We start from the raw sequence: 57,671 nt of genomic DNA on the forward strand, positions 1-57,671 counted from the left end.
ATACTCACATTTCTACCATCGGTTACACCTCTTGACCCTCCATTTAATACCGAAGGTTTAGAATACACATACTCTACCTCTAAGTTGGTATTATCCTCGTAGTTTTTTATAGTATTAATTTTTGTTTTTGTTTTATCTAAATTACCTAATGTAAAAGACAAAGGGCTAGCACCAGGAAAACGAGGCGGTTTTACCTGAGAGAAGGTTTCTTTTAAAAACAAGCCATCTGCTTTTATTAAATAAAGACCAGATTTATCATCTTGGGCTTCAATTTTTACCGTAGCCATAATTCCTTCACTCGTATTGGCATCTTTAGATTTTGAAATAGCATTTTCAGGATCAAAATAGAAAGAAGTATTTTGAGACACGAATTCAATTTTATTGAAATACTTTTTCACTTTAAAAACCTTAGAACCACCATAAGCACCTCTAAACCGTCCTGCATCAATTACACCATTAGACACTTGATTAAAGTGAATATACTCTTTACCAATCTGATCTTCACTAATCACCATTTGAAGAGAACCTGTAATAGTATCTCTATACATTGTAAAAAGCCCTTCTATTTTCTTACTAGATTTAGTAAGGTCTTTTATCGATTTAGTTTTAGATTTTGGTTTCGGAGCAGCAGCTTCTGTTTGGTCTTTCTTCTTTTTCTTTTTACGTTGCGCTTCGGCATTTTGAGGTGCCATAAAAGCACAAGTAACTAGTGCAATAGACAGCAGTCTAAAGACATTCCGTTTTTTGATTTTCATGATATATTTTTGATTTGTTTGAATGTCAACAAGATATAGAATAATTGAGACATAAAATTTAAAATTTTTGTTAAAATAGACTAGCCATAGAATATGCAAGAACGTAAAAGAGAATTCCCATTTTATTATTTGAGAACTATTTTAGCTATACCATTTTAGCATAATTATGATATAATTCATAATCAGTAATTCTATTTTTAGCTAACTTGCTAGAATGAACACCATTGCAGAACGGATATATGATTTTTTAAAAGACTTCCCTCCTTTTATTATGTTGGCTCGCGAGCAACTTTTAGCTATTTCTGAAGCTGTTGAAGTTGGCTATTTTGAAAAAGAACAACCTATATTTAAAATTAATCAACCTATTGAAAATCATTTTTATGTAGTTAAAAATGGTGCCATTGGCTTATATACTGACCATGGAATTATTGTTGACCAATGTGATGAAGGTGACATTTTTGGACTTAGAGCTTTACTAAGAAAAGACAACTATATTTTAGATGCTATTGCCATAGAAGAAAGTATTGTGTATTCAATTTCTTCAGAATTATTAGAGGAATATATTACCATTAATTCTGAAGCTAGTCAGTTTTTAATGAAAAGTTTTATCTCTAATACCAAACAATTAGAATCTGATACCTCAACTATAGTTTCATCAGAATTTACAAATCTTCAGTCTATAGATTATTCTAAAAACCCTGTGACCTGTACTATTGACACCACAATACAATCTGCTGCCCTAACTATGACAGATAAACGTATAGGTTCAATAATTATAGAAAAAGACGGGAAACCTATTGGTATTATAACAGATAAAGATTTACGCATAAAAATTGCAACAGGTCGCTTTTCAATTTCAGAATCAGTTTCTAAAATTATGTCGTCACCTGTAATCACCTATCCCGAAAATACAACTGTTGCAGAAGCGCAAATTGCCATGCTGAAACATCAAATAACCCATTTATGTATAACGGAAGATGGTACAAATACTTCTGAATTAACAGGTATTTTATCTGAACACGACATTATTGTTTTAAGAGAAAACAGTGCTTCATCTTTAGTCAAAGAAATTAAGCGAAGTAAAGACATATTGCAATTAAAAGATATTAGAGCCAAAGCCGAAAAGCTACTAAAACGGTATTTAGAACAAGATGTACCAATTGAGTTTGCCGCTAAATTAATCTCAACAATTAACGATGTTATTACTCAAAAAATAATAGACTCTGCGATAAAGCAACAAGACACTAATCCTCCAACAGAATTTGCTTGGTTAGCTATTGGAAGTCAAGGCAGGCAAGAGCAATTATTAATGACAGACCAGGATAATGCTTTAGTCTACGAAAATGTTTCTGACGATAAAAAAGAAGCGACTAAAACTTATTTTCTAAACTTAGCAAAGCAAATTAATAACGACCTAGAAACGGTTGGGTTTGAATTATGTCCGGCTGACATGATGGGAAGCAATCCTAAATGGTGTTTATCGGTTTCAGAATGGAATCTTCAGTTTAATAGATGGATAACAATGCCAGACCAAGACAACTTAATGCTATGTACCATTTTCTTCGATTTTGAACATATTTATGGAAGTAAAACACTTATTGAAAAACTGTCTCAAAGTATTTTTAAGAGTATTGAAGACCATGATATATTTTTAACCTACTTAGGAAGAAACGCGTTACAAAACCCTCCGCCTCTAAGCTTTTTTAGACAGTTTTTAGTTGAAGAAAGTGGTGAGCATAAAAATCAATTCGATATTAAAGCGCGCTCTATGATGCCTTTGGTAGATGCAGCACGATTACTTATTCTATCACACAACATTAAATCTATAAACAATACTGTAGAACGTTTTAAAAAATTAGTTGAATTAGAACCGCAAAACAAAGACACTTATTTATTCTGCATAGAGGCGTACAAAGACTTGCTGTGGTTTAGAACCGAACAAGGTTTGCATAATTCTGATTCTGGAAGATTCATTGATGTACAATCGCTAAGTAAACTAAATAGATTAAAACTTAAACGCAGCTTTAAGGCTGTAAAACTTGTACAAGAACTTATTCAAACCCGATTTAAACTTTCTCAATTAATGTAACATGAATTGGTTTAAACGCAAAACGTATCCTGAATTCTGGCATAATTATGTGGCTCATTTTAAAGAAAGCAAACATCATAAATTAAAAGATATTCGGTTTATTGTATTTGATACCGAAACTACAGGTCTCAACACAAAAGAAGACCGTATTTTATCTATTGGTTGCGTTGGAATAGAAAATTTTAAAATCAAAATTGCTGACCAATTAGAATCTTACGTAATACAAGAGCATTTTAATGCAGATACCGTAAAAATTCATGGTTTACTAAAAGAAGGAACATTGTCTAAACTTGAAGAAGAGGAAGCAATTATTCAATTTTTAGATTTTGTAAAGGACGCTGTTTTAGTGGCTCATCATGCTGCTTTTGATGTTGCTATGATTAATAATGCTTTAAAACGAATGCAACTGCCTAAACTTAAAAATAAAGTATTAGATACAGGCCATTTATTTCAAAAAACAAAATTAGATACGACAAAAGAACATTTTAGTTTAGATGAACTTTCTAGCCGATTTAACATTCCTTTGCACGACAGACATACAGCTTCTGGTGATGCCTATATCACAGCTATTTTATTTTTAAAACTACTATCTATTTTAAATAAAAATAAAGATTTAACCTTGAAAAATTTATTGGGTTCTCACAAGAGGATTGGCTTATTATAAACAAAAGACACACCCTAAAAAGAGTGTGCCTTTAACTAACTAATTAAAAATTAAGATTAATTTTTGCCTTTTAAGCAACTACGCTTAGTTTTTTATCTGTCTTTAATTTGTTTGAACCAGATTCAAACTGATTAGACGTATTATTTTCTCCTCCTGCTTTTAGAGCTTTTTCACCTGCAAAAAATGTTTTGTGGTCATCACCTAAATCAGAACCTGCCATTCTTTGATGTTTTACACAAGACACATTTTTTCTAATCTCTTGTCGTTGCACGCCTTTTACATAAGCCAACATACCTTCTTCTCCAAAATAACCTTCGGTTAAATCATTCATATGTAACGCTGTTGTATGATAGGTTGGTAATGTAATTAAGTGATGAAAAATACCAGCTTCTCTCGCGCCATCCATTTGGAAGGTCTTAATTTTCTCATCTGCTCTATGGCATAATTCTGAATGGTCATATTGCGCATCCATTAAATTATTTCTATCGTAAGCCGTCATGTTTTCTCCTTCAGCAAGCATTTCATCAAATACTTGATTACGGAAATTCAAAGTCCAGTTAAATGATGGTGAATTATTGTAAACCAATTTAGCATTTGGTACCACTTCTCTAATTCTGTTAACCATGTGTGCAATTTGTTTTACGTTTGGCGTAGGTGTTTCTATCCATAATAAATCTGCACCATTTTGAAGACTTGTTACACAATCTAAAACTACACGATCAATATTTGAGCCATCTTTAAACTTATACAACCCATTAGCTAATCTTATAGGACGCACTAATTTTCCATCACGCTTTAATAAAACATCGTCTTGCTTTGCATCTTCAATAGCAACTTCTTCTGCATCTACAAAAGCTAAATATTGAGACGCTAAATCACCAGGCTCTTGGCTTACAGGTAATTTTTGAGTTAAACCAGCACCTTCAGAATCTGTTCTTGCTACTATAATTCCGTCTTCTACGCCTAATTCTAAAAACGCATAACGCACTGCATTTAATTTAGCCACAAAATCTTCATGAGGAACTGTAACCTTTCCATCTTGATGTCCACATTGTTTGGCATCCGAAACCTGATTTTCAATTTGAATAGCACAAGCACCTGCTTGAATCATCTTTTTAGCCAGTAAATATGTTGCTTCCTCATTACCAAAACCAGCATCTATATCTGCGATGATTGGAACGATATGCGTTTCAAAATTATCAATTTCATTCTGAACATCTTCTCCATTTTCTAATCTTCGGAATAAATCATTTAGTTCAATCGCATCTGCCTGACGTAAGAAATCATAAATTTCTTCAATTAGTCCAGAAACAGCTGTTTTCTCATGCATTGACTGATCTGGTAATGGTCCAAATTCTGAACGTAATGCTGCAACCATCCAACCAGAAAGGTATAAATAACGTTTACTTGTTGTTTTGTGGTGTTTCTTCACTGCAATCATTTTTTGCTGCGCCACAAAACCATGCCAGCAACCCAAAGATTGTGTGTAATTTGATGAATCTGCATCATAAGCTGCCATATCTTCTCTCATAATAGCAGCTGTGTATTTTGCAATATCCAAACCTGTTCTAAATTGATTTTGAGCTACCATTCTGGCAGCGCTTTCAGGATTAATAGCATTCCAAGTTTGTCCGTACTTTGCTTTAAGATTTCTTACGGTTTCTAATGCAGAACGATAGTTACTTTGTCCTAAATTTTTCATAATTTTGTTTTTGATTATTAAGTTTATTCCAAATTTTGATAATTACGTCTCGTAATCTATTCCAGTAGTTACGAGACATTTTTTTTTATATTAATTGATATGCTGAAAGTGTTAAAAACTCTTCGAACTCTGTTTGTGTTACTAATCTTTTGAAAAGTGAAATAGCTTCAGAAAATTTGGTGTTTTTAATTTTCCCCTCTCCTACTTCTTTTATTATTTTTTCAACTTCATCATCAAACAATTCATCAAATAAAGTTTTATTAAAAACTCGACCATCTTCTAAAATCACTTCGTTTTTTAACCATTGCCAAACTTGTGTTCTCGATATTTCTGCCGTTGCAGCATCTTCCATTAAGTTGTAAAGTGCCACTGCACCATAACCTCTTAACCAAGCTTCGAGATAAAGAATACCAACATTGATATTTTTTCTTACACCAGCTTCTGTAATTGTTCCTTTTGGAATTTCTACTAAATCTGCTTCGGTAACCACAACATCTTCACGCTTCTTAAAAATCTGATTTGGTGTTGGCATATATTTATCAAACTCCTGCATAGCAACAGCAACCAAATCAGGATGTGCAACCCAAGTACCGTCGTGTCCATTTTTGGCTTCACGCTCTTTATCTACTCTTACTTTTTCGAGCGCAGCTTTGTTAGCTTTAGGGTTATTTTTAATAGGAATTTGTGCAGCCATTCCTCCCATGGCATGGATGCCTCTTTTATGGCATCGCTGTATTACAAGATTAGAATATGCAGCCATAAATGGTGTGGACATAGTTACTTGGTCTCTATTTGGTACCACGAAACCTCTATGATTTCTAAACTTTTTGATGTATGAAAAAATATAATCCCAACGTCCGCAGTTTAAACCTACAATATGGTCTTTAAGTTCATAGATATATTCGTCTAATTGAAAACTTGCTGTTATGGTTTCAATTAATAAGGTAGCTTTAAAAGTTCCATTTGGTATTTGTAAATAACTCTGAGCAAACTCAAATACTTCATTCCACCAACGCGCTTCTAAATAATGCTCTAATTTTGGCAAATAGAAATAAGGCGCAGAATCGTTTTCCATTAATGCTACTGTATTATGGTATACGTATAGACCAAAATCAAATAAACTACCAGACATTTCCTCACCATTTAAAATGAGATGACGTTCGTTTAAATGCAAACCTCTTGGTCTTACAATTAACACAGCTGTTTGGTCATTAAGTTTATAATGTTTACCTCTAGCTTTATCAACGAGTTCAATAGTTTTTAGGTTAGCGTCAATTAGATTTTGTTGCCCTTCTAAAGTATTTTTCCAACTCGGCGCATTACTATCTTCAAAATCTGCCATAAATGTTTTGGCTCCTGAGTTTAAAGCATTGATTACCATTTTACGATCCACAGGACCTGTAATTTCCACACGACGGTCTTGTAAATCATCTGGAATTGCAGCTGCTGTCCAATCTGACTCTCTTATAGATTTTGTTTCTTCAGGGAAAGACGGAAAACCGCCTTTATCGAAAACGAGTTGCTGCTGTTCTCTACTTTCTAATAAAGATAAACGAGAAGCATTAAATTTTTCTTGTAATACTGTAAGAAACTCTAGAGCGTCTTCAGTTAAAAGTTTTGGATAGAAATTTGTCACCTCTGGTGCGAATTTCATTTTTTGCTGTGTTGTTACTGAAATTTCCATGCTATAGTTTTATTTGATGAAGCAATGTTACAACCAATTTTTCAAAAAAACAAGCGAACGTTCGCTAAAAATATATTTTCGCTATTTAATTAAGTTCGCAAATTGTAGTATATTTGCTACTATGGAACAAGATTATATAAAACTAATATTTGGACTAAAGCTGAAGCAAATCCGCACAGACAAAGGACTTTCGCTATTTGGCTTATCTAAATTATCTGGACTTTCAAAATCCTATTTAAACGAAATTGAAAAAGGAAAAAAATATCCTAAACCAGATAAAATTGCAGCTCTTTCTGAACATTTAGACATTCCTTATGACGAAATGGTATCCTTAAAGCTAGATAAAAATCTTGCTCCTATTGGTGAAATATTACAATCGAAATTGCTTAAAGAAATACCTTTAGAAATATTTGGAATTCAAGAAAGCACAATGATTGATATTATCTCTAATGCGCCAGCAAAAGTGACAGCATTTATTAGTACAATTATTGAAATTGCAAAGAACTACAACTTTAGCAAGGAGAGTTTTTACCTAGCTTCTGTGCGCTCTTTTCAAGAAGCCAATAACAATTATTTTGATGACTTAGAACAAGCTGTTTTAAAATTTTCAAAAACATATCAAGTCGATTTAACAAAACCAATACAATCCGCTGAACTTGAAGAAATCTTAACTGAAGAATATGGTTATACTATTAATTTTAATGAATTAACATCGCACACTGAATTAAAAAACTTACGCTCTGTTTTTGTTCCTAAAAGCAAAACCTTATTACTAGCACGCCACATAGATGATGCACAAAAAACTTTTATCTATGCTAAAGAAATTGCCTATAATTATTTAGAAATTAGTGAGCGACTTTACACTTTCTCTTGGATTAAATTTGAAAACTTTGATCAAGTATTAAATAATTTTTATGCTTCGTATTTTGCTGGTGCTTTAATTATACCCAGAGCTCGTTTAGTAGATGATTTAAAAGAATTATTTTCAAAAACCACCTTTAAAACTAAAGATTTTAAACAAATTATTAGTAATTATAATGCATCACCTGAATCAATTTATCAGAGATTAACCAATATATTAACAAAGGATTTTAATCTTAAGAGCTTGTTCTTTTTAAGATTTTCTCATAAAAAAGACTCCAATCACTTCAAACTAAATAAAGAATTACATTTATCTAAACAACAGTCTCCACATGCTAACGAAACTAATCAGCATTATTGCAGACGTTGGGCATCTTTAAAAGTTTTAGAACAGATTAGTAAAAGCAATAAACCTCATGAATTTGATATTCAAATTTCTAATTATTCAAATGAAGATAAGAGCTATTTAGTATTCTCTTCTGCCACTGCAGACCCTTTTGTTGCTAATAGCTATAGAAGTGTAACTATTGGTATTCAAATTAATAGTCAACTTAAACGTAAAATTGCCTTTACTGAGAGCGAGTCAATCCCTAAAACCCAAGTTGGTGTTACATGCGAGCGCTGCGTAATCAGTGATTGCGATGTAAGACAAGCAGAACCAACCAGTATTATTTCTGCTCAAAAAGATGCAAAAATTGCTGATGTGGTAAATAAAATTCAAGAAAAATACAGTAAATAACTACGAAATAATATTTACAATTTTAGAATAACTTATCTCTTCAAAATCTGAAACCACCATATTAGCTAAGGTATAATCTTGACCAGAAGAATGTTTGCTTTTATAACCTGCACAAAATATACCAGCAGCATGTGCTGCTTTTATTCCGTTTGTAGAATCTTCAATCACCATACATTCCGATTTTTTAAAACCCGTAAATTCCGCAGCTTTTAGAAAAATTTCAGGATGTGGTTTCGATTTTTTTAAATCAGCTCCACTAAATTTTGCACTAAAATACTGGTTTAAATCAAAGTAATTAAAAATTTGTTGAATTCCAGGCATTGATGCTGAAGACGCAACAACCAAAGTAACATTGTTAGCATGATAATCTTTTATTCTATCTAAAACACCATCTATTAATTGTAAATCGTCATTTTCAAAAATACTATTATAGTGCTTGCGCTTTAAGCTCACCAAATATTCTGGTGTTTCACTTAAAGAGAAATGATCGACTAATCGTTTGCATATATTTATAGTAGATTGCCCAGTAAAAGAGGCATATAAATCTTCTTTTACATCAATAGAGACTTCGTTAAACATTTGGTGATAAGCTTTTCTGTGTAATGGCTCTGTATCTACAATAACACCATCCATATCGAATAAAACTGCTCTTAACATTGTATTTTTTTTGCAAAGATAAAAAAGCAAATGGCATTGCCGAACAGAAGAACGGATAATGCCATTAAGTTTATACTAATTTATGCTTAGTTTTGTCTTATAATTAATACTTAAGATACAATGGCCAAAAAAGGGCGCGAAAAAAATACGACAAACAAGGCTAAACACAGTAAGTTAATTGCTCAGAAAAAGAACAAAATTAAAACTAAAGATGCAGAGCGTAAAGCAAAATTAAAAGCCATAGTTGAATTAGCTAAAGCTAAAAAAACGAGCGAATCTTAAATGCTACTTTACATTATCAATAATATCTTGAACAACTTCTGGATTTAATAATGTACTTGTATCGCCTAATTGGTCTGTTTCATTGCAAGCAATTTTTCTTAAAATTCTACGCATAATTTTTCCACTTCGTGTTTTTGGTAATCCATTTGTAAATTGAATTTTATCTAGCTTAGCAATAGGTCCTATCTGCTCTGTAATAATCTGATTTATTTCCTTACGTAAATTATCATGGTTTCTATATTCTCCTGTTTCTTTTAAGGTAACATAACCATATAAAGCATTTCCTTTAATATCATGAGGATAACCAACTATTGCACTTTCTGCAACAGCAGGATGCTCATTAATAGCATCTTCAATTGGAGCTGTACCTAAATTATGACCAGAGACAATGATAACATCATCTACTCTACCTGTTATTCTATAATAGCCTACTTCATCTCTTAAAGCTCCATCTCCTGTAAAATATTTATTGTCGTATGCCGAAAAATAAGTATCCTTATAACGTTGATGATTGCCCCAAATAGTTCTCGCCATACTTGGCCAAGGAAACTTTATACATAAACGACCATCCACTTGATTTCCTTTAATTTCTTGTCCATGCTCATCCATTAAAGCAGGCTGAATACCAATAAAAGGCAGTGTTGCATAAGTTGGTTTAGTAGGTGTAGCAAAAGCGATTGGCGTAATCATAATTCCGCCTGTCTCTGTTTGCCACCAAGTATCTACAATTGGCGCTTTTTTCTTTCCAACATTATCGTCATACCAGTGCCAAGCTTCTTCGTTAATAGGTTCTCCTACAGTTCCTAGAACTTTAATTGATGATAAATCATGTTTCTCCAAATGCTCAACACCTTCTTTAGCCAAAGCTCTAATAGCCGTTGGTGCCGTATAAAATTGATTGACTTTATGTTTTTCTACAATTTCCCAAAAGCGTCCAAAATCTGGATAACTTGGCACACCTTCAAACATTACAGTAGTTGCACCATTACATAATGGTCCATAAACAATATAACTGTGACCTGTAATCCAACCAATATCTGCAGTACACCAATACACATCTTTTTCTCTATACTGAAATACATTCTTAAAAGTATATGCTGAATATACCATATAACCAGCTGTTGTATGCACCATACCTTTTGGTTTCCCTGTTGACCCAGAAGTATAAAGAATAAATAATGGATCTTCTGCATCCATTATTTCTGGTACACATTGGTGATGAGCTTTATCTAATAAAGGTTGTAACCATTGATCTCGACCTTCTTTCATATTAATCTCAGAATTAATTCGGTTGACCACCAAAACATTATTTACGCCTTCACACTCTTCTAACGCTTCGTCTACGATACCTTTTAAATCTATTGTTTTTGAACCACGATATGAGCCATCTGAGGTGATTACCATTTTGCAATCACTATCATTAATTCTTGTTGCTAATGCAGTAGATGAAAAGCCTGCAAAAACTACAGAATGTATTGCTCCAATTCTAGCACAAGCCAATAAGGATATTGCTAACTCTGGTATCATTGGTAAGTAAATGCAAACACGATCTCCTTTTTCTACGCCATTTTCTTTTAAAACATTAGCAAACCTACAAACACGCTCGTGTAATTCTCTGTATGTAATATGTTGAGATTCCTCTTCTGGACTGTTTGGTTCAAAAATAATAGCTGTTTTATCTCCTCTTGTATACAAATGTCTATCTATACAATTTTCTGTTATGTTAAGTTTTGCTCCTTCAAACCATTTAATCTCTGGTTTTGAAAAATCCCAACTTAAAACATTATCCCATTTTTGTCGCCACAAAAAATGTTCTTCTGCTATTTCTTCCCAAAAATTCTCTGGATTTCTAACCGATTTACGATAAACTTGATAATACTCTTCTAGATGTTTTATGTGATAATTACTCATAATTTTGTTGTTTAATATTTAGTTATTTATAAATCCCAATATGATGGGTTTGATATTTAGTTTTTATTTCTTCGATTATTGTTACATCATCAATGGTAGATGGTATGTTATACTGTCGTTCGTCTGCTATATTTCTTAATAATTTACGAAGAATTTTTCCACTTCGAGTTTTTGGTAACCGGTCAACAACTAAGACATCTCTAAATGATGCTACAGCTCCTATCTCCTTACGTACATCTTGAATAATCTCTTTTTGAATTACACGATTATCTAACGTCTCACCAGACTTTAAAACCACTAATCCCAATGGTTTTTGACCTTTTAGTTCACAATGCACTCCAAACACAGCACATTCTGCAACAGCTTTGTGAGATGCTACAATTTCTTCCATTTCTGCTGTAGATAGCCTGTGACCAGCAACGTTTATAATATCATCCACACGTCCCGTAATAAAGACATAACCATCTTCATCTTTATAACCACCATCGCCTGAAAAATAATACCCAGGAAATCGATTTAAATATCCAAATTTAAAACGTTCTGGATTTCCCCAAAGATTGCTTAAAGTACCTGGAGGCAAAGGCAATTTAACGGCAACATAACCTTCTACATTATCTTTAACAACGTCACCTTCTTCATTTAAAATTTGAATATCATACCCACAAACAGGCAAACCTGCAGAACCTGGTTTTACAGGTTGTAATCCAACACCAACCATATTAGCCAACATAGGCCATCCACTTTCAGTTTGCCACCAATGGTCTATTACTGGAACATTAAGTTTTTCTTCTGTCCAATTTAAAGTCGCAACATCACAACGTTCTCCTGCTAGAAACTGATATTTTAAACAAGACAAATCAAACCTTTTAATCATATGACCCGTTGGGTCTTCTTTTTTAATGGCTCTAATAGCTGTTGGTGCCGTAAACATCACCTTTACATTGTGTTCACTAATTACGCGCCAAAATGTAGAAGCATCTGGTGTTTTTATAGGTTTACCTTCAAATAGAATTGTTGTATTTCTATTTAATAATGGTCCATAAACGATATAACTATGCCCTACAACCCAACCTACATCACTTGCCGCCCAAAATGCCTCACCTTCATTTAAACCATAAATATATTTCATAGAGAATTTTAAAGCGGTTGCATAACCACCTGTGTCTCTTATTATTCCTTTTGGTGTTCCTGTAGTTCCTGAGGTATATAATATATATGAAGGATGCGTTGACTCTAGTGATACAGCCTCTATAGATGGAGATTTATCAACCAAAGTTAAATAATCTACGTCATAGTTTTTTTTTGGTATCTCAACACCCAGTTCTCGATCAAAAACAATAACATGTTTCGGTTTGTTCATAGCTTTTACAAGGGCTTCATCTACAAATGGCTTATAAGGAATAATACGTTCAATTTCAATACCATTTGATGCAGTAATTATCAGTTTAGGCTTACAATCATCAATTCGTATGGCGAGTTCATGTGGCGCAAAACCGCCAAACACAACCGAATGTATTACACCTATTCTAGCACATGCCAACATAGCATATAATGCTTGCGGAATCATTGGCATATAAATGATACAGGTGTCTCCTTTTTGTAATCCTAAATCTTGTATTCCTCCAGCAAGTTTAGATACCTCATGATGTAATTGATTAAAGGAAATATGTTGTTTTGTATGAGTTACAGGAGAATCGTAAACAATAGCATCTTGCGCTCCAAAACCAGCGTTAATATGCTTATCTATACACAAATAGCTTAAATTAAGTTGTCCATCTGAAAACCATTGTGTATAATTATATTTATCCTTGGATATTATTTGTTCTGGCGCTTTAAACCATTCTAATTGATTGGCTTGTTCTGCCCAAAATTCCTCAGGATTTTCAATACTATTTTTATAAAAATTTTGGTATTTCATGACTATGCTTTTTTAGATTTAAGCAAGCCAAACCAATTAGGATTAAGCACCTTGAGTTTTATTAACACCCAAATTATCACCACAAAACAAACTCCCATCACTATTGAGTTGATAGGACTTACCTCAGCAGTATTTTCAAATTTAAATCTTAAATAAAGCGTAGCAACAGCATAGATACTTATTAAAATATCTGACGCTAACGGATTAATATGAAATTTCATGTCTTTAAACTTTTAATTAAACTTAGTTTGTTTGCATACAAAACCAATTTATTAAAAGACTTAAAAGACTATTTCTAAGTCACTAGTTCCAATATTTCTGAAACTATTTTTTTTACTGAAAAAGGCTTTGTTAAATATTTATCCGCTCCAAGTTTTAAACCTTTTTCAATATCTGAAGCTTTATTTTTAGCAGTTAAAAAAACGACTTTAGTATTTCTTAAACTGTCTGTATTTTTAATATGTGTTAATGTTTGATATCCGTCTACATTTGGCATCATAATATCTAACAAAATTACATTAGGAATTTGATGTTTTAATATTTCTAAAGCCTCACTTCCATCCCTTGCTATAAACACTTCAAAATTTTGTTTTTTGAAGGTATATTCTAACGACATCACAATATTTGGCTCATCGTCAACAATTAATATTTTCTTCTTCATACTTTATGCATACAATTTACTTAAAAGGTATCGTAAAAACAAGTGAAGCACCATTTTTAACGTCTTTTTTTGCCCAAATTTTACCGTTATGTTTCTCTACTATTTGCTTGGTAATAGCTAAACCCAATCCACTCCCTTGTGGTTTTCTTGTATTTTGGTCTTTTGACTGATAGAATTTATCGAAAATATAATCATAATCTTCTTCTGGAATCCCTTTACCATTGTCCGTTACAGAGATTTCAACTTTTTCGTTTCCTAGTTTATAATCTACTATAATTTTTCCAGATTTAGGACTACAAAACTTAATAGCATTAGACAGTAAATTAGTTAAAACCTGAAGTATGCGGTCTTCATCATAATTAGTACTAAAACTATGTGTATTATGATTAATGATTGTCACTTCTTTTTTAGCTGCTATTTGAGAAATACTAGAAATAGCTTTTACAATTGTTTCTTGAATATCTTTGTATTGCATATCTAAATGCAAACGACCTGTTTCTAATTTTTCAAAATCAAGAATATTATGAATTAATCGTCCTAAACGGTCAGAATCTTGAAGGATATTTTTTAAAAATTGTGCCTTAGTTTCTTTTGGCATATCATCATCCTCATCCATTAACAATTCTGTTGCTGCTCGTATACCTGTTATTGGTGTTTTAAGTTCATGTGCTACCGTATCTAAAAATTCGTCTTTCTGTCTGTCTTTAGAAATTAATTCATTATTAGCATCCTTTAGTTTTGTTGATAATTGAGAAAGCTCATTTGATTTTTCAAGCAGCACCTTGTTACTAACAATGTTTTCTTTAGATTCTTCTAAAATTTTTAATACTTCAACCAAACTTATTTGCTCTTCTTTTACAACACTGGCAATTAATATTTTTGCAGAAGCAGAACCTATGCTTCCGGTTAACAGTTTTTCAGAAAAATTAATTAGTCTTGCGTCAGCTAACTGCGTGTCTTTTGGTAATTTGTATTTTGTAAAGAAAATATTTAATGCTCTAGTCGCTCTTTTCTCACCTAAAAATCTAATGAGTACATTTTTAATATCAGAAACATAAGCTTCACCTTTCCATACTAATGCACTATCTTGAAGCGTTGTAAAATTCTTACTATCTACAAACATTTCTGCATAATTTCGTTCTCTATAATTACCTTTTGAGGTTAATGAAAACGTTAAATAACATAATAAATTAATAGTCATGCTCCAAAAAAATGCATGAGCTGGAGGGCTTAAAAAATCTATTCCAAATAAAGCATAGGGTTTTAAATTAGAAACACCCATTAAACCATATTGTGTAAAATCATCAGTACCTGTATATGCACTTAATGTAAAGGGTAACACCAAAGTATAAACTGTAATTAAGAAACCTGCAATAGTCCCTATAATTGCAGCTTTTGCCGAACCACGATTCCAATACAAACCAATAAAAAAAGAAGGTGCTAACTGCGCTATAATTACAAAAGATATTAAACCTATAGAGTACAATGACAACTCTTTTGAAAAAGAAACATAAAAGAAATAGGCCGTAATGATGATGGTAAATATAGAAATACGTCTAATATTCTTAATATACTTAGAATTACGCTCTGGTTGATTTTTAATAAATTTATCTAAAAATCCGTAAGGAATAATTAAATTATTACTCACCATTGTAGACAGTGCCAATGTGGATACAATTACCATTGAAATAACAGCAGAAAAACCACCTAAAAAAACTAGTGTTGCTAAAAAAGAATTTCCATTTTGTAGCGGAAGTAAAAGCGTATAATATTCTGCATTTTCCGTTGTGCCAAACGTTAATTTACCTGCCCAAGCAATAAAGATTACAAAAACATTAAAGAGTAATAAATACAATGGAAATAACCAAATTGCTTTTTTTAAATGCTTCTCTCTATTGTTTTCTAAAACCGACACCTGAAATTGTCTTGGCAATAAAAATATAGCCATAAAAGACAAAGCAATCATAAAAAACCAATTAAATCCATCTTCTACACCATTTAAAGTGGATAATGATTTAAAATTTTCTTTAATAGATATTTGATTAAAAATATCTGTAGTGCCTTCATACAAATAGAACGTAATATAAATACCAATAACTAAAAAGAAGACAAGCTTTAAAACAGACTCAAATGCTACAGAAGCAATAATGCCCTTATGTTTTTCGGAAGCATCCGTATTTTGCGTACCAAAAAATGTAGCAAAAACAGCCAACAACAAAGCGACATAAAATGTAGAATCGTCAATAACAGTTGTAGATATATAACTGGTATCGTCTGACATAATTTCAAAAGTTTCTGACACTGCTTTTAATTGCAATGAAATATAAGGTAAGGTTCCAAATAAGCACACCACTGTGACCAATGCACCTAAAAATCTGTTATTACCATAACGTAATGAAATAAAATCTGCAATAGAAGAAATTTTATGTTGTTTAGAAATTCTTATAATTTTACGAAGTACAACAATCCATAAAGGCGCTGCAATAACTGGCCCTAAATAAATGGGCAAAAAGTTAATTCCCGAATTTGCTGCAATACCAACGCTTCCGTAATAGGTCCAAGCCGAACAATACACAGCTAATGACAACGTATACACATAAGGATTATTAACCCATTTACTTTGATGCTTTTTTTCAGCTACAAAAGCTATGTAGAATAACACAGCTAAATAAATGATAATAATAAATATTAAAGTATAATTATTCATAATGCCTTTTTAGTACGATATATGAAACAATAATTGATACTAACCAAATAGAAAAAATTGAAAAATAAAATGTAGGAACACCCATAATGGCGCCTTGATTATTAAAAATTAATACAAAAGGTATATTAAAAATAAAAAGCAATGCAATAGATAAGACTACTAATTTTTGTTCGTGACGTTTTTTCATATGCTCCTAATAACTCAACTTAATTTTAACTTCCTAATTCAGACAATATCAATCTAATTACCATTATTTTACTAATATAAGAAATCAGCACTACATAGGTAATGCTGATTTTCTAACTAACAAAATTAAAATTATGTCCGAATCATTTAAATTAGAACAAGTATTTAATGACTTGAAGCTTCACCTGCTCCAGAAGGTATTCTAATACTCTCAACCATATCTTGAACATTTTGAGGAGGTGCAGCTGTTAACCTAGACACCACTACTGAAATCACAATATTGACGCACATTGCAATTGTTCCAAATCCTTCTGGAGATGTCCCAAACCACCAATCTTCACTTGTACCTCCACCAAACATATTTAGTTTAAATTTCATCATATAAAATAGCATTAATACGATACCTACAACCATACCTGAGATGGCTCCTTGGCTATTCATTCGCTTATCAAAAATCCCAAGAATAATCGCTGGAAAAAAGGAAGCGGCTGCTAGACCAAAGGCGAGCGCGACGACTGCGGCGACAAATCCTGGTGGATTAATACCAAAGTATCCTGCGATTAAAATTGCCACAAAAATTGAGATTCTTGCTGCTGTTAATTCTCCTTTATCAGAAATGTCTGGTTTTAATTGTTTTTTAATTAAATCGTGAGAAATAGAAGTAGAAATCACAAGCAGTAATCCTGCTGCTGTAGATAAAGCTGCTGCTAAACCACCTGCTGCCACTAATGCAATTACCCAATTTGGGAGTTTTGCAATTTCTGGATTAGCTAATACCATAATATCTCTATCAACGTATAATTCATTTTTCGCAGCACTTGCATTAGAAATCATACGTTCTCCGTTTAAACCTCTAGCTTCTGTATATACTGGCTTCTTGCCATCTAACGCATTACCAGCAACATATTGAATTTTTCCATCGCCATTTTTATCAGACCAAGCAATTAATCCTGTATTTTCCCAATTTTTAAACCAAACTGGAATTTCAGAATATTGTTGATTACTTACTGTTTCAATTAAATTAGTTCTTGAGAACACTGCAATTGCAGGTGCTGTGGTATATAAAATAGCAATTAAGAACAAAGCATAACCTGCTGATTTACGTGCATCTTTTACTTTAGGTACTGTAAAGAAACGCACAATTACGTGAGGTAATCCAGCAGTTCCTGTCATTAATGCTAAAGTAATAGCGAATACATCCCATGTTGATTTGGTACCACTTGTATATTCATTAAAACCTAATTCTGTATGAAGTTTGTCTAACTTATCAAGAAGAAATTCGCCACCTTCAACGGTTCCTCCCATTCCTAATTGTGGAATAATGTTTCCTGTCATTTGCATAGAAATGAAAAATGCAGGCACCATAAAAGCAAAGATTAAAACACAGTATTGTGCCACTTGCGTATAGGTGATACCTTTCATACCTCCTAATAATGCAAAGGTTAAAACTACTGTCATTCCTATAATAACACCTATATTGATATCTACTTGTAAGAATTGAGAAAACACAATCCCAACACCACGCATTTGACCTGCCACATATGTAAATGATACAATTAAAGCACAAATTACAGCTACTGTTCTTGCCGTGTTTGAGTAATATCTATCTCCAATAAAATCTGGAACTGTGAATTTCCCAAATTTCCGTAAATATGGTGCTAGTAATAATGCTAAAAGCACATATCCGCCTGTCCAACCCATTAAATAAACAGAACCATCATAACCTGCAAAGGAAATAATACCTGCCATACTAATAAAGGAAGCCGCACTCATCCAATCGGCTGCAGTTGCCATACCATTAGCTAAAGGAGAAACACCTCCTCCTGCTACATAAAATTCTTTAGTTGAGCCAGCTCTAGCCCAAATTGCTATTCCGAAATATAAGGCGAAAGTAATTCCTACTAACAACCATGTCCATGTTTGTACACTCATAATATTTTGTTTTTTTTGGTTTAGCTTTAAAATTTTGAAATGTTCTCGATACAATTCCGATAAAAATCGGAATCACTCGAACTGACACCTCTGTTTAAAAATTAAAGCAAACATTAAGGTTATTAGTTTCAACTATTCGTCGTAACCGTATTTTTTATCTAGTTTGTTCATTAATCTTACGTACACGAATATTAGAATTACGAATACATATATGGATCCTTGTTGTGCAAACCAGAAACCTAGTTTAAATCCTCCAAGTCTAATTTCATTTAATGCTTCTCTAAATAATATGCCACACCCAAAGGATACTATAAACCATATTGCTAGTAGAATAACTAAGTACTTTAGATTTTCTTTCCAGTACGCTGTTGCGTTTTTTTGTTTTTCACTCATCGTTATTAGTTTTTATAGGTAAATCATTGCTTGAAGCGAAATAGTATTTGCATCTAAAGCACCAAACTGTTGATTTTTATATTCTAAAGTTAATTTTGAATTATGCCCACTCATATAAGCATTTACTCCTATTCCTAGTGTTGATCGATCATCACTTACAGCATCATAGCTATGTGTGCCATAACTTACATAAGGCTGATAGCGTGTTTTAGCTGCATCACCTTTAAAAACATAACCAACGTGACCATAAATCATGCTTCCTGTTCCGTAAGCACTGTAGAGATAGTTTTTTCCATAATTATTATTTTGATAAACTGCGTAAGCTGTAAGTGCGCTTCCATCCTCTCCAATTGGAGCATCATAAAAAGCATCTACCGCAAAAATTGAAACGTCCTCACCTTCTAAATTAGGTGATAATGCAGAACCTGTATCTATCACAGATCCTTTTGGATGCAGAAAGAAACCAGCACCAACATTAAAAACCTTTTTTCCTCCTAAATAAGAGCCTACTTTATATGGTAAAAAATTAGATTCTTGGTCTAAAAAATGATAATCAAAATAACCTGCATAAGTTTTGCCAGCGTCCTTAGAACCCAGATTTAAACGCCCATTGTAAACTGCATCTCCTCCTGCCGTTGCAGTTCTAGAATCTAATGTTGATGTAGAAGCATCATTAATTGCCACGCGATATTGTAGCTTATCAAATTTACCTTTTAAAAATACACCTAAATGACGTGCAAATTGATCAGACAATCCAATGGTAGCCCAAGATTGACGATTATTATCTAAGGTCATCATGTTTAAAGTACTTTGATTATTTAATCTAGATATACCATTAAAATAATGTAAACCACCACCCACTGTGTGATCTTTACCTAAATTGTATTGCGCCCAAACATCGTGAAAAAAGAGCTGTGAACCATCTCCTTTACCAGTTGGACTTAACGTAGTACTTGTTAAGCTATTTAATCCAAAATGTGTTAAGATTAAAAAGTCTTTGTTGATTTGCGCAAACATTAAAACTCTTGCACGACGTAAATTAAAGTTTAATTTACTGTTTTCATTTCCGTTTCCATCAAAGGTTTCATCGGTATTGTAATTGGCTTGGACTTGTGCCCAAGAAATAAGCCGAAGATATTTAGAGCCATCTTCGTTAAATTTAAACTTAAGACCTCCAGTATAATCAGGAGAGCCTTGAGCCTTCAGTAATTGAAAGGATACTAAAAGAAGTCCAATCAATATAAAGTGTTGTTTTCTCATTGTTTAAAAATTAGTTAGTTATTAAATTGGTTTTGTATGCACCACTAATTTCTATAAAACAATCAGTTAAAATAAACTTAATATATTTATTTGTTAATTTACTATACTAATCTTTAAATCGCTCCCATTTAATAAGCATAAACTTGTCTCCAAGTTCCGTTACAATGACACCAGCTCCTTTTATGTTTTCAGCATCACTAAAGTAAACCCCAAGCTCTGTTGCATTTAGTATTTTGTAAGTTGGATGGTAGTTAGAATTGTATGGTCGTTTAATATTATATTTTTTTACCCAGTTCATAATACTAACATGAGAAACCCCTAGAATTCGTTCAATCTCTCTATACGTTAACCCTTCTAAATACAATTGAAGTGATTTATTAACGTAATAATCATCAATCTGTTTTCCTATTTTGTTTACAGAAAAGAAGTAATTACATTTTTTACACTTATAACGCTGCCTACCACTAACGATTCCGCTTTTAATATAATGACTAGAATTACAATTTGGACAACTATCAATATTCATATATATTTATTTAGCATAAATATATCAATTTAGCAACATAATTAAAAGATAAATATTTAAAATATCTCATTTTCACAAAAAAAAGCTGCTAAATAATTATGAATACTAGCTTTAGAAGCTATTAAAGTAAAACCAATTAAGCAATTGCATAAATCACACTCTAAACCTTATATAACCTGAACAATTTCCACTATTTGTATATACAGAAACTTTTAGTAATATCTATTTTAACCGCTTTATATATGCTTTCAATTCAATAATGACTTTTGGTGCCAAAACAATAGTCGCAATCATTGTTGGAATTGCCATTAGAGCAAACACACCATCAATTAGATTAATCATCATACTTAAACTAGTAGTAGCACCAATAAGAATACTTAAGATATAAAAGTAGTTATAGTAATGCTTGTTTTTATCTCCAAAAAGAAAGGACATACATTTTGTTCCATAATATGAATATGAAAACAAAGAGCTCATACTAAAAATGGAAATACAAATCAGTAATGCATATTTTCCGTACGTTGGCATTACATCAGCAAAAGCCGAAGCCGTTAGACTAACACCATTATCTGAGGTAGTTTCCCAAACACCAGTGACTAAAATTGCTAAAGCCGTGAGTGTACAAACTATTAAAGTATCTATCGCGGGACCCAACATAGCAACAAGCCCTTCGCGAACTGGTTCATCTGTTTTAGCTGCTCCATGAGCCATTGGAGCCGTACCAATACCAGCTTCATTAGAAAAAGCACCACGTTTAATACCATGTAGAATTAATGCACCCAAAACACCACCTAAAAAAGTGTCATCTTTTGGGTAATAATTCGCCGCAAAAGCATCTGTAAAAATCAATTTTAAATAGTAAAATAACACATCACTGTGAGCCACAAGAATAATAATAACCAATACAAAATATAAAGCGACCATACTTGGCACCAATCTCGAAGCTACTGAACCAATTCGTTTTATACCACCCAATATTACTAATGCAGTAATACTTACTAAAACGATTCCAATATAGAGATTGGTAGAAAAACCAACTTTTACACCATTTGGAATTAATAAAATATCATTTAAAGCCTGTGTAAGTTGATTAACGTTAAATACAGGCAAAGCTCCAATTAATCCGCAAAGGCTAAAAAACACAGCCAAAGGCTTCCAAGATTTGCCTAACCCTTCTGTAATAAAATACATAGGTCCACCTTGAATTTCTCCTGCACTATCCTTTCCTCTATACATAATTGCTAAAGTAGATGTAAAGAATTTTGTAGACATACCAACGATAGCACTTATCCACATCCAAAATACAGCTCCAGGTCCACCAACAGAAATTGCCACGGCGACTCCTGCAATATTCCCCATACCTACAGTGGCTGATAATGCCGTTGTTAATGCCTGAAAATGGGAAATTTGTCCTGGGTCATTTGGATTATCATACTTTCCTCGTAATACATTTATTGCATGTCCTAAATATCGAAATGGTAAAAACCTTGATCGAATTAATAAATAGAGACCACCTCCTATTAAAATAATCAACAAAGGCAATCCCCAAGCTAGGGAAGAAAAGCCCTTAAGTAATTCATCTAAAATTTTCATAGATGATAAAATTAGTAAACCGTTTTAATATGCAGCATTATGTTTAAATTAATTTTAAAAAAACAAAATTCTACAAACCCTGTTTCTAAAATAACCTAGCATATTATCTTATATTTGTACTAGACTAAACTATAGTTCTTATAAAACAACTATTACTTTCAATATTAATCAACTTTATTAATTTCAAAACAACATGAAAAGCAACACTAAACTAACAGATAAAAATGTACTAATAACTGCTGGAGCTCAAGGGATTGGAGAAGCAATCACCAAGCACTTTATTGATAACGGAGCAAATGTTGCTATTCACTATTTTTCTAGCGCAGACACTGCAAACCAACTAGTAGACTATGCTCATAAAAAAGGGCAAAAAGCTATATCAATTAGTGGAGATTTAACAAAAGAAGATGACGCAAATGCATTGGTCAAAAAAACAGTAGATGCATTTGGTGGTTTAGACATATTGATTAATAATGCTGGATCGCTTGTTGCACGTAAAATGCTAAACGAAATGGAAACAGAATTTTGGCATAAGGTTATGGATATCAACATGACGTCTATGATGTTTGTAACAAGAGCAGCTGCTCCTTATTTAGGAGAAAATGAGAATAGTAGTATTGTTAATTTAGCTTCGCTAGCAGGACGTAAAGGTGGCCATCCAGGTTCTTTAGTTTACTCAACAAGTAAAGGCGCCATTCTTACATTTACTCGAGCACTTTCGACAGAATTAGGAGCACAAGGAACTAGAGTGAATGCTGTTGCTCCTGGCCTTATACTTGGTACATCTTTCCATAATACACATACTACAAAAGAATCTGCAGCAGAAACCACAGCTGGTATTCCGATTCAACGAGCTGGTAATGCAAATGACGTAGCTAGAGCTGTAGTATACTTAGCATCTGAATATGACGGATTTATTACTGGAGCAACGTTAGATATCAATGGTGGTGTTTACAACATGTAATTAATAATAATAATAATAACTAATCGTTAAGTCCAATTATGGATTTAACGATTAGATTATTTATCTACTTTTTAAAACTATATTTATGTTAAAGACTCCAGTTATTCACCCGACTATTATGGAAGCCCTTGCTCGTTCTGGTCATTTTGCGCAAATTGTTATTGCAGATGGAAATTTACCAGTTGGAGCAATGACAGGTCCCAACTCTACAACCGTTCATTTAAACTTTAAACCTGGACTATTAGATGCTTTAACAGTGTTAGAAGGTATTTTAGAGGTTTGCCCTATTCAAGGTGGTATTGTTATGGAAAAACCAGCTGAAGCCAATGCGGAAATACACCAAGCCTATAAAAAATTATTAGGTGACGCTACTTGGGATGAAATGGAACGATGGGCTTTTTACGACAAGATTAGAGATCCAAACACTACCTTAATTATTCAAACAGGTGAGCAGCGTCGTTTTGCTAATTTAATATTAACAGTTGGTGTTGTTAAAATGGCAGAAGAGAGTGGTTTTTAATTAACAACCATTTGATTTACACAGCCTAATTATAGTCCATAAGCATTCTCATAAATCAACTGCAAATTATGAAGAAAAGAGTATTTCAAATCTTATATTTAGCATTATTTATTTTTATAACGGCTTGCGAATCTGATGACGGAACTAATGATGGAATTGTTTTAACCAATCCTTGCGAAAATGTAATACCTACTCCCGAGCATTTAAAGTATTTAGAAACCTATGATAAGCCTATTATAGAAAATTCTAACAACGCAACGTTTTACTCTAATGAAATAGTAGAAATACGTTGGACACTACCTGATGGTTTAAGTAATACTGAATTACAAATTATTGAAACTGATACACCATTTACGTGCGATGATTATGGCAAGTTTCATGAATTGAATAATGAATTTTCTGCTGGTTACGGCAATCAATATGTTCATTATTATTCGGTGCCACAATATTTAATTCCGCTTGAAAACCCTAAATATATTAGCTACAGAGCCAGAACAAAAGATAATGAACTTAGCACAGGTTATAGTCATTGGACTGATGTAAAAAGCTTTACCGTTCTTCCGCTTTTTGGTTTAAATAAAACAACCGTAACCGTTCCGTACACATTTAATTTTATCACAGAAGAAACCAATAACGAATACTACTCTGGTGTAACTTCAGTTTCAAATTATAAATTAATTGATATATCAGTAGATAACACTTTAGATTTTAACAAAATACAACTGGTTAGAATAATCGATTTTGAAAGTCATTTTTTAACACATTTAGATAATGGTGCAAATCCGTTTTCTAAATTAATTCTAGGTTTTGATGAAGCTGTAAATACTATTGAAGATGCCTATCCATTTAAAGTTGTTGCAGAAGTTTTCCCTGGCACTTTTCAAGATAATCCAATTTCGGGAAATCTATACGGAACTCATAGTCAAAACCTCGTTTCAATAATGAACAATTACGACTTAAAGTTAGCTTATGTGCTTGAAGATATTGTTGGCTCTCCGCACCAAATACAAATAAATTTCACATTTGAAATTTACAGTATTGATTAAAATTGAACTACCAACACACCAAATTTTATTGCATGATATTTAGATACATTTTTGGCTGATTAATTAAACAACTATTAAAACTAAAACACAATATTAAACACCTTGTTACAAGCTTGATTTATGCTTATAATTCAAACCGCTATAAAAAATGATTACACAAAAAAAGAATTAGCAATTCATAAGTTTTAAATAATTAAAAGTATATTTATTATCAACTAATCATACCAATTGAATCCGAGTCGTCTATATTTCATTGATGCTGTTAGAGCATTCGCCATTTTAATGATGTTACAAGGGCATTTTATAGACACTTTACTCGACCCTTCCTATAGAGACCAAAACCATTTAGCTTTTAAAACTTGGGAATATTTTAGAGGTATTACAGCACCAACTTTTTTCACTATTTCTGGACTCATATTTTCCTATTTACTAATAAGAGCAAAACAAAGTGGAAACATCAATCAACGCATGCGCAAAGGTGTAATGCGAGGTTTAATGCTCATTGGTATTGGTTACATATTACGTGTTCCAATTTTCGAATGGCTTTTTGGTAAATTTAACACCTATTTTCTAATCGTAGATGTTTTACAATGTATTGGTTTATCACTCATTATCATTGTGGTTTTTTATAAATTAACCTTTAAAAAAACTTTAATTTTTTCAATTTTAATGGTAATACTAGGTATTGCTATTTTTATGACCGAACCATTATATCGTTATTTAGAGTTACCGCAACTGCCAACATTGGTTTCAAATTATTTATCTAAAGCTAAAGGCTCTATTTTCACTATTATTCCGTGGTTTGGCTATGTTGCTTTTGGTGCCTTTATTTCTACTTTATTTTATCGTTATGTAGAACGTCCTAAGTTTAAAATAGCTATAGTATCAGGATTTTTTATTGTCGGAACGGTATTGATTCTTAAATCTTCTTATTTATTAATGAAACTCTATTACTGGCTGGACGTTTCACTATTTAAAGACGTAGCATATTACAATTACCTCTTCACTAGACTAGGAAATGTACTAATACTTTTTGCATTATTTTATGCAGCTGAAAACTATATTAAGAAACCATTAATTCTTAAAATAGGACAGAAAACGCTTTCTATATATGTTATTCATTTTATTATCATTTATGGAAGTTTTACAGGTTTAGGATTACATCAAATCATCGGAAAAACTCTAGTCCCTTGGCAAGCCATAATTGGCGCATTATTGTTTCTGACTGTAGTTTGTTTTATTTCGTTTCATTATGCTAAAACCAATGCTTTTGTATATTCTAATACTAGAAAATTGATGGATAAGATAAAGCGTTATACAAACTGATTAAACCAAAATTATAATTGAAGTAACAAATGAAATTACAATTCAAATTAAGTTTTTACGATTTTTTAGAATACCAGTTGTACTTTTCATCTAAATCGGAAGTACAACAAAAGAACCGTAAAAAATCTAGAAACATAGTACCCTTAATCTACATCGGTTTAATTATAATTGCATTAATTATAAATCAATATATTATCGCCGTAACCTTTTTTATAGCTGCCATTCTTTGGTATTTATTCCATCCGTTATATGCAAAATATAGATATAAAAAACACTTTGAAAAGCATATAAATGAAAATTATAAAAATAGAATTAATAAAGAAGCTACACTTAATTTTATTAAAGAATCGAACGTATTAGAAGCCACTGATGAAGGTACAAAAACCTCTATAAAAGTTTCTGAATTTGATAAACTTATTGAACTTAAAAACCATTTTTTCTTACGACTAAAATCTGAAATGTCATTTGTAATTCCTAAACATGCTATAGAAGATGAAACTGAATTTAAAAAGCTCTTTTTAGATTTAAATATTGGTTATTTGGATGAAACGGATTGGGTGTGGAAATAATAAGGTATAATTAAAAAACTACTTTAACTATGTATGGCACCTTAATTTTACTATTATTACGATTATTGAATATTAACTATTAGCGTAATACTTGCGTATTTTTGCAACAAGCAGTTTTATAAATTTTAAAAACCATTAGATTATGCAAAAACTTATTGAAACATTTTACATGGCATTGAATAATTCTGATGGCAAAACTATGGCATCATGTTATCATGATGATGTGGTTTTTGAAGATCCTGCTTTTGGCATCTTAAAAGGCGAACGTGCAAAAGCAATGTGGTTAATGCTGTGTAATTCTCAAAATGACAATAGCTTTAAAGTAGAATTTTCAAAAATAAAAGTAAATGAAAACCTTGGCTCTGCTCATTGGGAAGCTTTTTACACTTTCAGTAAAACTGGTCGTAAAGTTCACAATAAAATTGATGCTTCATTTCAATTTAAAGATGGGTTAATTATTAAGCATACTGATAAATTTAACCTACACACATGGGCAAAACAAGCTATAGGATTTAAAGGTTTTTTATTTGGCGGAATGCCATTTTTTAAAAACAAATTAAATAATCAAACGAATAAGCTACTCGATAAATTTATTGAAAAAAATAAGCTGTCTAAATAATTTAAACAGCTTATTTATCATTTGGAGACAATGTTTCTTTTTAGGGACTTAGAGTTTACTTTATGTTTCATTGCATTTCATTAAATACAAATCTCGTGCCATAAATTAGTTTTTTAACCTCTAACTATATTCTTTCACCTTACCTTCTACGCCTTCATAAAAAGAATGCATATACTTAAAATCTGCTTCCATATCATCAGTTGGGTAAAACGGTTCTGAAACTTTATTTTGTTTATTTTTAAAATCTAAGGTAAACATAATAATTGGCACGTTGGCGGTTTTAGCGATGTAGTAAAACCCTGTTTTCCATTTATCTACTTTTTTTCTAGTGCCTTCTGGTGCTAATGTTAGCCTAAATTCGTCTGACTCTTTAAATAGCTTAGATATAGCCTCTACCTTATTCTGTCCGGAAGTTCTATCTAAAGATCGTCCTCCTACTGCTCTAAAATAATAACCAAAAGGCCATACAAAGAGTTCCTTTTTGCCTACAAAATTAGTTTTTACACCTGTAACTTTTCTTAGTAGCACACCTATGTAAAAATCGTGCCAACTTGTATGGGGAAAAGCTATTATTACTGCCTTTTTTACGGTATCTTGAGAGAAGTTGGTATTGCCTACCACTTTCCATCCTAACAACTTAAAATATATAAATTTAGCTAACCAGCGCATCTTACATTTTTTTGTAGAGCTCTAGAAGCTTTTGTTTAGTAATTATAGTTTTCCAGTTTTTACCAATAGCATTTTCCCAAAGCGGCTCTAAACTTAGAGCAACTTCAATCATTTTGTCAAACTGATCTTCTTCTAAATCCGCACAAATTCCTTTTGGCAATTGAATATTATGTTTGGCTTTCATTTTCTTAAAAATGGCTACACCTTCAGGGTAATAATCTTCTAAATGATCAAAAACAATACAATTACCTATACCATGTTTAATTCCTAAGAGGTAACCTAAACCATAGCTCATTGCGTGTGCAACGCCAACTTGAGAATAAGCAATACTCATTCCACCATGCCATGAAGCCATCATTAATTTATCTTGTGCTTCTTCTTTTGATAATGTATCTTCTAAAAAAATTTCTTTACAAAGTTCAAATGCTTTCTCTCCATAACTCTGACTAAAAGCATTTAAAAAAGTACCATTTAAAGATTCTACACAATGCACAAAACAATCCATACCAGTATAAAACCATTGGTCTTTTGGTACGTCTTTTGTTAATTCTGGATCCAATAGAACTTGGTCAAAAGGTGTATAGTCACTATTTATTCCTAATTTACGAATCGGACCTGTTAAAATTGTTGTTCTAGATACTTCGGCACCTGTACCAGATAGTGTAGGTATCCCAACATGATAAATCGCTGGTTGCTTTACCAAATCCCACCCTTGGTAGTCTTTAGACTCTCCTTTATTGGTTAACATAATAGACACAGCCTTTGCAATGTCCATAACAATACCTCCTCCTATTCCTATAATACCAGAAGGTAATTCACTATACTCTAAAATAATGTCTTCTACCAACTGATCAATTTGTTCAGTTCTAGGTTCTTCTTTAGTAGGTACATATATAATCTTATCCTTGTAAGAAAGGGTAATTCTTGATGTTAACCAATGATTGCCTTTAAAAACATCATCAACATAAAATATAAATGGTGCATTTCTTCCTTTTCGTTTTGGAGAGAGAATTTCATCGAGTTGATTAAAACTACCTCGACCAAATACTACTCTGGACACCATTGGATAATTTTTATATTTCATTTACTTTATATCTTTAACAAAAATAACAACTTAGTTTATATTTAATGACTATTTAAATGAAATTGTAATTTTTCACATAAAAGTCCAACATGATAACCATCTACTAGTGCATGATTAACATTAACAGCAATTTCCATTTCTTTTTTTGCACCAAAACTTTCCATTTTACTAAATGCTAGTTTTGGAATTGAATCCATACCTCCTTTAAATGGCTCTTTATGGCCTGTAAAATTAACCCAAGGTAAAGACGAACAATGTATACAATCTATAGAATTAACGAGAGGAAACAAATCTGTAGAATTAAATACCCTCTCTTTTTCCTTTAAGAAGTTATTTTGAAATTTTAGAATATCATCATCGTAATTTACAAACGAAAACCCAAAGGTTTTATTAGGTCTTAAGATTGTTGGAGAGGCATGAATTTTGTCGAAAATTACAACCTCGTTATCTTCGTTTATTCTATATTTAAAGTTATCCACTTCATTTACTGCTCGCATAGTAGCGTGCAAATATTTAACAAAAAAAGATACATTATTATTACGCGAAAATTTATATGCTTCCGTAACATCAACTTTAAAGGTAACTCCAAAGTAAGGATCTACAAATGTGTTGAAAAACTCAAAATGAGCACGCCTATTCCAATTATATTTATCAAGTATTCTCAAAGTTTTATTTAAAAAATTCTAATATTTCAGTTAAACTTTGTACGGTTTTATACTCAGAGCCATTTGCTTCTTTCTTTGTCACAGTTTCATGCTGCCAAGTAGTCTGGAATGGTACATGAATTGCCTTCGCTCCAATATTTACTAATGGTAATATATCTGATTTTAAGGAATTTCCTATCATTAAAAATGATTTGGGCTCTATATCTAGATGATTAAGTAATTTAGAATAATTTTCCTCTTGCTTTTCACTTAACACTTCTATATGATGGAAATATTTTAACAAACCTGACTTTTCTAATTTTCGTTCTTGATCTAACAAATCTCCTTTTGTGGCAACAATTAATCTATAGTCTTTATATAAAACTTTTAAAACGTCTTCTACGCCTTCTAATAATTCTATTGGTTTATTAATCATATCCTTACCGATAGTTAACATTTCTGAGATGACATTATTGGTAACCTTTCCGTTAGACAGCTCTATGGCTAGCTCAATCATAGATAAAACAAAACCTTTTACACCATAACCATATGTTGGCAGGTTTTTAATTTCCATTTTAAAGAGTTCTTGATCTATTTTATTGGGCGTTTCATATCGCGATAGTAATTTGCCTGCTTCCTCTTCGGCTTCCCTAAAATAGGTTTCATTTACCCAGAGTGTATCATCAGCATCAAAACCAATTACTTTTATGTTTTTATAATCTACTTCCACAATTTTTTTGCTCTTTCTAAATCTTCTGGTGTATCAATTTCAACGCCTTGAATTGTTGTTTCTACCATTTTAATTCGTTTACCATATTCTAAATACCTAATACATTCAATTTTCTCTGATGCTTCTAAAAACTGCATTGGTAAAACAGTAAAGTCTAATAAAGCTTCTTTTCTAAATGCATAAATGCCTTTGTGTTTAAAATATTTTGCACCAGCTTCTTTATCTCTAGGATAAGGAATAGGACTTCTAGAAAAATATAAAGCAAAATTTTGTTGATCTACAATAACCTTTACTGTGTTTGGGTTATTTATCTCATCCCAATCCTTAATTTCTACCATTAACGATGCTAAATCAATGTCTTTGTCTTTATCATCTTTAAAAACATCAATAACCTTAGCTAAACTCTCGCGCTCAGTAAAGGGTTCGTCTCCTTGCACATTAATAACAATATCGCAATCTATATTAGCGACTGCTTCTGCAATTCTGTCGCTTCCAGACTCGTGTTCTTTTAGACTCATAATAGCTTTTCCGCCATTATCTACAATCTCTTTAAAAATAATATCACTATCTGTTACCACGTATACTTCACTAAATAAATTAGTTGCAACAGTAGCTTCGTAAGTTCTAAGTATTACAGATTTTCCTGCTAAATTTTGCATTAATTTACCTGGAAAACGTGACGCACTATAGCGTGCCGGAATCATTGAGATTATTTTCATTTATGTAAATTGTACTTGTTTAGTTTCAAAAATAAGATTTAAAAACGACTTTATCTCTTCTAATTGGTATTTGGTGGTTTTGTTTTATTTGGCCTAATCTTTCGATAGAGTTTAAAAATGAGATAAAAAATAAAGAGTACAAAAACAATAGCTAAAATTGGCATAAAAATTGAAATAATAGACATAATTATGGAAGTCCCAGTTTCTATGGTTGAAACAATAGGATTACCAAATCCTGCTGTAGAAACAGTAGACCCTAAACGTGTTGCACTTGCTGAACTTTTTACAGCAGCAGCTGTTCCTCCACCTGCTATAATCGCTAAAGCCCAAGTTATTACAGGGCTTAAATCTGCAACAGTAGAAACCATTACTGCCGTACCAGCAATAGTTGCTAATGGAATTGCGATGGTATCTAACGCATTATCAATTACAGGTATATAATACGCAACAATTTCTACAAGCGTTGCAATACCCAAAGTTATTAATGCCGTTGTACTACCAATCCATAACCAAGACTCATTGAGCTCCCAAACATTAAAATAAGCAGCTAAACTTAACGCAAACAAGGGTAAGAAGACTCTAAAGCCCACTGAAGCCGCAAGTCCGACACCTAAAAATATACTAAGAATTGTTTCTGTCATTTCAAGTTAATATTTCTAATAATTCTGCTTTCAATTTATATACAAATCATTCCGTTTCAACAAACATTTCGTCTTTAAAGCCAATTAAATATAATTTTTGTTTAGCTCTTGTAACCGCTGTATATAACCATCTTATATAATCTTTATCCATACCATTTGGCAAATAAGGTTGCTCAACAAATATAGTATTCCATTGTCCACCTTGAGACTTATGGCATGTTATAGCATAAGAAAACTTTACTTGCAATGCATTAAAAAACTTATTATTCTTTACACCTAAAAAGCGCTTATATTTAGATGGCTCCTCTTCGTAATCTTTGGATACCTCTTGGTATAATCTATTTGACTCTTCGTAACTTAAAGATGCACTTTCTACATCAATGGTATCTAAGAGTAAAACTGTTTCAAAAGGTTTCATATTGGGATAATCTACCATCTTCACTTTTACTTCTGCAAATCTAAAACCGTACAGTTCTTTAATACTAAAAATCTCTAGAACTTCAATGATATCGCCATTTGCAATAAAACCAGCTTCGGTTGTAGGCTTAATCCAAAAATAATTATTTTTAACTACCATTAGATAATCACCTGCAGACAATTCACTTTCGTTAAATAAAATACGTTGTCTAATTTGTTGGTTGTAAGCATTAGCTCGTTTATTGCTTCTTACTATTATGGCTGTTTCTTCATAACCATCATTACTATAAGCATCATTAATGGCATCCATTATTTCATAACCATCAATTAGTCTTACAATATCTGTAAAACCATTTAAATCGAATTTAAAACTTTCATAGATATTAGATTCTAAAACCGCTCTTAGTTCTGTTGCATTACTTAGAATTCCGGAATCTTGCTCTTGTCTTACAACTTCATCTAACTCAATTCCAATAACATCTTTATTATAGTTAAGACTGAGATTATTTTCGTTTAAAGCCGGACTTAAATCAGATTTTACAGGTGGCAATTGCGCTTTATCTCCTATTAATAACAATTTACATTGGTGGCCAGAATAAACAAAGCTCATTAAATCGTCTAATAGAGAACTACTATCAAATGATTTTGTATCTGAAGGTGTATCCGAAATCATAGAAGCTTCATCTACAATAAAAATAGTATTGCGATGTTTGTTGGGTTGTATTACAAAATTTACACCTCCTCCTTTATCTTTTTTTGGGAAATAGATTTTTTTATGAATGGTAAATGCTTCTTTTTTAGAATAATTAGAAATCACCTTGGCTGCTCTACCGGTAGGTGCTAATAAAACAGCACTTTTTTTGGCTTGCCATAAATTAGAAACAATGGTACCTATTATACTTGTTTTCCCTGTACCTGCATACCCTTTTAATAAATAAATTGAATTTTTATTTTTATCAAAAATAAATTGAGACAACTGCATTAACACCATATCTTGTTTAGATGTTGGTGTAAATGGAAACTTAGATTTTAGAAGCGAATAGAATGCAGAAGCATTAGAAATCATAGAGAAAATAATTATATAGCAAGATAGTAATATTCTCTCTTTTTTAAGGCAATAAAAAATTTCTTAATATTTTTATATGTTTTTTATTTAGATAGTTTTTAGCAACAAAAAAAAATTGTAGATTTGCGTTAGACCTAATTAATAAAAACTTATATATGATAATTCTAGCAATTGTATTAATTATAATTTTAACCATTGGTATTGTATGGTTAATCGACAAGTTCGTTCCAAAAAAGCTAAAGCCTATTCTTAATATTTTACTTTGGATATTCATTATATTTATTGGTTATAAAACATACATGTCTGTGTATAAAGAGATTCAATTTAATCAATTAAAGAAAGAACGTTTTTCTATGGTTATTGATAAATTAATAGACATCAGAGATTCTCAATTAGCATATAAAGATGTGCATGGTACTTACACAGATAGTTTTGATAAATTAATAAATTTCGTTGAAAATGGTAAGGTGCCAATTACACAAAGACGTGATACTTTGGTTTTAGACGAAGTAAGAACAAGAGCTTTTGGTGGTGTTGAAACCATGAAAACAATTACTTTAATTGACACATTAGATTATTGGAATCTGAAAGATTCTATTTTTAAAGGCAGCGATCGTTACAAAAGCATGATGAACGTTGGTATTGGTAAAGAAGGTGCTAAATTTACTTTAAAGGCTGGTAAACTAGAAGAATTCCCTGTATTTGAAGCAAGTGTAGAGAAATCAGTTATTTTAGATGACCAAGAACCTTATTTAGTTGAAAAAGAAAAGCAGGTTGTTTCTGTTGATGGTGTTAATGGCCCAGCTTTAATTGTTGGTTCTATGGATGAAGTATTCACAAAAGGAAACTGGCCTAAGAGTTACACTAATAAAGAATAATTTGAAAATTAATGATATTAAGGAACTGTCCATTCAAATTAGTTTGAATGGGCTTTCTTTTTGTATACTAAATAGAACTGCAAACGAAGTTACATTTCTTAAAACTATCGACTTTGAGCAAAAACAAATGCCAGATGCAGTACTTAATCACCTAAAAGAAGAATTAAGTAGCAATCCTGCTTTCTCCGAAGATTTTAATGAAGTTTTAGTTATTCACCAAAATGAATTATCGACTTTAGTACCAGAAGAACTTTATAACAAAGAAAATAAAGTAGATTATTTAAAGTTCAATTCAAAAATTCTTAGAAACGATTTTATAACTGAAGATTATATTTCAATAAATAAAAGCATTAATGTTTATGTACCTTACGTAAATATTAATAATTATATATTTGACACCTTTGGAGAATTTGTCTATAAACACTCCTCGAGTATACTAATTGATTCACTTATTCAAAACCCTGAATCTACAACAGAAGAACCAACCGTTTACGTTAATGTAAACAAAAACACAATTGAACTTTTAGTTATTGACAAAGGTAAACTGCAGCTTTTTAATGTATTTGAATACTATAGTAAAGAAGACTTTATTTATTACGTTTTATTTGTTTTTGAACAATTGAAACTAGATGTTGAAAAGTCTCATGTTTTATTAAGCGGCAACATTGTTATTGGTGATGAAAACTTTGTAATGCTTTATCTTTATATTAGACACGTCACTTTTATAGAAAAGTCCTATGCGTTTAATATTGTAGCAAATACAAATAGACGCTATTTACACCAACATTTTGTAATCTTAAATTCCTTTTAATGCGCATTATATCGGGTTTGTTTAAAGGCAGACGCATCACAGCTCCAAAAAAATTACCTGTAAGACCAACTACAGATATGGCAAAAGAAGGGCTTTTTAATATTTTAAACAATCGCTATTATTTTGATGATATTTCGGTATTAGATTTGTTTTCTGGTACAGGTAATATTAGTTATGAGTTTGCCTCAAGAGGCACAGAACATATAACAGCTGTAGATGCTCATTATGGTTGCATAAAATTTATAAATGAAACTGCAGATGCATTTGAAATGAACATTAATACCATTAAGAGTGATGTATTTAAATTTTTAGAAAAATCAAAACAAAAACATACTATAATATTTGCAGATCCGCCTTACGATTTTGACGTGGAAGCCTTTTCAAAAATACCAGAATTAGTATTTAAAAATGAATTATTAGAAGACGAAGGTTTGTTAATTGTAGAACATTCTAAACATACTGATTTAAGTCAATTAGATCATTACTCCTACTCTAAAAGTTATGGCGGTAATATGTTTAGTTTTTTTGAATAAAACTAAATTCCTTATTGCTGTCTTTTTATCAATTATTACCACACTGATTTCCTAAAAAACCTTATAAAAAACATAGCTCCATGCAAAACATGGAGCTTGTTTAGTAAAGTAAATCTATAAGCCGAATTCTGTACTTTTCTTTTTTAAGAATTATATTCTTAAAAAAAAAAGCCCTTATCATTTATCTGCGTTTACTGTTACCAGCAAACTTTAGCTGCCTACCCTCTAGCATCGCGCGTGCACGCTCAAACACTAGTTTACATGACATTGCACCACATAGAGTTTACCTGGTTTCACTACAGCATTACCTGTACATACTTTCTGTTGCACTTTTCCTCACCTTTCGATGGATGGCTGTTAGCCACTATGATTGCACTATGGTGTTCGGACTTTCCTACCCTAAATAAATTTAGAATCGATAAGGCGATCTACTTGGCTGCAAAAGTACATAAATTGTTAATAACTCATACTAATTTTAACCTCTTACCATCCGCTATTTAAAGCTTATTCTTAAATTTGTAATTAAGTATATTATTTTTATTCAATAGCATCGAAAGGTGTAAAAACTAATTTATAAAATTTGGAACACTTTGTAGTATCGGCTCGCAAATACAGACCACAAACCTTTAAGGATGTTGTAGGGCAGCAAGCTATTACAAATACGTTACTAAACGCTATAGAAAGTAACCACTTAGCCCAAGCTTTATTATTTACAGGTCCTAGAGGTGTTGGTAAAACAACATGTGCTCGTATTTTGGCAAAAATGATAAATAGTGATGGCGACACTAAAGAAGATGAGGATTTTGCATTTAATATCTTTGAACTAGATGCAGCTTCTAACAATTCTGTCGATGACATAAGAAGTTTAACGGATCAAGTTAGAATACCACCACAAGTAGGTAAATACAAGGTATATATAATTGATGAGGTCCATATGTTATCTCAGGCCGCTTTTAATGCTTTTTTAAAAACCTTAGAAGAGCCGCCAAAACATTGTATTTTTATATTAGCAACTACGGAAAAGCATAAAATAATTCCTACCATTTTATCGCGTTGTCAAATATTTGATTTTAAACGTATAACAGTTTCTGATGCTAAAGAATACCTAAAATATATAGCAAACGAACAAGGTATAACTGCAGAAGATGATGCATTACACATAATTGCGCAAAAAGCTGATGGAGCTATGCGAGATGCACTATCTATATTTGATCGTGTTGTTAGTTTTTCTGGAAAAAATTTAACAAGACAGGCCGTTACAGAAAATTTAAATGTCCTTGATTACGAAACGTACTTTACAAGTACAGATTTAATTTTAGAAAATAAAATACCAGATTTGTTAATACAATTTAATAGTATCTTATCTAAAGGGTTTGATGGACACCATTACATTGCAGGCTTAGCATCTCACTTTAGAGACTTAATGGTTTGTAAGAATCCTTCAACCATTCCTTTGCTAGAAGTTGGTGAAGATACAAGTATTAAATATCAAGATCAATCGCAAAAAACAACGCACACCTTTCTTATGGAAGGAATTCGACTCGCTAATGACTGTGATTTAAAATACAAGTCTAGCAAAAATCAACGCTTATTAGTTGAGTTAACACTAATGCAACTTGCCTCTATCACTTTTGATGGAGAAAAAAAAAATCTTAAGCACTACATAATTCCGCCTTCTTATTTTAAGGCAAGAGGAATTACACCTATTCCTGTTAAAAAACCTAAAACAGAAGATAAAACATTTGAAAACAAAACTGAAGCTATAATTACTAAAGAAAAGGTTTCAGCCGAAGTAGAACCTATAATAAATATCCCAAAAATATCTATAAATAAACCAAAATCATCAACCTCTGGTTTATCACTAAAAAGCATAAGAGAAAAGAAAGAACATCAGCTACGCCAAATGGATGTAGTTATTGATGAAGAAGATCTACCTAAAGAACCTGTTACTCAAGAGGCTTTAGATCAAGCATGGGAGATTTATACAAAGAAAATGGATCAAAAGGGTGAGAAAATTATGGCTTCAATTCTACAAATGGACCAACCAAAATTAAAAGGAACAACCATCCATCTTACCTATTCTAATAATACTAATAAAATAGAATTAGAACGTGCAGAGTTTCCATTAATGGCTTTTTTAAAAAAGAAATTACTTAATTATGACCTAAAATTAAGTATAACTGTTAATGAAGAAATAGCAAAAAAATATGCGTTTACACCTTTAGAAAAATACGAAAAACTAAAAGAAAAAAATCCTAATATTGAGATTTTAAGACAAACTTTTGGATTAGATATATAATTTATTATGAAACATTTATTTCTAATTTTAGTACTATCATCAATTATTTTTGCCAGCTGCGAAGGTAAAAAGACCCAAAGTGAGGCTTTATTAGATAGTATTGAAGATTTCAAAAAAACAGTAAATTTAGAAAGCAATGTTTATATACCAGAAACATACATAGAACATGAAGTAGATACGATTATGAGTAATGGATATCATGTAAAAATTAAGACTTATTCTGATATGTCTAATGCAGTCCGCTTTTCTAAAATAAAAGATACCATTAACTACCAGACGTATTATAGAAATTTTAAGTTTGATATTAGTGTCGCAAAAGACGATAAAGAAATTTATAATGAAAGCTTTGATAAGCAAAAAATAAATAAGGTGTTTAATTACAAAACTGATTTAGAGTATAACTCAGATTTATACAATTTTGATAAATTGGCAATATTAAAAGCGATTAATGTAAATGATGACCCTTCTTATATAAATATGGTATTAATTGATATTATGTATGCTATACCTGAGTCTAATAGATTAGCGTCTCATAAATTATTCATTAATGACAAAGGAAAATTAAATATTGTACAAGTTGAAGTAAAATAATTATGTTAGGACTAAAATTACCAACCGATCCAAGATGGGTTAATATTGTAGAAAAAAATATTGAAGAAATTTTAACGGACCATGCGTACTGTGAGCAAAAGGCAGCCAGTACAGCAATTTCGTTAATTGTAGGATTTCCTGAATACACGGAACTTGTTCAAGAAATGATTGATTTGGTTGAAGAAGAAATGAGCCATTTTAAAATGGTACATGATAAAATCCTAGAAAAAGGCTGGACACTTGGTAGAGATCGTAAGGATGATTACGTCATTGCGCTTTTAAAATTTTTTCCAAAAGGCGGAAGCCGAACAACTCAATTAGTACACAGGTTATTATACGCGGCTTTAATAGAAGCTAGAAGTTGTGAACGCTTTAGATTACTTTCTGAAGAATTAGAGGACAAAAAACTTGCTAAATTCTATAGAAAACTAATGATTAGTGAAGCAGGACATTACACTATGTTTCTAAATTTTGCAAGAAAATATGGTGATAGAAAAGAAGTAGATGAAAAGTGGGAAAAACTACTTACATATGAAGCAGAGATTATGATTGACTTAGGAAATAAGGAAACTATACACGGTTAAATAAAAAAAGCCTTAACTTTTAAAGTTAAGGCTTTTTAAATATTTTTTAATGCTGTTAAAGTTTCATTCCAAACCCAAATTGCAATACCGTGTTTTTAGCTTCCAAATTGGCAAAGTCTTCTTCTAAAACATTTAATAATCCATAAGACGCTCTTGCATCAATAAAAAACTCATCAGTTAACATAAATTCTAGGCCAACTACTCCAGAGAAGGCAAATGTTGAAAACCCATCATTTTCCTTCCAAGTTTTTAAACTCATTTGTGGTCCTACAAGAAATGCAAAACGCTCAGCTAAAGAAATATTTAAAAGAATTGGCAAATGCAAATAATCTGCTCTAAGCTCTTGTGCTTTAGCACCTTCTGCAGACCATTGCAACTCCGTTCTTAAAGCAATTTTATCATTAAATTCAAAATCTACAAATCCTGCAAACGCAAAACCATTTCGGTGTTTGTTTTCAAAATCTGCATCAGGTTTATAGTCTAAATTAGAAATATTTAAAGCACCTCTTACACCATAAATTATGTCTTGAGAAAACCCAACACTAGTGAATGACACCAACATTAAAACAAGTAAATATTTTTTCATAAGTAAGTTTTAGAGATAGCTAAGATAAATTAAATTATAGATTTAAAATAGAACATACCGAAAAATCCGACAAACTACATAGTTGTGATTATTTTAATTAAACAATTACACTAGAAACGGTTTCATAATACATACTTTTTATTATACCATCTGAAAGCCCAATTTTTGGAACATAAATATCCTTAGCACCACTCCATTTCATTGCAGAAAGATAAATCCTAGTTGCAGGTATTATAACATCTGCTCTATCTTGGTTTAAATTTAATTTTGTAATCCTTTCTTCGTAAGAATAATTTTGAAGCATTTTATAATAGCTGGTGAGATAAAAATACGTTAATGGTTTACCAATGTCTTTTCCAGAGATTTTAAAAATCTTATTAATGTTTCCACCAGAACCTATTAATTCAATTTTATCATATTTTTTAGTATTTTCTTTAATCCAACTTTCTAATTCTTGCCAAGTTTCATTTTTCACTATATCATTTAACAATCTTACCGTACCAATTTTAAAAGATCTAGACAGTTTTTTATCACCATTATGAATTATTGAAAACTCCGTACTTCCTCCTCCAACATCTACATATAAATAAGTTTTATTTGGATTTATAAACGATTGCAAATCTGTAGCAGCTATGATTGCTGCTTCTTCTTCACCGTCAATAATTTCAATATTAATTCCACAAGATTCAAATATTTTTTTTGTTAAAGGCTCACTGTTTTTTGCTTCTCGCATTGCAGATGTTGCACAAGCTTTATACCTCACAACACCATGAGACTTCATTATTAAGCTAAATGCCATCATGGTATCTAACATTCTATCTTGGTTATATTGAGATATTTCACCCTTTAAAAAAACATCTGCACCTAATCTAATTGGTACACGTACGAGCGAGTTTTTTTTAAAAATAACAGGTTCATCTTCTTGCTCTATTATATTTGAAATTAATAGTCTCACTGCATTTGACCCAATATCAATGGCTGCGTATTTCTGTATCTTCAGCATATTTATCCTTCTAATTTATTCAAATAATACTTATAAGTATCAAATTGTGCTCTTACTTTTGGCTTATTATTTCTTCGGTAATTATTATCTTGATTATCATTTATTATCCTTGCTTTTACATTATCATTCCAACAAATATCATACAAATGCTGAAGCTCTGTCTTTATATCTTCATCATATATTGGGCAACTCACTTCTACTCTATTATAAATATTACGTGTCATCCAATCTGCAGAGGAAATGTATATTTTAGGGTCTTCTTGATTAGAAAAAATATATAATCTTGTATGTTCTAAAAATTTATCTATAATACTGATAATTTCAATATTTTCACTCATTCCTTTTATACCTGGAACCAAACAACATAGCCCTCTAATTATCATTTGTATTTTTACACCTGCTCTACTAGCTTCGTACAACTTATCTATCATTTTATAGCTACTTATGCTATTCATTTTTAATTTAATGTAAGCAGATTTTCCCTTTTTTGCACTTTCGATTTCATTGTCAATTAATGCAAATATTTTAGATTTTGTATAATGAGGTGAGGTGATAATATGTTTATATCTATTTACTTTATAATGAACTTCTAAAAAACTGAATACTTTATAAATGTCTTTTAAAATTTTTGCATTTGCTGTTAACAAGGTAAAATCGGTATATATTTTAGCTGTAGACTCATTAAAGTTTCCGGTACTAATAAAACCATAACGTACCAATTTTTCATTTTCTTCGCGCTCAATTACACACATTTTAGAATGTACTTTTAAGCCTGTAACACCAAATAACATAGTTACACCTTCGTCTTGCATTTGCTCAGCATAATTGATATTTGCTTCTTCATCAAAACGTGCTCTCAACTCAATAGATACTGTAACTTTTTTTCCGTTTTTAGCAGCATTTATTAAAGAACTGGCTACATGAGAAATTTGTGCTAATCTATATATAGTAATTTTTATAGTTTTTACCTTTGGATCTAATGCTGCTTCTCTTAAAAACTTTACGATGTAAGAAAACGTGTGATAAGGTGTATAAATTAAATAATCTTTTTTTGCTATTGTATTAAAGATACTATCTTCTAAACTTAATCCTTTAACGGGTAAAGGTTGAATTTTACTATAAAGTAAATCAGTTCTTCCTAAACTAGGAAAACTCATATAATCGCGACGATTATGATAACGACCTCCAGGAATGATACTTTCTTTCTCATCAATTCCCATTCTTTTTAATAAGAAATTTAGTGTTTCTTTCTCTATACTTTTGTCATAAACAAAACGCACAGGCACTCCACTTTGCCTTTCTTTTACACTCTCTGTTAACTTAGCTATAAAACTTTTACTTAAATCACTATCAAAATCTAATTCTCCATCTCTAGTAATTTTTATCATATGAGCACTAATGGTATCATAACTAAAAATGTTAAATATATCATCTAAACAATATCTTAGAATATCATCTAACATTATTATATAGTTATTATCACCTTTATTTGGTAAAACTACAAAGCGATCCATTGTGGCCGATATTTCAATTAAAGCAAACTGATCTCTTGCATTTGAGCTACTCATCCTTACAGTTAGATAAGCCGAAATATCTTTTAGCTCTGGCAGATCAATATCTTCATTTAGCATTATAACTACCAATGCAGGACTAATTTCTTGATAAAAATAGTTCTTGATAAAATCATGATGATCATTATCAATTTGTGATTCATTTATAATGTAGATATTCTGTTGTTGTAATTCTGATTCTATTTCATCTAAAATTTCGAGACTATAGCTTTGTTGTTCTATAACGATTTCTGTGATTTTTCCTAATAAATCTCCTGCCTTAATGCCTCCTAATTCAGTTTTACCACCTTTACCTGCTTCATAAATTCGCTTAACAGTAGCATATCTAACCTTAAAAAATTCGTCTAAATTATTAGAAAAAATACCTAAAAAACGTAATCGTTCTATTAAGGGTACTTCTGTATCTGCTGCCTCTTGTAATACACGTTCATTAAATTTTAACCAACTTAACTCTCTATTTATATATATGTTTTTCTCTTTTGTCATTTTCTTAATTCCTTTGGAATAATTACAAATTCTGTCTTGCCTCTTTTTAAATCTTTCCAATTATTAATCTCAAAATTAATTTTAACCAATCCACTTGTTGGAAGATTATCTATAAAAACATCACCAAATATATTAGAAATTGATGTGAAAGCATTATTGTGACCAAAAATCATTACTTCATTTATTTCGTCAGGTAAGTTTTTAATAAAATCGATGACATTTTGGCCACCAAAATCATATAAATCTTCTACAATTGTTATGTTTTTTTGTGAAATATTATAAGAATTTGCAAATAACTCAAATGTGCTGAGTGCTCTTTTTGCCGGACTAGTGAAAATAACTCTAGGCACACTACTTTTGCCTAAAAACTCTTCCGCAACGAGTTTAACATCTCTAAAACCCCTTGACTTTAGAGGTCTTTCACGGTCTGAAACATTATGTTTCCACGACGATTTACCATGTCTCACTAATGTAATGCTTTTCATACATAATCGATTAAATGCAAATTTTTCCGATAAAATGTTGTGTAATTCCATTTTAACGAGTAAATTGCCGCCTTAACACTAATGTTTGTTTATGATATTAGTTATAAGTTCTTTTGTTAGGTAAATTTAATGTAAATGATCCCAAATCAAAAAATATATTAATCCATTATATTTTTCATTTGCGTTAAAATACTTCCCTCTATTTATTTAACAAAGAACAAATAATTATGTTGTTTTAAACAAAGTAGTTTTTACTATGGTCTTTAAACTATGGTATTAAGTCTATTTAGTTTTAACAGCAACATTTGCATGATAAGTTATATCTATAAAATATGGAAATTAATTTTACTTCATCTTTTTTCAAATTAATAACAGTTTGTGTTATTTCATTATTATTTATAAATAATGGGTTTGCTCAAGAACAATCTGAAAAAGAATCTGATTATTGGCCAAAGACTGCCAAATTATCTGGTACAGAATTAAAAGATTACATGGCGGTTTTAAAAAAACGTGCCAAATTATATAATGCGAATAAATCATCTTCAAATTATATTCAAAAATCTTCTGAAACTAACCAAATAGGTACTTGTAATGTGATTACTTGTGGTTCTTTCAATGCGCTTGATATTACACCAAATAACAACGGTCTTCCACCAGAATTTCAAACAGCTGTTGATGGAAGTACGTATTCTGCAGATGTTGTATACGACTGTTGGAATGATGAAGGTACTGTAGATTATTCTGAAGGACAATATATTTCTTATTCTAATATAGATGCAAATATTGATACACCTGCAATTATATCACCTTCTCCAAATGGCGGAGGATTTTCTATTTTTTCATATAAAAATGAAGGGATTGAGCAAAATTTAGAAGTACTACCAAATGCAACTTATAAAGTATGTTTTGAAATTGCTGTAATTCCTCGTTATAGTAATAATGATGGTAGTTTGGTAGAGTTTAATCCAAATTTAAATTTTGGTATAGGTTCTGGTGGAGTTCAAATTACTGACCCCTTAACATATACTGATGAGGATTTAACTATACATCCTTTAACAGATTTTCCTAACAGCTTATCAACGGCAACAACTGGACCTTTTCAAAACCCAGGTGGATGGACAGATATTAATCCTTTTTGGGAAACGGTATGTATTACTTTTCAGTCGGATAGTTCTGGTATAGTAAACGTATTTTACCAAACTCAAGCTCCTGGAAAGTCTATAGTCCTAGTTGATGGATTAAGACTAAGTCTTGAAGGTTATACTGTACCACCTACTATGAATGAAGAAAATTTAGTAGCAGATAATAATGGTACAGATATCTTTTGTGATGCATTCTCTGTTGACTTAAATTCTTACATTACATCAACTGGACCTGCTGGTTCTGAATTAACTTGGAGTACAAACTCAGATCCTTTAAATACATCTGCGCATTTAACTGACACCGTTGTAAGTACTCCTGACACGTACTATGTGTTTTATTACAATCCTGAAGACCAATGTTCATCACCAACTGCCTCTATTACACTAGCGATTACTGATTTAGATGCTGTTGTAGGTTCTCAATCAAATGCTGATTGTGTTGGCGATTCAAACGGTTCAGTAACAATTGCTGCTTCAAATGGAAATCCTCCTTATACTTATGCTTTAGATGGAGGTTCTGTTCAAAATTCAAATACTTTTGATGATTTAAACATTGGCAATCATGTTGTTGAAGTAACAGATTCAAATAATTGTTCAGTAAGCGTAAATTTTGAAATTATCGCAATTGATACTGAAGCGCCTACTGCTTCCAATCTTGATCCTATCAGTGTTCAATGTATAGATGATGTACCTGCGTACAACATTGAAGATGTTGATGATGAGACAGATAACGTAACCAGATTTCCTGTAGTTGCTTTTGTGTCGGATGTTTCAGATAATTTATCGTGCCCTGAAACTATTACAAGAACTTATAGTGTTACCGACGATTGTGGTAATTCTATTAATGTAACTCAATTAATTACTATTAATGATACAATAGCTCCATCTATAAACACATCTGCTTCGGATGTAACGATTGAATGTGGTGTATCTCCTGATGGAACATTACAAGATTGGTTAGATAATAATGGTGGTGCTTCTGCCTCGGATAATTGTGGAAATGTAACTTGGTCAAATAACTATGATGATGGTATTTCAGATTGTTCGGCATCAACAACCGTTATATTCACTGCTACTGATGATTGTGGTAATACAGCAATAACAAGAGCAACATACACTATTCAAGATACAACACCTCCTGTAATAACAGTTTCTGCCGCTAATCAATCTATTGAATGTAATATTGATGATTCTACGCAAAACGTTCAAAGCTGGTTAGATAATAATGGTGGTGCTTCGGCTACAGATGATTGTTCTGCAATTATTTGGTCTAATGATTTCACCTCACTTTCTGGTGGTTGTGGTGAGACAGGTTCTGCTACAGTGACTTTTACAGCCACTGATGCTTGTGGTAACTCAACATCTACCACAGCTACATTTAATAGCGTTGACACAACTAATCCTGTCGCTCCTAATGCTCCTGCTGATTCATATTTCAATTGTATTGATGACGTGCCTGCGCCTGGCCAATTAACAGCTACTGATAATTGTAAAGATGACATTACTGTTACAGGTGTTGACACTATTGATAATTCTAACCCTTGTTCTATATCTATTGTAAGAACATGGACTTTTGTTGATGATTGTGGAAATTCGTCTTCAGTGTCACAAAACATTATTGTAGCTGATACTACTGCGCCTACATTTACGGTACCTGCAGATATAGACATCCAATGTGGTGACAACCCTAATAATCTTTCTATTACTGGTGATGTTACCGACGAACAGGATAATTGTTCTACTGGTCTAAATGCGACATATACAGATTCTGTTGTTAATGGTAGCTGTACTAATACTGAAACTATTACACGTACTTGGACGCTAATTGATGATTGTAACAACACAACAAGACTTGTACAAACCATTAATGTTGTAGATACTACAGCTCCTACTTTAACTATTCCTAGTAATGTTACTGTAGAATGTACAGATCCTACAAATCCTTCTGCTACAGGTACAGCTACAGGAAGTGACTCTTGTGGGAATGTTACCATCTCTTATAATGATACATCGTATGCTAAATGTGGTAATACAGAAAAAATTAAAAGAACATGGACAGCTACTGATGAATGTGGTAATACAAAATCATTAAATCAAATTATAAATGTAAAAGACACTACACCACCTACAATAGATACATCTGCTACTAACATAATGATTGAATGTGGTGTAACACCTGAAGGTACATTACAAGATTGGTTAGATAATAATGGTGGTGCTTCTGCCTCAGATACGTGTGGAAATGTAACTTGGTCTAATAACTATAATGATGGTGTTTCAGATTGTTCTGCATCAACAACCGTTATATTCACTGCCACTGATGATTGTGGTAATACTTCTACAACGAGTGCATCATATACTATTCAAGATACAACACCTCCTGTAATAACAGTTTCTGCCGCTAATCAATCTATTGAATGTAATATTGATGATTCTACGCAAAACGTTCAAAACTGGTTAGATAATAATGGTGGTGCTTCGGCTACAGATGATTGTTCTGCAATTACCTGGACAAACAATTTTACTTCAATTTCAGATGGTTGTGGTGAGACAGGTTCTGCTACCGTAACTTTTACGGCTACTGATGCTTGTGGTAACTCAACATCTACTACAGCTACATTTAATAGCGTAGATACAACTAATCCTGTTGCTCCTAATGCTCCTGCTGATTCATATTTCAATTGTATTGATGACGTGCCTGCGCCTGGCCAATTAACAGCTACTGATAATTGTAAAGATGACATTACTGTTACAGGTGTTGACACTATTGATAATTCTAACCCTTGTTCTATATCTATTGTAAGAACATGGACTTTTGTTGATGATTGTGGAAATTCGTCTTCAGTGTCACAAAACATTATTGTAGCTGATACTACTGCGCCTACATTTACGGTACCTGCAGATATAGACATCCAATGTGGTGACAACCCTAATAATCTTTCTATTACTGGTGATGTTACCGATGAAAAGGATAATTGTTCTACTGGTCTTAATGCGACATATACAGATTCTGTTGTTAATGGTAGCTGTACTAATACTGAAACTATTACACGTACTTGGACGCTAATTGATGATTGTAACAACACAACAAGACTTGTGCAAACCATAAATGTTGTAGATACTACACCTCCTACTTTAATTATTCCTGGTGATGTTATTATAGAATGTACTAACTCAACTGACACCTCGTCAACTGGAACAGCAACAGCAAGTGACTCCTGTGGTAATGTAACAATCTCTTACAATGATACATCAACTGCTGATTGTGGTAATACCGAAACAATTACAAGAACTTGGACAGCTACTGATGAATGTGGTAATACGAAATCATTAAATCAAATTATAAATGTAGAAGATACTACACCTCCTACAATAGATACATCTTCTTCTAACATAATGATTGAATGTGGTGTAACACCTGAAGGTACATTACAAGATTGGTTAGATAATAATGGTGGTGCTTCTGCCTCAGATACGTGTGGAAACGTAACTTGGTCTAATAACTATAATGATGGTGTTTCAGATTGTTCTGCATCAACAACCGTTATATTCACGGCCACTGATGATTGTGGTAATACTTCTACAACGAGTGCATCATATACTATTCAAGATACAACACCTCCTGTAATAACAGTTTCTGCTGCTAATCAATCTATTGAATGTAATATTGATGATTCTACGCAAAGTATTCAAAGCTGGTTAGATAATAATGGTGGTGCTTCGGCTACAGATGATTGTTCTGCTGTTATTTGGTCTAATGATTTCACCTCACTTTCTAATGGTTGTGGTGAATCTGGATCTGCTACTGTAACTTTTACGGCTACTGATGCTTGTGGTAACTCAACATCTACTACAGCTACATTTAATAGCGTTGATACAACTAATCCTGTTGCTCCTAATGCTCCTGCTGATGTAACGTTGCAATGTATAGATGACGTACCTACGCCTGGCCAATTAACAGCCACGGATAATTGTATGGATGATATTACTGTTACAGGTGTTGATTCTATTGATAATTCTAACCCTTGTTCTATATCTATTGTAAGAACATGGACTTTTGTTGATGATTGTGGAAATTCGTCTTCAGTGTCACAAAACATTATTGTAGCTGATACTACTGCGCCTACATTTACTGCGCCTGCAGATGTAGATATAGAATGTGGTACAAATACTAATGATCTTTCTATTACAGGTGATGTTACCGACGAAAAGGATAATTGTTCTATTGGTCTAAATGCGACATATACAGATACTGTTGTTAATGGTAGCTGTACTAATACTGAAACTATTACACGTACTTGGACGCTAATTGATGATTGTAATAACACAACAAGACTTGTACAAACCATTAATGTTATAGATACAACACCACCTGCGTTTACAGTGCCTTCAGACATTACTATTGAATGTGATGTCGATGCAACCGACGTTGCAATTACTGGAGATGTTACTGATGAAACTGATAACTGCTCTACTAATTTAGAAGCAACCTTTACAGATACTGTTAATAATGGTAGTTGTGCTAACGAATCTCTGATTACCCGTACATGGTCTTTAACGGATGGATGTAATAATACAACAACCGCAGTACAAACAATCACAGTGCAAGACAATACAGCACCAATAATTGACGAAACTCGAATTCGTAATATCGAAATACAATGTGGTGTAACTCCTGAAGGAACATTACAAGATTGGTTAGACAATAATGCTGGAGCAACAGCCACTGACAATTGTGGTAGTGTAACTTGGACTAATGACTTCGCAATGAATACTGATGTAGATTGTGCTAATGGCGCAATAACTGTGATTTTTACAGCTACAGACGATTGTGGTAATGTATCAACAACAAGCGCAACTTATGCCATACAAGATACTACACCACCAGTAATAACAAATCCTGCTGAAGACCAAACAATTGAATGTAATATTGATGGTGGTGTAACTGAAGATTTTATTACTTGGTTAGCAACAAATGGTGGCGCTGAGGCTACTGATAATTGTACCGCTATTGTATGGTCTCATGATTACTCCTCACTTTCTGATGGCTGTGGTGAAACAGGTTCTGCTACAGTAACTTTTACTGCCACTGATGGTTGTGGTAACTCAACAACTACAACGGCCACATTTAATAGTGTTGATACAACTAATCCTGTTGCACCTAATGCTCCTAGTGATTTAACTTTTCAATGTATTGATGAAGTGCCTGCTCCTGGCCAATTAACCGCTAGTGATAATTGTATGGATAATATAACTGTTACTGGAGTTGATACTATTGATAATTCTAATCCATGTAATATTACTATTGTAAGAACATGGACCTTTATTGATGATTGTGGGAATTCATCATCTGTATCTCAAAATATTTTTGTAGCTGATACTACTGTTCCTACAATAAATGTACCTTCAGATATAACGATTCAATGTGGTGCAGATGAGTCTAGTGCCAATACTGGTGAAGCTACTGGGAATGATAATTGTGGTGATTTAACTATTACATATTCAGATTCAGAAACTTCTTCTTGTGGAAATACTAAAACAATAACTAGAACGTGGACAGGAACTGACGCTTGTAATAACAGTATCTCTGATACTCAGATTATAAATGTTATCGATACAACAGCTCCTACTTTTAACGAAAGTTTACCTGCAAATATAACTGTAGATTCAAATAGTATTCCAACATCCTCAATTTTAACAGCATCTGATAATTGTGATGATACTATTGATGTTATATTTTCAGAAACATTAATTGGCAGCAATTGTGACGCATCTTATACGATTGAAAGAAATTGGCAAGCTGAAGATGATTGTGGAAACAGTACAGAACATACTCAAATTATAAATGTTAACCATAATGTCCTTTCAATAACCGTAGATTCTAAAACCGATGTACTTTGCTTTGGAGAAAACACAGGTGCAATTGATATTAGTGTATCAGGTGGTTTACCTCCATATTCTTATTCTTGGAGTACTGGTGCTACAAGTCAAGATTTAGACGACATAAGTGCAGGTAATTATACAATAACTGTTGAAGATAATAATGGTTGTACAGTATATAAAGATATTTATATAGACCAACCTGCTAACGCATTAAGTCTTAACATTGACAAAGTAAATGCTACATCAATACAAGGATGTATCGACGGTACTGCAACTGCTAATGTCTCAGGTGGAACTGCTAATTACACCTACTTATGGTCTGCTTCTGCAAATAACCAAACAACAGCTACTGCAACTAATTTACCTATAGGAATTCATTCTGTTTTGATTACAGACGCTAACAATTGTACCATTACTCAAAGTATTGAAATTTCTTGTACTAATGATTGTGATACGAATATAACAACAGGAACTACAACTAATGTTCTATGTTTTAGCGAAGCTACTGGTGCAACTTCTGTTTCTGCTAGTTCTATTATCAATCCTACGGCTACTTTTACATTTACTTGGTCTAATGGTCATGTTGATACTGGTGTGACTACTAGTTCTATTTCAAATGTAATTGCTGGTAACTATACAGTGAGTGTTTCTATGGACGGATCGTCTTGTGACCCTGTTGTACAAAATATTGAAATTACACAACCTCTAGATTTAACACTTACAGTTAATAAAGTTAATGCCACTTCTGCTCAAGGTTGTGACGATGGAACGGCTACCGCTTCTACTTCTGGTGGAAATGGGCCTTATACTTATTTATGGTCCGCTTCAGCTGGAAACTCTACTGATGCTTCTGTTAGTGGTTTACCTGTCGGTGATCATACTGTAGTTGTAACTGATGCAAACGATTGTACAGCTACTCAAACCATTACGATTTCTTGTACCGATGATTGTGATACCGCTACAACTTCTGGTACTATTGTAAATGTACTTTGTTTTGGTGAAGCTACTGGCGAAGCAACCGTTTCTGCTAGTTCGGTAATTAATCCAACTGCTACTTACACTTTTACTTGGTCTAATGGTGATGTTGAAGCTGGAGTAACATCTAGTACTATTTCTAATGTTTTAGCTGGTAACTATACAGTGAGTGTATCTATGGATGGATCATCTTGTGACCCTGTAATTCATAGTATTAGCATTAACCAACCTCTTGCAACGTTATCAGGTTCAATCAATTCTCAAACTGATATAATATGTGGAGGTCTTGGAGAAATAACAATCGTAGGTTCTGGAGGAACTTCACCATACTCATTCTCTATCGATGGAGGATCTAATTATCAAACTAGTGGTACATTTTCTGATTTAAATCCAGGAAATTATTCTATCACAATTTTAGATTCTAATAATTGTACTATTACAGTTCCGGTTGAAATTCTTATAAATTGTACCGATGCTATCGCTGACATCAACAATACGTATGTTAATCTACCTGTTTCTGGAAATGTTTTAACAAACGATGAAGATTTTGAAGGTGATAACCAAACCGTTACAGCTAACACTAATCCGGCTAATGGTTCTGTTGTTATGAATCCTGATGGTTCTTATACATACACTCCTAACCCTGGATTTATTGGTCAAGATACCTTCCAATACACAATCTGTGACGATGGTAATCCTCAAGCTTGTGATACAGCTACCGTATATATTGAAGTATTGCCTGAAGGTGGTCCTGAAAATGAAGCGCCTATCGCTAATGCAGATACGGCTACTACACCGGAAGGAACACCTATTAATATTGTGATCCTGGCTAATGATTTTGATCCTGATGCTGATCCTATTACCATTACGGCAACTACCGATCCTGCCAATGGTACAATAACGCTTAATCCTGATGGAACTATTACATATACGCCTGATGCTGGTTTTATTGGTGAAGATACCTTTACTTACACTATTTGTGATGATGGTAATCCTCAACTTTGTGATACAGCAACGGTAACAGTAACAGTACAACCTTCTGGTACTCCTAATACAACTAACGCTAATGATGATGCGTATAATACAACACCTGGTGCTGATGTTATTGGTAACGTATTAGCTAATGATAATGATATTGAAGGTGATACTCAAACTGTAACAACTACTACAGTGACAACTGCTAATGGTGTAACTGTTAACATAGATCCTAATACGGGTATATTTACTTATACGCCTGACGCTGGTTTCTCTGGTACGGATTCATTTATTTATACTATTTGTGATAATGGAAGTCCTGTAGCTTGTGATGATGCTACTGTATATATTACTGTTGGTGGTCTGGCTAATACAACCGATGCTATCGCTGACATCAACAATACGTATGTTAATCTACCTGTTTCTGGTAATGTTTTAACAAACGATGAAGATTTTGAAGGTGATAACCAAACCGTTACAGCTAACACTAATCCGGCTAATGGTTCTGTTGTAATGAATCCTGATGGTTCTTATACATACACTCCTAACCCTGGATTTATTGGTCAAGATACCTTCCAATACACAATCTGTGACGATGGTAATCCTCAAGCTTGTGATACAGCTACCGTATATATTGAAGTATTGCCTGAAGGTGGTCCTGAAAATGAAGCACCTATCGCTAATGCAGATACGGCTACTACACCGGAAGGAACACCTATTAATATTGTGATTCTGGCTAATGATTTTGATCCTGATGCTGATCCTATTACCATTACGGCAACTACCGATCCTGCCAATGGTACAATAACGCTTAATCCTGATGGAACTATTACATATACGCCTGATGCTGGTTTTATTGGTGAAGATACCTTTACTTACACTATTTGTGATGATGGTAATCCTCAACTTTGTGATACAGCAACGGTAACAGTAACAGTACAACCTTCTGGTACTCCTAATACCACTAACGCTAATGATGATGCATATAATGTTACACCTACTAGTGTACTAAATGGTAATGTATTAGCTAATGATAATGATATTGAAGGTGATACTCAGACTGTAACAACTACTACAGTTATTACTGCTGAAGGTGTTACTGTTAATATAGACCCTAATACTGGTGCATTTACATACACTCCAAATGCTGGATATTCTGGTACTGATTCATTTATTTATACTATTTGTGATAATGGAAGTCCTGTAGCTTGTGATGATGCTACTGTATATATAACTATTGAGGGTGTTGCAGGTCTTAGTATTGTAAAATCTGCAACAAGTACAACTCTTGACTGTGTTGCCGCTGGAGATTCTGTGACTTATAATTTTACTGTAACTAATTCTGGTGATGTATTAATTAATAGTATAACTATTATTGATGATTTACTAGGTGGTGATATTACTACTACTCTTACACTTGTTGGTGATAATGGTGACGGCATCCTAGACCCATCAGAAACATGGGTATTCACTGCTCCTGATTATACAATCACTCAAGATGATGTAGATGCTGGAAACATTACTAATAATGTAACGGCTAACGGTCTTGAACCTGATGGAACCACTCCTGTTGTAGCTACAGACACCTATATCATAGACGCGAATAATACCGATGTAACACTTTGTAATGATGGTGCTATCAATATTGTAAAAGACGCTTCTACTACAAACACGGGTTGTGTTGGTGAAGGTGATTTAGTAACTTATACTTTCACGGTAACTAATACTGGTGATGTATCTATTAACTCTATCACAATTACAGATGATTTACTAGGTGGTGATATTACTTCTACTCTTACACTTGTTGGTGATAATGGTGACGGCATCTTAGATCCAACTGAAACATGGGTATTCACTGCTCCTGATTATACAATCACTCAAGATGATGTAGATGCTGGAAACATTACTAATAATGTAACGGCTAACGGTCTTCAACCAGATGGAACAACATCTGTTGTGGCTACAGACACCTATATCATAGACGCGAATAATACCGATGTAACACTTTGTAATGATGGTGCTATCAATATTGTAAAAGACGCTTCTACTCCAAACACGGGTTGTGTTGGTGAAGGTGATTTAGTAACTTATACTTTCACGGTAACTAATACTGGTGATGTGTCTATTAATTCTATCACAATTACAGATGATTTATTAGGTGGTGATATTACTGCTACTCTTACACTTGTCGGTGATTCTAACTCTAATGGTCTGTTGGATCCTACTGAAACATGGGTATTCACTGCTCCTGATTATACAATCACTCAAGATGATGTAGATGCTGGAAACATTACTAATAATGTAACGGCTAACGGTCTTCAACCTGATGGAACAACATCTGTTGTGGCTACAGACACCTATATCATAGACGCGAATAATACCGATGTAACACTTTGTAATGATGGTGCTATCAATATTGTAAAAGACGCTTCTACTCCAAACACGGGTTGTGTTGGTGAAGGTGATTTAGTAACTTATACTTTCACGGTAACTAATACTGGTGATGTGTCTATTAATTCTATCACAATTACAGATGATTTATTAGGTGGTGATATTACTGCTACTCTTACACTTGTCGGTGATTCTAACTCTAATGGTCTGTTGGATCCTACTGAAACATGGGTATTCACTGCTCCTGATTATACAATCACTCAAGATGATGTAGATGCTGGAAACATTACTAATAATGTAACGGCTAACGGTCTTCAACCTGATGGAACAACATCTGTTGTGGCTACAGACACCTATATCATAGACGCGAATAATACCGATGTAACACTTTGTAATGATGGTGCTATCAATATTGTAAAAGACGCTTCTACGCCAAACACGGGTTGTGTTGGTGAAGGTGATTTAGTAACTTATACTTTCACGGTAACTAATACTGGTGATGTATCTATTAACTCTATCACAATTACAGATGATTTATTAGGTGGTGATATTACTGCTACTCTTACACTTGTTGGTGATTCTAACTCTAATGGTCTGTTGGATCCTACTGAAACATGGGTATTCACTGCTCCTGATTATACAATCACTCAAGATGATGTAGATGCTGGAAACATTACTAATAATGTAACAGCTAACGGTCTTCAACCAGATGGAACCACTCCTGTTGCAGCTACAGACACCTATATTATTGACGCCAATAATACCGATGTAACACTATGTAATGAATCAGGTATTGAGCTTGTAAAAACAGGTATATTTAATAATGATAACGGAAATGGTTGTACTGAAATTAATGAAACTATTACTTACACCTTTGTTTTAAATAATACTGGTGATATTGCTTTAGGTAATATAGTAATTACAGACCCATTATTAGATAACGCAACACCAACGGTAAGTATCAATTATGTTTCAGGTGATACCGATGGAGATAATTTATTAGATCCTTCAGAGACATGGTCTTATACTGCCACTTATTTAGTGACACAATCAGATATTGACGCTACTGAAGTAATTAATATTGCTACAGTAAATGCAGAAGAGGTTGTTAATGGAACCAATGTTAATTCAACATCTCAAACTATAACAGAATTGATTGAAGATACTACACCACCAGACATTTCTAACTGTGCTGTATTAGATGCAACAATTGAATGTAATGGTGCGGATAATGAAACAATTGCAAACGATTGGAACAATGCGAACATATTAGCTTTAGAAAATTGTGCAACAGATGCATGTGATAATAATTTCACTGTATCTTCAAACTATGAATTTGGAAACCTAGTTTCTACTTGTGGTGCTGCTGGTACAATTACCGTTACATATACATTAACTGATGCAACAGATAATGCTAGTACTTTTACAGCTGTTCTTACTCTTGAAGATACAACAGGTCCTGATTTATCTGCATGTACAGTGAATGATGAAACTATAGAATGTACTGGATCTGAAACTGAAAACACAGCGATGGCATGGAATGAAGCTAATATTTCTGCTCTTGAAACATGTGGAACCGACGCTTGTGATGTTAATCCTACAAACGTTGTAACTTCTAATTATGACTATTCTAACCTAGTGTCTACTTGTGGCTCTGGTGGTACAATTACTGTAATATATACAGTGGCTGATGATTGTGGAAACACATCTACGTTAAGTGCTACATTGACTATTGAAGATACAATAGCACCTACCTTTACAGTACCTACCGATATTACAATAGAGTGTGATATCGATGTTACTGATTTAAGTATTACTGGTGATGTAACAGATGAACTAGATAATTGTGCAATTGGTTTAGAAGCTGAATTTACTGACAATGTTGTTAACGGAGATTGTCCTGGCACAGCTGTAATTACAAGAACTTGGACTTTAAGTGATGCATGTGAAAACACAACAACTCATGTTCAAACAATAACCGTTCAAGATACAACAGCTCCGATGTTTAATGAAACATTACCTGCTGACCTAACTACAGAATGTGATGCAGTTCCTGGTGCAGAAACATTAACTGCAACAGATAGTTGTAGTTCTGCAGAAGTAACTTTTGAAGAAGAAATTATATTAGGTTTGTGTATAGGAGATTATTTAATTGTGCGTACATGGACAGCTACCGATGGTTGTGACAATGAAGCCGTACATACCCAAATTATAACAGTACAAGATAATAATGCTCCTACTTTATTAACACCTATAGAATCTTCAATTTCTGTACTTTGTAGTGATATTCCTGCAGTACCAAATCTTGTATTTGAAGATTCTTGCTCAAATAATATTGATGTTGAATTCAATGAAGAATCTACATTAGGAATTAATCCTGAATTCTATGACATAACTAGAATATGGACTGTAACAGACGATTGTGGTAATCAAGCTGAGTTTACGCAGAATATAGCTGTTGAAATTGGAAACTTAATAGAAGCTGTAGATACTCAACGTTGTACATTAGATCCCGAATTTGATCTATTCGATTTATTATCTGGAGATTTTGATATGGATGGTACTTGGAGTGTTGTATCTGGAAGTGCTGTTCTTAACGGAAGCTATTTTGATCCAGGCTTACACGAAGTAGGTAATTATACCTTTAAGTATGCTATTTTAGAAGGTCCTTGTCAGACAGATATAGAATTAAATATTGCAATAGACGATGATTGCGTTGTTCTTAGATGTGGTGAAGAGGATGTGGTTATTTCAAAAACTGTAACTGCAAATGGTGATGGATACAATGATTTCTTTACTATCACCGGAGTAGAAGATTGTGATTTTGAAATAGAACTCCAAATATTTAATAGATGGGGAGCCGAAATCTATAAGTCTAATAACTATAAAAATGATTGGAACGGATTTTCATCAAATTCGTCAGTAGGAAATTCTGGAAACGTTC

General features: G+C 32.5%; 42 protein-coding genes and 1 other RNA gene (2 of these 43 running past the window's edge). 17 read left to right on the top strand and 26 right to left on the bottom strand.

Annotated features, from left to right (window positions below; translation table 11 throughout):
• On the bottom strand, positions 1 to 755 hold the 5' end (the start) of the coding sequence (locus tag HNV10_RS04480) for a zinc-dependent metalloprotease (RefSeq protein ID WP_173300157.1). 1,837 nt of this gene lie to the left of the window's left edge; only the first 755 of its 2,592 coding nucleotides appear in the window; the start codon lies at positions 753 to 755; the stop codon falls past the left edge of the window.
• A gap of 214 nt (positions 756 to 969) precedes the next feature.
• On the opposite strand from HNV10_RS04480, the gene HNV10_RS04485 reads away from it, so the two are divergent.
• Together HNV10_RS04485 and HNV10_RS04490 are read left to right on the top strand one after the other, a co-directional pair.
• Positions 970 to 2,844: a DUF294 nucleotidyltransferase-like domain-containing protein gene (locus HNV10_RS04485; protein WP_173300158.1), complete on the top strand. Its 1,875-nt coding sequence runs from the start codon at positions 970 to 972 to the stop codon at positions 2,842 to 2,844.
• Between the two features lies 1 nt (position 2,845).
• On the top strand, positions 2,846 to 3,508 hold the full coding sequence (locus HNV10_RS04490) for a 3'-5' exonuclease (protein WP_173300159.1): 663 nt from the start codon (positions 2,846 to 2,848) through the stop codon (positions 3,506 to 3,508).
• 70 nt (positions 3,509 to 3,578) lie between these two features.
• Here the strand turns inward: HNV10_RS04490 and HNV10_RS04495 are convergent, their stop codons facing one another.
• Entirely contained in the window at positions 3,579 to 5,210 is a 1,632-nt protein-coding gene (locus tag HNV10_RS04495; protein WP_173300160.1) for an isocitrate lyase, read from the bottom strand.
• 85 nt (positions 5,211 to 5,295) lie between these two features.
• Positions 5,296 to 6,894, bottom strand: coding sequence for a malate synthase A (gene aceB, locus HNV10_RS04500; RefSeq protein ID WP_173300161.1), 1,599 nt, complete (start codon positions 6,892 to 6,894; stop codon positions 5,296 to 5,298).
• A gap of 121 nt (positions 6,895 to 7,015) precedes the next feature.
• On the opposite strand from aceB, the gene HNV10_RS04505 reads away from it, so the two are divergent.
• The gene (locus tag HNV10_RS04505; RefSeq protein WP_173300162.1) at positions 7,016 to 8,494 is read left to right on the top strand and encodes a helix-turn-helix domain-containing protein; all 1,479 of its coding nucleotides are present in this window, start codon (positions 7,016 to 7,018) and stop codon (positions 8,492 to 8,494) included.
• Here HNV10_RS04505 and HNV10_RS04510 read toward each other — a convergent pair whose 3' ends face one another.
• Entirely contained in the window at positions 8,495 to 9,151 is a 657-nt protein-coding gene (locus tag HNV10_RS04510) for an HAD family hydrolase (protein WP_173300163.1), read from the bottom strand. It abuts the gene before it with no gap.
• 120 nt (positions 9,152 to 9,271) lie between these two features.
• Here HNV10_RS04510 and HNV10_RS04515 point away from each other — a divergent pair, with 120 nt between their 5' ends.
• Positions 9,272 to 9,433 (top strand): hypothetical protein, encoded by a 162-nt coding sequence (locus HNV10_RS04515; RefSeq protein WP_173300164.1) that lies wholly within the window; start codon positions 9,272 to 9,274, stop codon positions 9,431 to 9,433.
• Between the two features lie 3 nt (positions 9,434 to 9,436).
• Here HNV10_RS04515 and acs read toward each other — a convergent pair whose 3' ends face one another.
• From acs to HNV10_RS04565, 10 genes are all read right to left on the bottom strand, one after another.
• Complete coding sequence (gene acs / locus HNV10_RS04520) at positions 9,437 to 11,344, bottom strand: acetate--CoA ligase (protein WP_173300165.1); 1,908 nt, start codon at positions 11,342 to 11,344, stop codon at positions 9,437 to 9,439.
• Between the two features lie 22 nt (positions 11,345 to 11,366).
• Positions 11,367 to 13,262, bottom strand: a complete 1,896-nt coding sequence (locus HNV10_RS04525; RefSeq protein WP_173300166.1) for an acetate--CoA ligase — start codon at positions 13,260 to 13,262, stop codon at positions 11,367 to 11,369.
• A 2-nt stretch (positions 13,263 to 13,264) separates the two neighbouring features.
• Complete coding sequence (locus HNV10_RS04530) at positions 13,265 to 13,483, bottom strand: hypothetical protein (protein WP_173300167.1); 219 nt, start codon at positions 13,481 to 13,483, stop codon at positions 13,265 to 13,267.
• 74 nt (positions 13,484 to 13,557) lie between these two features.
• The gene (locus HNV10_RS04535) at positions 13,558 to 13,923 is read right to left on the bottom strand and encodes a response regulator (RefSeq protein ID WP_173300168.1); all 366 of its coding nucleotides are present in this window, start codon (positions 13,921 to 13,923) and stop codon (positions 13,558 to 13,560) included.
• A gap of 16 nt (positions 13,924 to 13,939) precedes the next feature.
• On the bottom strand, positions 13,940 to 16,630 hold the full coding sequence (locus HNV10_RS04540) for a sensor histidine kinase (RefSeq protein WP_173300169.1): 2,691 nt from the start codon (positions 16,628 to 16,630) through the stop codon (positions 13,940 to 13,942).
• 351 nt (positions 16,631 to 16,981) lie between these two features.
• Positions 16,982 to 18,748: a sodium:solute symporter family protein gene (locus HNV10_RS04545; protein WP_173300170.1), complete on the bottom strand. Its 1,767-nt coding sequence runs from the start codon at positions 18,746 to 18,748 to the stop codon at positions 16,982 to 16,984.
• Between the two features lie 132 nt (positions 18,749 to 18,880).
• Entirely contained in the window at positions 18,881 to 19,141 is a 261-nt protein-coding gene (locus HNV10_RS04550; RefSeq protein ID WP_173300171.1) for a DUF4212 domain-containing protein, read from the bottom strand.
• A gap of 12 nt (positions 19,142 to 19,153) precedes the next feature.
• Positions 19,154 to 20,401, bottom strand: a complete 1,248-nt coding sequence (locus HNV10_RS04555; RefSeq protein WP_173300172.1) for a hypothetical protein — start codon at positions 20,399 to 20,401, stop codon at positions 19,154 to 19,156.
• A gap of 106 nt (positions 20,402 to 20,507) precedes the next feature.
• On the bottom strand, positions 20,508 to 20,927 hold the full coding sequence (locus HNV10_RS04560) for a transposase-like zinc-binding domain-containing protein (RefSeq protein WP_173300173.1): 420 nt from the start codon (positions 20,925 to 20,927) through the stop codon (positions 20,508 to 20,510).
• Between the two features lie 222 nt (positions 20,928 to 21,149).
• On the bottom strand, positions 21,150 to 22,520 hold the full coding sequence (locus HNV10_RS04565; protein ID WP_173300174.1) for an alanine/glycine:cation symporter family protein: 1,371 nt from the start codon (positions 22,518 to 22,520) through the stop codon (positions 21,150 to 21,152).
• Between the two features lie 193 nt (positions 22,521 to 22,713).
• Here HNV10_RS04565 and HNV10_RS04570 point away from each other — a divergent pair, with 193 nt between their 5' ends.
• The 6 genes from HNV10_RS04570 to HNV10_RS04595 all read left to right on the top strand — a co-directional run bounded on the left by HNV10_RS04570 (position 22,714) and on the right by HNV10_RS04595 (position 27,564).
• Positions 22,714 to 23,484 (top strand): SDR family NAD(P)-dependent oxidoreductase, encoded by a 771-nt coding sequence (locus HNV10_RS04570; RefSeq protein WP_173300175.1) that lies wholly within the window; start codon positions 22,714 to 22,716, stop codon positions 23,482 to 23,484.
• 85 nt (positions 23,485 to 23,569) lie between these two features.
• Positions 23,570 to 24,004 (top strand): RbsD/FucU domain-containing protein, encoded by a 435-nt coding sequence (locus HNV10_RS04575; RefSeq protein ID WP_173300176.1) that lies wholly within the window; start codon positions 23,570 to 23,572, stop codon positions 24,002 to 24,004.
• A gap of 68 nt (positions 24,005 to 24,072) precedes the next feature.
• Positions 24,073 to 25,050, top strand: coding sequence for a hypothetical protein (locus tag HNV10_RS04580; RefSeq protein WP_173300177.1), 978 nt, complete (start codon positions 24,073 to 24,075; stop codon positions 25,048 to 25,050).
• Between the two features lie 228 nt (positions 25,051 to 25,278).
• Positions 25,279 to 26,376: a heparan-alpha-glucosaminide N-acetyltransferase domain-containing protein gene (locus HNV10_RS04585; RefSeq protein WP_173300178.1), complete on the top strand. Its 1,098-nt coding sequence runs from the start codon at positions 25,279 to 25,281 to the stop codon at positions 26,374 to 26,376.
• Positions 26,377 to 26,405: 29 nt separating this feature from the next.
• The gene (locus HNV10_RS04590) at positions 26,406 to 26,945 is read left to right on the top strand and encodes a YcxB family protein (RefSeq protein WP_173300179.1); all 540 of its coding nucleotides are present in this window, start codon (positions 26,406 to 26,408) and stop codon (positions 26,943 to 26,945) included.
• A 142-nt stretch (positions 26,946 to 27,087) separates the two neighbouring features.
• Entirely contained in the window at positions 27,088 to 27,564 is a 477-nt protein-coding gene (locus HNV10_RS04595; protein ID WP_173300180.1) for a nuclear transport factor 2 family protein, read from the top strand.
• 120 nt (positions 27,565 to 27,684) lie between these two features.
• Here the strand turns inward: HNV10_RS04595 and HNV10_RS04600 are convergent, their stop codons facing one another.
• The 7 genes from HNV10_RS04600 to HNV10_RS04630 form a co-directional block, all read right to left on the bottom strand.
• Positions 27,685 to 28,233 (bottom strand): 1-acyl-sn-glycerol-3-phosphate acyltransferase, encoded by a 549-nt coding sequence (locus tag HNV10_RS04600; RefSeq protein WP_173300181.1) that lies wholly within the window; start codon positions 28,231 to 28,233, stop codon positions 27,685 to 27,687.
• 1 nt (position 28,234) lies between these two features.
• Positions 28,235 to 29,317, bottom strand: a complete 1,083-nt coding sequence (locus tag HNV10_RS04605; RefSeq protein ID WP_173300182.1) for an iron-containing alcohol dehydrogenase family protein — start codon at positions 29,315 to 29,317, stop codon at positions 28,235 to 28,237.
• Positions 29,318 to 29,358: 41 nt separating this feature from the next.
• Complete coding sequence (locus HNV10_RS04610; protein ID WP_173300183.1) at positions 29,359 to 29,982, bottom strand: CatA-like O-acetyltransferase; 624 nt, start codon at positions 29,980 to 29,982, stop codon at positions 29,359 to 29,361.
• 4 nt (positions 29,983 to 29,986) lie between these two features.
• Positions 29,987 to 30,691 (bottom strand): HAD family hydrolase, encoded by a 705-nt coding sequence (locus HNV10_RS04615; protein WP_173300184.1) that lies wholly within the window; start codon positions 30,689 to 30,691, stop codon positions 29,987 to 29,989.
• Entirely contained in the window at positions 30,682 to 31,395 is a 714-nt protein-coding gene (gene kdsB / locus HNV10_RS04620) for a 3-deoxy-manno-octulosonate cytidylyltransferase (protein WP_173300552.1), read from the bottom strand. The genes HNV10_RS04615 and kdsB overlap by 10 nt, the downstream gene beginning before the upstream one ends.
• 74 nt (positions 31,396 to 31,469) lie before the next feature.
• A complete protein-coding gene (locus tag HNV10_RS04625; protein WP_173300185.1) occupies positions 31,470 to 32,051 on the bottom strand; it encodes a DUF4126 domain-containing protein in 582 nt (193 codons plus the stop codon).
• Positions 32,052 to 32,097: 46 nt separating this feature from the next.
• Entirely contained in the window at positions 32,098 to 33,534 is a 1,437-nt protein-coding gene (locus HNV10_RS04630; protein WP_173300186.1) for an ATP-dependent DNA helicase, read from the bottom strand.
• 155 nt (positions 33,535 to 33,689) lie between these two features.
• Here HNV10_RS04630 and HNV10_RS04635 point away from each other — a divergent pair, with 155 nt between their 5' ends.
• From HNV10_RS04635 to HNV10_RS04645, 3 genes are read left to right on the top strand one after another with little or no spacing between them, the layout of a single operon-like run.
• Positions 33,690 to 34,412: a hypothetical protein gene (locus HNV10_RS04635; RefSeq protein ID WP_173300187.1), complete on the top strand. Its 723-nt coding sequence runs from the start codon at positions 33,690 to 33,692 to the stop codon at positions 34,410 to 34,412.
• On the top strand, positions 34,360 to 35,223 hold the full coding sequence (locus tag HNV10_RS04640) for a DUF3822 family protein (RefSeq protein WP_241695458.1): 864 nt from the start codon (positions 34,360 to 34,362) through the stop codon (positions 35,221 to 35,223). The genes HNV10_RS04635 and HNV10_RS04640 overlap by 53 nt, the downstream gene beginning before the upstream one ends.
• Positions 35,223 to 35,756 (top strand): RsmD family RNA methyltransferase, encoded by a 534-nt coding sequence (locus tag HNV10_RS04645; protein ID WP_173300188.1) that lies wholly within the window; start codon positions 35,223 to 35,225, stop codon positions 35,754 to 35,756. The genes HNV10_RS04640 and HNV10_RS04645 overlap by 1 nt, the downstream gene beginning before the upstream one ends.
• Before the next feature lie 101 nt (positions 35,757 to 35,857).
• On the opposite strand, the gene rnpB is transcribed toward HNV10_RS04645, so the two are convergent.
• An RNA gene (gene rnpB, locus HNV10_RS04650) (RNase P RNA component class A) lies at positions 35,858 to 36,191 on the bottom strand.
• Between the two features lie 145 nt (positions 36,192 to 36,336).
• Here rnpB and dnaX point away from each other — a divergent pair.
• From dnaX to miaE, 3 genes are read left to right on the top strand one after another with little or no spacing between them, the layout of a single operon-like run.
• The gene (gene dnaX / locus HNV10_RS04655; RefSeq protein WP_173300189.1) at positions 36,337 to 38,055 is read left to right on the top strand and encodes a DNA polymerase III subunit gamma/tau; all 1,719 of its coding nucleotides are present in this window, start codon (positions 36,337 to 36,339) and stop codon (positions 38,053 to 38,055) included.
• Positions 38,056 to 38,061: 6 nt separating this feature from the next.
• On the top strand, positions 38,062 to 38,646 hold the full coding sequence (locus HNV10_RS04660; RefSeq protein WP_173300190.1) for a hypothetical protein: 585 nt from the start codon (positions 38,062 to 38,064) through the stop codon (positions 38,644 to 38,646).
• 2 nt (positions 38,647 to 38,648) lie between these two features.
• A complete protein-coding gene (gene miaE, locus HNV10_RS04665) occupies positions 38,649 to 39,230 on the top strand; it encodes a tRNA-(ms[2]io[6]A)-hydroxylase (protein ID WP_173300191.1) in 582 nt (193 codons plus the stop codon).
• A gap of 55 nt (positions 39,231 to 39,285) precedes the next feature.
• Here miaE and HNV10_RS04670 read toward each other — a convergent pair whose 3' ends face one another.
• The 4 genes from HNV10_RS04670 to HNV10_RS04685 form a co-directional block, all read right to left on the bottom strand.
• A complete protein-coding gene (locus tag HNV10_RS04670) occupies positions 39,286 to 39,816 on the bottom strand; it encodes a porin family protein (protein ID WP_173300192.1) in 531 nt (176 codons plus the stop codon).
• Positions 39,817 to 39,913: 97 nt separating this feature from the next.
• A complete protein-coding gene (locus HNV10_RS04675) occupies positions 39,914 to 40,819 on the bottom strand; it encodes a Ppx/GppA phosphatase family protein (RefSeq protein WP_173300193.1) in 906 nt (301 codons plus the stop codon).
• Positions 40,820 to 40,821: 2 nt separating this feature from the next.
• The gene (ppk1, locus tag HNV10_RS04680; protein ID WP_173300194.1) at positions 40,822 to 42,876 is read right to left on the bottom strand and encodes a polyphosphate kinase 1; all 2,055 of its coding nucleotides are present in this window, start codon (positions 42,874 to 42,876) and stop codon (positions 40,822 to 40,824) included.
• Positions 42,873 to 43,361 carry a SixA phosphatase family protein gene (locus HNV10_RS04685; protein ID WP_173300195.1) on the bottom strand — a complete coding sequence of 163 codons (489 nt, stop codon included), beginning with the start codon at positions 43,359 to 43,361 and terminating at the stop codon, positions 42,873 to 42,875. Before HNV10_RS04685 ends, ppk1 begins: the two co-directional genes overlap by 4 nt.
• A gap of 332 nt (positions 43,362 to 43,693) precedes the next feature.
• Between HNV10_RS04685 and HNV10_RS04690 the strand changes: the two genes are divergently transcribed.
• Positions 43,694 to 57,671, top strand: partial view of a DUF7507 domain-containing protein gene (locus HNV10_RS04690; RefSeq protein ID WP_173300196.1) — the 5' portion only. Its footprint extends 86 nt past the window's final position; the window shows 13,978 of its 14,064 coding nt (coding positions 1-13,978); the start codon lies at positions 43,694 to 43,696; its stop codon lies beyond the right edge, outside the window.

The sequence above is a fragment of the Winogradskyella litoriviva genome, from assembly GCF_013249065.1.
Classification (GTDB): domain Bacteria; phylum Bacteroidota; class Bacteroidia; order Flavobacteriales; family Flavobacteriaceae; genus Winogradskyella; species Winogradskyella litoriviva.

Coding starts and splice junctions, on each gene's coding strand:
- HNV10_RS04485 (WP_173300158.1), top strand. CDS start 970: ATGAACACCATTGCAGAACGGATATATGATTTTTTAAAAGACTTCCCT.
- HNV10_RS04490 (WP_173300159.1), top strand. CDS start 2,846: ATGAATTGGTTTAAACGCAAAACGTATCCTGAATTCTGGCATAATTAT.
- HNV10_RS04495 (WP_173300160.1), bottom strand. CDS start 5,210: ATGAAAAATTTAGGACAAAGTAACTATCGTTCTGCATTAGAAACCGTA.
- aceB (WP_173300161.1), bottom strand. CDS start 6,894: ATGGAAATTTCAGTAACAACACAGCAAAAAATGAAATTCGCACCAGAG.
- HNV10_RS04505 (WP_173300162.1), top strand. CDS start 7,016: ATGGAACAAGATTATATAAAACTAATATTTGGACTAAAGCTGAAGCAA.
- HNV10_RS04510 (WP_173300163.1), bottom strand. CDS start 9,151: ATGTTAAGAGCAGTTTTATTCGATATGGATGGTGTTATTGTAGATACA.
- HNV10_RS04515 (WP_173300164.1), top strand. CDS start 9,272: ATGGCCAAAAAAGGGCGCGAAAAAAATACGACAAACAAGGCTAAACAC.
- acs (WP_173300165.1), bottom strand. CDS start 11,344: ATGAGTAATTATCACATAAAACATCTAGAAGAGTATTATCAAGTTTAT.
- HNV10_RS04525 (WP_173300166.1), bottom strand. CDS start 13,262: ATGAAATACCAAAATTTTTATAAAAATAGTATTGAAAATCCTGAGGAA.
- HNV10_RS04530 (WP_173300167.1), bottom strand. CDS start 13,483: ATGAAATTTCATATTAATCCGTTAGCGTCAGATATTTTAATAAGTATC.
- HNV10_RS04535 (WP_173300168.1), bottom strand. CDS start 13,923: ATGAAGAAGAAAATATTAATTGTTGACGATGAGCCAAATATTGTGATG.
- HNV10_RS04540 (WP_173300169.1), bottom strand. CDS start 16,630: ATGAATAATTATACTTTAATATTTATTATTATCATTTATTTAGCTGTG.
- HNV10_RS04545 (WP_173300170.1), bottom strand. CDS start 18,748: ATGAGTGTACAAACATGGACATGGTTGTTAGTAGGAATTACTTTCGCC.
- HNV10_RS04550 (WP_173300171.1), bottom strand. CDS start 19,141: ATGAGTGAAAAACAAAAAAACGCAACAGCGTACTGGAAAGAAAATCTA.
- HNV10_RS04555 (WP_173300172.1), bottom strand. CDS start 20,401: ATGAGAAAACAACACTTTATATTGATTGGACTTCTTTTAGTATCCTTT.
- HNV10_RS04560 (WP_173300173.1), bottom strand. CDS start 20,927: ATGAATATTGATAGTTGTCCAAATTGTAATTCTAGTCATTATATTAAA.
- HNV10_RS04565 (WP_173300174.1), bottom strand. CDS start 22,520: ATGAAAATTTTAGATGAATTACTTAAGGGCTTTTCTTCCCTAGCTTGG.
- HNV10_RS04570 (WP_173300175.1), top strand. CDS start 22,714: ATGAAAAGCAACACTAAACTAACAGATAAAAATGTACTAATAACTGCT.
- HNV10_RS04575 (WP_173300176.1), top strand. CDS start 23,570: ATGTTAAAGACTCCAGTTATTCACCCGACTATTATGGAAGCCCTTGCT.
- HNV10_RS04580 (WP_173300177.1), top strand. CDS start 24,073: ATGAAGAAAAGAGTATTTCAAATCTTATATTTAGCATTATTTATTTTT.
- HNV10_RS04590 (WP_173300179.1), top strand. CDS start 26,406: ATGAAATTACAATTCAAATTAAGTTTTTACGATTTTTTAGAATACCAG.
- HNV10_RS04595 (WP_173300180.1), top strand. CDS start 27,088: ATGCAAAAACTTATTGAAACATTTTACATGGCATTGAATAATTCTGAT.
- HNV10_RS04600 (WP_173300181.1), bottom strand. CDS start 28,233: ATGCGCTGGTTAGCTAAATTTATATATTTTAAGTTGTTAGGATGGAAA.
- HNV10_RS04605 (WP_173300182.1), bottom strand. CDS start 29,317: ATGAAATATAAAAATTATCCAATGGTGTCCAGAGTAGTATTTGGTCGA.
- kdsB (WP_173300552.1), bottom strand. CDS start 31,395: ATGATTCCGGCACGCTATAGTGCGTCACGTTTTCCAGGTAAATTAATG.
- HNV10_RS04625 (WP_173300185.1), bottom strand. CDS start 32,051: ATGACAGAAACAATTCTTAGTATATTTTTAGGTGTCGGACTTGCGGCT.
- HNV10_RS04630 (WP_173300186.1), bottom strand. CDS start 33,534: ATGATTTCTAATGCTTCTGCATTCTATTCGCTTCTAAAATCTAAGTTT.
- HNV10_RS04635 (WP_173300187.1), top strand. CDS start 33,690: ATGATAATTCTAGCAATTGTATTAATTATAATTTTAACCATTGGTATT.
- HNV10_RS04640 (WP_241695458.1), top strand. CDS start 34,360: ATGAAGTATTCACAAAAGGAAACTGGCCTAAGAGTTACACTAATAAAG.
- HNV10_RS04645 (WP_173300188.1), top strand. CDS start 35,223: ATGCGCATTATATCGGGTTTGTTTAAAGGCAGACGCATCACAGCTCCA.
- HNV10_RS04660 (WP_173300190.1), top strand. CDS start 38,062: ATGAAACATTTATTTCTAATTTTAGTACTATCATCAATTATTTTTGCC.
- miaE (WP_173300191.1), top strand. CDS start 38,649: ATGTTAGGACTAAAATTACCAACCGATCCAAGATGGGTTAATATTGTA.
- HNV10_RS04670 (WP_173300192.1), bottom strand. CDS start 39,816: ATGAAAAAATATTTACTTGTTTTAATGTTGGTGTCATTCACTAGTGTT.
- HNV10_RS04675 (WP_173300193.1), bottom strand. CDS start 40,819: ATGCTGAAGATACAGAAATACGCAGCCATTGATATTGGGTCAAATGCA.
- ppk1 (WP_173300194.1), bottom strand. CDS start 42,876: ATGACAAAAGAGAAAAACATATATATAAATAGAGAGTTAAGTTGGTTA.
- HNV10_RS04685 (WP_173300195.1), bottom strand. CDS start 43,361: ATGAAAAGCATTACATTAGTGAGACATGGTAAATCGTCGTGGAAACAT.